Raw genomic sequence first — 56,770 nt, 5'->3', positions numbered from 1 at the left:
CGAGCGGGTCGGCGTCGATCGCCTCGCGGGCGGCGACCGTCACCGACGCCAGCCGATGCGCGACCGGCCGGCCGCTGCGCGGATCGATGTGATGCGAGTAGACCGTGCCGTGATCCTCGAAGGCGTGGCGATAGTCGCCGGAGGTCGCCAGCGCTCGGTCTTCGAGCGACAGCACGCGCTCGACCTCGTCCAGGCGCTGCACGGCACCGGGAGCCGCGCCGGGTCGCTCGATCGCGACCTGCCACGGCGCACCGTCCGGACGCCGGCCGCGGCCGCGCAACTCGCCGCCGACCTCGACCAGATAGCTCGACACCCCGGCCGCGTCGAGCCGGCGCGCGACCTGATCGACGCCGAAGCCCTTGGCGATCGACGACAGATCCAGCTGCACGCCGCCCGGCTGCCAGGCGCGTCGTCCGGCCGGATCGAGGCGGATGCGCTGCCAGCCGACCCGTGCGCGCGCCGCGGCGATCGCCGCGTCGGACGGCGGTTCGCGCTCGCGCCGCACCGGCCCGAAGCCCCACAGGTCGACCAGCGGTCCGACGGTCGGGTCATAGGCGCCGCCGGTCTCGCGGGCGAGCCGCAGTGCATGCTCGAGCACCGCGTAGAACCCGGCCGGCAGCGTCTGCCAGGTCTGGGCCGGCGCACGATTGAACCGGGTAAGGTCCGAGTCGACCTGCCAGGTGCTCATCTGCGCGACGACGGTGTCGAGCTCGCGCTGCAGATCCAGCGCGAGCCGATCGGCATCGACCGCGGGCGGCCGCCGGTACTTGACCGACCAGGTCGTACCCATGGTCTTGCCGTGCAGGGTCTCCAGGCGCGGCGCGTCGGCGCACCCGCCGAGCACGAGCGCGATCAGCAACAGGACGGTCTTCATCGAATCGGGCGGAAGGCGGCAGCGCACGGCGGACGCATCGCCGTGGCGACGCGTCCGCCGTGCATGCGGCGTGGAGGACGACGGCTTACTGCGGCAGCACTTCGAACGTGGCCACGTATGAGGCGCGGCGCTCGCTGGCCTGCGGCAGGCTGGCATGCGTGTCCGACAGCGAGGCTTCCAGCCAGTACATGCCGGCCTGCGGCCAGGTCACCGAGAAGCGGCCCTGCGCATCGGTCTTGACCTTGATCTCGTCCTGGCGATCGCGATAGCGGCTGCCGCCCGGCACGATCTCGACCTCCAGATCGGCGGCCGGCTTGCCGTCGATCTGCAGCGCGAACGTCGCCGCCTCGCCGGCGAACAGATCGTTCGGATGCGTCACCGGCACCAGCTCCAGGCCCTTGCCGGTGGGCTTGAGCGCCGTGTCGTTCGGCTTGCCGAGCGTGACGAAGGTTTCGATGCGGCCGGACGACTGCGTGACCTTGAGCTCCTTGGCGTTGGTCGGGACCTCCTTCGAGTAGGCCTCGGCCGAGCCGCGCCAGCGCTTGCGCTCGCCCTTGTCGTCGATCCAGTTCGCGAACAGGCCGCTGTTGACCGTGGCGATGCGATAGGTGCCGTCCTTGCTCAGATCGACGTCGAAGCTCGTGCGGTATTTGCCGGTGTGGCTGTTCTGCGCCTCGACCGCGGCGCCGTCCGGCCCGGTGATGACCAGGCCCTCGACGCGCAGCGGCACGTGGTTGAAATAGAACAGGTCGTTGGACACCGCGGCGTCGACGGTGATCCAGCCGGCCTTGGACAGCACCGTCTGCGACGGCAGGATCCAGGCCTTGTGGGCCTGCACCGACAACGGCAGGACGGCGGCAAGGCCGAGGGCGGCCCACTTCAGTGCGGATTTCATGATCATTCTCCGGTGAGGCGCAGGGCCGGCGCAGGCCGGACCGCTGGCGCGGTCGTTGAGGGCGTCAGGGGACCAGATCGAGCGCGAGAGCGCCCAGTTCGTGCTTGCCCTGGGCGGACAGATGCTGGCTCGACTGCGGCGGCCATTCGAACGGAATCGTCAGCAGTTCGCGGCCGCCGACTTCGCGCGCGGCCTCGACGACCAGGCGATACGAGCCGGCCGGCAGATCGCCGAGCGGCGCCTTGCCGCTGCTGAAGCTGATCTTGTGCTGGCCGACCGGCCGCGTCGCGCCGGTCACGCCGTCGATCGGGAAGCTCTGCTCGCGGCCGCTGCGGCGCCACCACTGGCGCAGGTCGGCCAGCCACTTGGTGCCGGCCCCCTCGTTGGTGTCCTTCTGCTGGTACCACGCTGCGAGATTGGCGGCGACGCTGTTGTCGGGCCGCTCGATCCAGATCGCCACGTACGGGCGGTGGTATTCGGAGACGTCCAGGCTCGGAATCTCCACGGTCAGATCGATCTGGGCGGCCGTGGCGGGCAGCGACAGCAGGCCGCACAGGCACAACGCAAGCAGGGCACGCATCGGGAACTCCCTCGTCAATGGATGAAAACGATCATGATCACCAGCATCGCCACCAGGCCGAAGCCGACGATCGGCCAGGTGCCGGGCCGCTGCCGCGCATGCAGCTGCAGCAGGAACAGGCCGGTCAGGCAGAAGATCACGCAGGCCACCGCGAACAGGTCGATGAACCAGCTCCAGGCCGGTCCGGTGTTGCGTCCCTTGTGCAGGTCGTTGAACCACGACACCCATCCGCGATCGGTCTTCTCGTACTCGACCGCACCCGCGGCGCGATCGATGCTGAGCCAGGCGTCGCCGCCGGGCCGCGGCAGCGACAGATAGATCTCGCCGTCGGACCACTCGGCCACGCGGTCGCCGACGCGCAGATCGAGCCGCTCGGCCAGCCAGTCCCGCACCGCGGCCGGCAGCGGCGCCTTGTCCTCGCCCGGCTGTCCGGCGAGCGCGGCGACCAGCGCATCCGGCAGCTGCTCGTGGCGCTGGGTCACCTCGGGCTTGGCCTCGATCTTCGCGGCATGGTTGAGCGTGATGCCGGTGACGCTGAACAGCAGCATCGCGAACAGGCACAAGGCCGAGCTGATCCAGTGCCACTGATGCAGATGCTTGAGCCAGAACGCTCGGCGCTTGGGATCGGGGCGCTTGTCCGCCCGCACATCAGTCATTGCCCCACCATCGACCGGAACCGGCGGCACCGACAATGGTCCGCAGCAGGCCGGCAATTCCACCATGAATGAGAATAAATCTCAATTCCAATCTGCGTAAAGACACGCAATCGGGCCGCGCCGCCGCACGGTGCGCTCAGGCGCGCAGGCGATGGGCGCGACCTTCGCCGGCCTGCGCGACGCGCTCGATCGGACCGGCCGCTTCCAGGCGGCCGAGCACGCGCTGGATCGTGACCGGACGGATCGCGTAGTCGAGCCGCCGATCGATGTCGCGCCTGCTGAGCGGTATGGGCCCGCGCGCGGCCAGCAGCGCGAGCACCTGCTGCCGCGGCGGCGTCACGGCCAGTCCCGCCGCCTGCAGCCGCGCACGCAGCGACACCGGCGTTGCCGGCAGCGGCCGCGGTGCGCGCGGGCGGCGGCGGATCGCGGTCACGCGCTGCGCATGGCGGCCGCTGCGCACGGCCGGCTCATCGCCGCCCTCCCCCGTGCCCGCGACCGCCGGTGCCGGCACCGGCAGCGCTGCGCCGGCGAGTGTCACGATCCGCATCAGCACGCGCGCGCGGCGCGCGAGCGCAGGTGCCGGCTCAAGCCGCGTCCTCGCGCTGGAGCGGCTTCTCGAGCACCTCGAAGCGCAGGTCGGGCCGGCGCGGAATGCCGAAACGCGCGTCGCCGTACGGGAACGGCTCGAACACGCCGCTGCGCCGGTAGCCGCGCCGCTCGTACCAGGCGATCAGTTCGGTTCGCAGATCGATGACCGTCATGCGCATGCGCTCGCAGCCCCAGTCCTCGCGCGCCAGGCGCTCCGCGTGCGCGATCACGCGCCGCCCGAGGCCGCCGCCCTGCGCGCTCGGGCGCACCGCGAACATGCCGAAGTAGCAGGACGTCGGCTCGGCATCGGCCGGCCCTGTCGCGCCGCCCCGTCCGCGGCGCGGATCGGGCGCCTGGGCGCGGCGCAGCTCGCAGCAGGCGACCAGTTCGCCGTCCGACTCGGCGAGCAGGACGCTCGCGTCGGCCGACTCGATCAGCGCGGTCACGCCCTGCGCGTCGATGCGCTGGCCGTCGAGCAGATCGGCCTCGGTGGTCCAGCCGGCGCGGCTGGCCTCGCCGCGATAGGCCGACTCGACCAGGGCGACAATCGCCGCCACGTCGCCGGCGCTGGCCCAGCGGAACGCGAGCGCGCGATCGGCCGCGCTCATCCGAGCAGTCTGCGCACGCGCGCGATCGCCTCGACGAAGCGGTCGATCTCCTCGTGCGTGTTGTAGAACGCCAGCGACGCGCGCAGCGTCGCCGGCACGCCGAAGAACTGCATCAGCGGATGCGCGCAATGATGGCCCGAGCGCACCGCGACGCCTTCGTGGTCGAGCAGGGTCGCCAGATCGTGCGCGTGCACGCCGTCGATCAGGAACGAGATCACCGCGGCCTTCTCCGGCGCGGTGCCGAAAATGCGCAGGCCCGGAATCGCCTGCAGCGCCTCGGTCGCATGGGCCAGCAGATCGCGCTCGATCGCGCCGATACGCGACAGACCCACGCGCTGCACGTAGCCGATCGCCGCAGCCAGGCCGACGAAGCCGGCGATGTTCGGCGTACCGGCCTCGAAGCGGTGCGGCGGATCGGCGAACGTGGTGCCCTCGAAGCGCACCTCGCGGATCATCTCGCCGCCGCCGAAGAACGGCGGCATCGCCTGCAGCAGCTCGCGGCGCGCCCACAGCGCGCCGGTGCCGGTCGGGCCGAACAGCTTGTGGCCGGTCCATGCGTAGAAGTCGCAGCCGAGCGCGCGCACGTCGATCGGCAGATGCGGCGCGGCCTGCGAGCCGTCGACCAGCAGCGCGATGCCGCGCCGGCGCGCCTCGCGCGCGATCTGCGCGATCGGGTTGATCGTGCCGAGCACGTTCGAGACGTGGGTGACCGCGGCGAGCTTCACCTCCGGCGTCAGCAGCGCGACGAAGGCATCGACGTCGAGCGTGCCGTCGGCATGGATCGGCGCGGCCTTGACGGTCGCGCCGGCGCGTGCGGCGACCAGCTGCCACGGCACGATGTTGGCATGGTGCTCCATGCGCGTGGTCAGAATCGCGTCGCCGGGCCCGAGCTGCGGCAGCAGGTGGCTGTAGGCGACCAGATTGATCGCCTGCGTCGTGCCGCTGGTCAGCACGATCTCCTCGCGCGAGCCGGCGTTGACGAAACCGGCCAGCGCATCGCGGGCGCCCTCGTACAGCGAGGTGGCCTCCTCGCCGAGCGTATGCACGGCGCGCGAGACGTTGGCGTTGCTGTGCCGGTAGAAGCGGTCGACCGCCTCGATCACGACGTGCGGCTTCTGCGCGGTATTGGCGTTGTCGAAGTAGACCAGCGGCTTGCCGTGCACCTCGCGCGCGAGCAGCGGGAAGTCCGCACGCAGATCGCGGCCGCTTTCCGGCCGGGTGATCGACGGTTCATTCACGCCAGTGCTCCATCCGGGCCGCCGAGCCGCGCGAGCAGACGCTCGCGCAGCGCTACGGGCTCCACGTCGGCGAACACGGCCGCGCAGAACGCCTGCGTCAGCAGCGTGCGCGCATCCTCGGCCGGGATGCCGCGCGAACGCAGATAGAACAACGCGCGCTCGTCGAGCTGGCCGACCGTCGCGCCGTGCGCGGCCTTGACCTCGTCGGCGTGGATCTCGAGTACCGGCTGGGTGTCGATCTCGGCGTTCGGCGACAGCAGCAGGTTCTTGTTGGACAGCTGCGCGTCACTGCCGTCGGCACCCGGCGCGATCGTGATCGCACCGTGGAAGACGCCGCGCGAGCGCTCGTCGGCGACGCCGCGCCAGACCAGATCGCAGGCGGTGTCGCGGGCCAGATGACGCACGTCCAGATGCGTATCGGCGTGCTGGCGGCCGCGCAGCGCGAACACGCCGCGCGAGACCAGACGCGCGCCATCGCCGGCGAGGTCGACCGCCAGATCGTGGCGCACGAACTGCGCGCCGGTCTCCAGCGTGTGCAGGCGCAGCTGCGCCGCCTCGGCCAGCGTGGCCTCGCTGCGGCGGATCAGACTCGAGCCCGGCGCCGCGTCCTGCAGCGTCGCCCAGGCCAGCGTCGCGCCGGCGCCGACGACGCAGCGCACCAGCAGATTGCCTAGGTGCGCATGCGCGGCGTCGGCGACATGGTGTTCGACCAGCGTCAGCGCAGCACCGGCTTCGAGCTCGATCAGCATGCGTGCATGCCAGGCCAGGTCGGCTTCGGCCGGAGCGCCGATCCAGACGATCTGCAGCGGTGCCGATACCTGCACGCCGGCCGCGACGTGCAGTACCGCGCCGTCGGCGGCGGCCGCAGTGTTGAGCCGCGCGAACGCCTCGGCGACGCCGCCGTCGCGCTGCGCGAATGCGGCACGCACCGCTTCCGGATCGTGCACCAGGGTGTCGGCCAGCGAGCGCAGCGTCAGGCCCGCGAGGTCCGGCAGACGCGACAGGTCGGCACGGAAGCGGCCATTGACGAAGACCATGCGCGGCGCCTGCGCGTCGATGCCGTCGAGCGCCTGCGCGCCGACCGGCCGCGTCGCGGCGCCGGCGTCGTCGCGCAGCAGCCGCCGCTGCGCGAGTGCGCGCAGGCTGGTGTATTTCCAGGCCTCCACGCGCGTGTCGGGCAGGCCGTCGCGACGCAGCGCGGCCAGGGCCGCCGCGCGCGCCTGGCCGAGCCACGGCACCGCCGCGGCCGGCGGATCGGCCGTCAGCGCATCGAGCAGCGGCGCTTCCATCAGCCGGCTCCCGCCAGCTTGCGCTCGGCGACCCAGGCGTAGCCGTGCTCCTCGAGCTTCAGCGCGAGCGACTTGTCGCCGCTCTCGACGATGCGCCCGTCGGCCAGCACGTGCACCACATCCGGCACGATGTAGTCCAGCAGGCGCTGATAGTGCGTGATCAGCAGGAACGCGCGGCCCGGATCGCGCATCGCGTTGACGCCGTGCGCGACCATCTTCAGCGCGTCGATGTCCAGGCCCGAGTCGGTCTCGTCGAGGATCGCCAGCTTGGGCTCGAGCAGGGCCATCTGGAAGATCTCGTTGCGCTTCTTCTCGCCGCCCGAGAAACCCTCGTTGACGGCGCGGTGCAGCAGCTCGTCCTTGAGGTGCAGCACGGCGAGCTTCTCGCGTACGCGCTTGAGGAACTGCATCGAGTCCAGCTCCGCCTCGCCGCGCTGCTTGCGCTGGGCATTGAGCGCCGCGCGCAGGAAATAGGTGTTGTTGACGCCGGGGATCTCGACCGGGTACTGGAACGCCAGGAACACGCCGGCCGCGGCCCGCGCCTCGGGCTCGAGCGCGAGCAGGTCGATGCCCTCGAACGTCACGCTGCCGCCGGTGACCTCATAGCCCTCGCGGCCGGCCAGCACGTGGCCGAGCGTGGACTTGCCAGCGCCGTTGGGCCCCATGATCGCGTGCACCTCGCCCGCGCGGATCTCCAGATCCAGTCCCTTGATGATGTCCTTGCCCGCGACGCGGACCTGCAGATTGTCGATCTTCAGCATGGTTTTCCGTCGGCCCGGTCGCGCCGGGCCTGCCTGTAATGGGAGCGGTCGCGCCGCGCGCAGCGCGCCGGACCGGGATCGCGGTCGGATCGGGGCCTCAGCCGACCGCGCCTTCCAGCGAGACTTCGAGCAGCTTCTTGGCCTCGACCGCGAATTCCATCGGCAGCTCCTTGAAGACCTGCTTGCAGAAGCCGTCGACGATCATCGAGACCGCGTCCTCCTCGCTGATGCCGCGGCTACGGCAGTAGAACATCTGGTCGTCGGATATCTTCGAGGTGGTCGCCTCGTGCTCGACGATCGCGCCCGGGTTCTTGACCTCGATGTACGGGAACGTGTGCGCGCCGCAGCGCTTGCCGATCAGCAGCGAGTCGCACTGGGTGTGGTTGCGCGCACCCTCTGCACCGCGCTCGACCTTGACCAGGCCGCGGTAGCTGTTCTGGCCGCGGCCGGCGCTGATGCCCTTGGACACGATCTTGGACTTGGTGTTGCGGCCGATGTGGATCATCTTGGTGCCGGTGTCGGCCTGCTGGCGATGATGCGTCAGCGCGACCGAGTGGAACTCGCCGACCGAGTCGTCGCCGCGCAGCACGCAGCTGGGATACTTCCAGGTGATCGCCGAGCCGGTCTCGACCTGGGTCCAGCTGATCTTGCTGCGCGCGCCGCGGCAGTCGCCGCGCTTGGTCACGAAATTGTAGATGCCGCCGACGCCGTTCTCGTCGCCCGGATACCAGTTCTGCACGGTCGAGTACTTGATGCTGGCGTCGTCGAGCGCGACCAGCTCGACCACGGCCGCATGCAGCTGGTTCTCGTCGCGCATCGGTGCCGTGCAGCCTTCCAGGTACGAGACCGAGGCGCCCTCCTCGGCGATCAGCAGCGTGCGCTCGAACTGGCCGGTATCGCGCGCATTGATGCGGAAGTACGTGCTGAGCTCCATCGGGCAGCGCACGCCCTTGGGCACGAACACGAAGCTGCCGTCGGAGAACACCGCCGAGTTGAGCGCCGCGAAGTAGTTGTCGCCGACCGGCACGACCGAACCGAGATAGCGCCGCACCAGGTCCGGGTACTCGCGGACCGCCTCGGACATCGAGCAGAAGATCACGCCGGCGGCGGCCAGCTCCTTGCGGAACGTCGTGCCGACCGAGACCGAATCGAACACGGCATCGACCGCGACGCCGGCCAGGCGCGCGCGCTCGTGCAGCGGCACGCCGAGCTTGTCGTAGGTCTCCAGCAGTTTCGGGTCGACCTCGTCGAGCGACTTGGGGCGGTTCTTCGGCGCGGCGAAGTAGCTGATCGCCTGGAAGTCGATCGGCTCGATCGCCAGCTTGGCCCAGCTCGGCGGCGTCATCGACAGCCAGTGCCGGTAGGCCTCCAGCCGCCACTCGGTCATCCAGGCCGGTTCGCCCTTCTTCGCCGAGATCAGGCGGACCACGTCCTCGGACAGGCCCGGCGGCAGGGTCTCGGTCTCGATGTCGGTAACGAAGCCGGCGCCGTAGCGGCGGCCCATCGCCTCGACGATCGCCTCGTTGGCGGCGGGCTCGCGGAGGCGGGATTCGATGTCGCTGCGTTCGGTGGCCATGACGGAGGGGCTGCCTTGCAGATTCAGGTGACGGACACGCGCACCGGGATCGGTGCGCGCAGCGTGGGCGGAACGGGCTTGACCATGTCGGCCAGGGTCACGCTGTCGAGCGCATGCTCGATCGCCTGGCTGATGCGCCGCCAGTTGACGCGGACGCCGCAGTGGGCCTCGTGTCCGCACTGACCGCTGTGCACGCTGCACTCGGTCATGCCGATCGGTCCCTCGATCGCAGTGACGATCTCGGCGACCGTGATCGCCTGCGGTGCACGGGCCAGCCGGTAGCCGCCGTTGACGCCGCGGAACGACTCGACCAGCCCGGCATGGCCGAGCTGCTTGAGCAGCTTGCTGACGGTCGGCGGCTCCAGATGCGCGCGTTCGGCCAGGCCCTGCGCGCTCAGAACGCCGCCATCGGCCGAAGCCAGGACGGTCATCACCACGGTGGCGTAGTCGGTGAGCTTGCTGACGCGCAGCATCGCGATCGAACGGATTGAAAACGGACCGAAATGGTACTGTTTTTGATCCGCCCGGTCAAACCGGCCCTCGGCTAGACTGCCCTGCCTTTCCGATCCGACCTCTTCTCGATGCTGTCTTCCCTCGACCGCCAGCAGGCGCTGCGCCGCTTCGCCGAACTCCACCTGCACGGCAGGGAGCTCACCATCGTCCCGGCCTCGTCCGACGCCGGCTTCCGCAGCTACTGGCGCGTGCGCGTGTCCGGCGAGCCTTCGCGCGTGCTGATGGACGCGCCGCCCGACAAGGTCGAGTGCGGCCCGTTCCTGCGCATCGGCGCCCTGCTCGCCGAGCACGGCCTGCCGGTGCCGGAGGTGCTCGCCAGCGATCTCGAACAGGGCTTCGTGCTGCTGTCGGACCTCGGCGAACGGACCTGCCTGGAGACGATCCAGGCCGGCGCCGCGCCGGGGCCGCACGTCGAGGCGGCGATCGCGCTGCTGGTGCGGCTGCAGCAGGTGCCGGCGCCGGACTGGCTGCCGCCGTACGACCGCGGCCCGCTCGAGGCCGAGCTCGACCTGTTCGTCGACTGGTACCTCGGCCGGCACCGCGGCATCGTCCTGTCCGACGCCGACCGCGCGACCTGGCTCGACGCGCGCGCGCGCCTGGTCGATGCCGCGCTGGCGCAGCCGCAGGTACTGGTCCACCGCGACTACATGCTGCGCAATCTGATGCCGCCGGTCGGCGCGTCGGCGCTGCCGGGCCTGCTCGACTTCCAGGACGCCGGCCGCGGCCCGATCGCCTACGACCCGATCTGTCTGGTCAAGGACGCGTTCGCGTCCTGGCAGGCGGACGACGTGGAGGCCTGGCTGCGCAGCTACCACGCGCAGGCCACCACCGCCGGCGTGCCGGTGCCGGCCTGGGCGCAGTTCCGCCGCGACGCCGACTGGATCGGCATGCAGCGCCACCTGAAGGTCATCGGCATCTTCGCGCGGATCGGCCATCGCGACGGCAAGCCGCGCTACCTGACCGACGTGCCGCGCTTCTTCGGCTATCTGTTCGAGGTGCTGCCGGCCTATCCGGAATTCGCCGCGCTGGCCGACCTGCTGAAGCGCGTCGCGCCGACGGACGCGGACTAGATGCCCGAGCGCGCGATGATCTTCGCGGCTGGACGCGGCGAGCGTCTGCGGCCGCTGACCGACCATACGCCCAAGCCGCTGCTGCCGGTGGCCGGCCGGCGCCTGGCCGAGCGGCACCTGGACGCGCTGGCCGCGGCCGGCGTGCGCGAGGTCGTCATCAACACCTCGCATCTGGCCGAGCAGTTCGCGCCTGCGCTCGGCGACGGCACGCGCTGGGGCCTGACGATCCGCTACCGCCACGAAGGCGCCGAACCGCTCGAGACCGGCGGCGGCATGCTCAATGCGCTGCCGTGGCTCGGCGACGAGCCGTTCATCCTGGTCAACGGCGACGTCTGGAGCGACGTCGATCTCGCCGCCCTGCCGCCGCTCGGCGAAGACCTCGCGCACCTCGTGCTGGTGCCGCCGCCGGCCGGCAGCGGCGGCGACTTCGCGTTGGACGGCGACCGCGTGCGCGAGACCGGCACCGCGAAGCTGACCTATGCCGGCATCGGCGTCTACCGCGCCGCGCTGTTCGCCGACTGGCGCGGCGCATTCGGCGCGGACGACGCCGGTGCGGACGCGCAGCCGCCGCGCTTCAAGCTGGCACCGCTGCTGATCCGCGCGATGCGCAGCGGACGCATCGGCGGGCAGCGCCATGCCGGACGCTGGTACGACATCGGCACGCCCGAGCGGCTGGCCGCGGCGCAGGCCGCGCTCGCCGGCGGTTGACGACCGGCGACCGGCGCGACGCGTCGAAACACGGCCGCCGGGGCCCGGTCATAACAGACGGCGCGTTCGGCGCGCTGATCCACATCGGAAACGCCACGCACGCCTGAGACATCCGCCCGATCGGCAGCGGACGCACACCGACCGGTGCGTGCATCGCCGATGCGCCACGCTCAGCGCGGCGCGGCCAGCAGCTGGCGCAGGAACGGAATCGTCACGCGCCGCTGCGCGGCCAGCGCGGCGCGGTCGATCCGTTCGAGCAGGCCGGTCAAGGTGCCGAGGTCGCGCGCCTGATGCGCGAACAACCAGTCCAGCACGGCCTCGTCGAGCTCGATGCCGCGCGCCGCGGCGCGTGCCTGCAGCAGCGCGCGACGCGCGCCTTCGTCGAGCGGCTTGAGCCGTCCCTGCACGCATGCGGCGAGCCGCGAGCGCAGATCGGGCAGTCCCAGCGGCAGCAGCGCGGGCGGCGCGGCGGCCGCGAACACCAGCACGCTGCCCTCGGCACGGCAGCGGTTGTAGAGATCGAACAGCGCATGCTCGTCGGCCGGCGTGCCGGCCAGCGCGTCGACGCCGTCGAGCGCCAGCAGGTCGCTGCCGCCGAGCGCACGCAGCCGCTCGGCGCGCGGCGCGGCGAGCTCGCCGATGTCGAGGTACTGCGCGCGGCGCCCGCACGTCTGCGCGGCATGGCAGGTGCCGACCAGCAGATGCGTCTTGCCGCTGCCGCCCGGCCCGGACACGAAGACCCACGGCGCCTGCGCGTCGCGTGCGGCCGCCTCCAGCGCGGCCGTGGTGCCCTGGCTCGCTCCGCTCGCGTCGAACTGCTCCAGGCGCAGCCAGGACGGCCAGCGCAGCGACAGCGGAATCTGCGCGCTCATGCGCCGGCCGGCGGCTCGCCGATGGACGGCGAGCCGCTCACGATCGGGGTCTGGACCGGTGCGGCCGGCGCCGCCGCATCGCCGACCACGACGATCTGCGGCCCCTCCGGCGCATCCCGGTACATCTCGCTCTGCGTGTAGCGCTCGTAGGCGTAGCGCAGCAGCACCATGACGATCGCCGCGATCGGCAGCGCCAGCAGCACGCCGACGAAGCCGAACAACTGGCCGCCGGCCAGGATCGCGAACATCACCGCGACCGGATGCATGCCGATGCGGTCGCCGACCAGCTTGGGCACCAGCACGTAGCCTTCCAGCGTCTGGCCGATCGCGAACACGATCAGCACCAGGACGACGTGGAACCAGTCCTGATACTGCACGAGCGCCGCGATGATGCCGATGCCGACGCCGACGATCGCACCCAGATACGGCACGAAGCTGATCAGGCCGGCGATCATGCCGATCAGCGGTCCGACGCTGATGCCGGCCATCCACAGGCCGAGGCCGTAGATCACGCCGAGCACGATCATCACGCTGAGCTGTCCGCGCAGGAAGCCGCCGAGCGTCTCGTCCGACTCGCGCGCGAGGCGCACCACGACCGGCTCGATCGAGCGCGGAATCAGCGCGTGCACGCGGTCGACGACGATGTTCCAGTCGCGCAGCAGATAGAACGCCGCGACCGGCACGATCACCAGGTTGAGAACCCAGCCGAGCACCGCGAAGCCGGACTTGGACACGCCGGCGACGACACCGGCGGCGAAGCCGCCCGCTTCGCGCCAGTGCGCCTGCAGCATGCCGACGATGCCCTGCGTATCGAAGCTGCCGAGGCTGATGCCGAAGCGCTCCTCGACCCACGGCGAGGCGACGTTCTGCGCCCAAGCGGTCCAGCGCGGCAGCTGCTCGAGGAAGTTGGCGATCTGGCGTTCGATGAACGGGATCAGCACCAGCACGATGCCGACCAGCGCCAGCGCCAGCACGATGAAGACGACGCTGACCCCGAGCGAACGGTTGACGCCGCGGCGCTCGAGCATCTCGACCACCGGATTGAACAGGTACGAGAACAGCGCCGCGGCGACGAACGGCGACAGCACCGGGCCGAGCAGGTACAGCAGATAGCCGATCGCCGCGACCAGGATCAGCCACTTCCAGCGCACGTCCAGCCGGTTGTCGGTCATCGCGTCGACATCCTTCGAAGAATCCCCACGGACGGCGTCACGGCCGGCGCCGCGCCTGCCAGGCGCGCCGCCCCCAGGTCAGCACGTAGTCCAGTCCGCTGGTCACCGTCAGCAGCACGACGATCCACAGCGCCGCCGCGCGCAGCGGTTCCGGAATCGCGGTCAGTCCGGCCAGGCCGATCAATTCGAGCACGAGGAACGCGATCTGCACCAGGGTCGTCAGCTTGGACAGGCGCGTCGGCGCGGCGTCGAAGCGGCCGATCAGCCGGTGATAGCCGAACGCGCCGAGCACGATGACCAGATCGCGCCCGATCACCAGCACCGGCAGCCACGACGGCACGCCGCCGGCGATGCCGAGCGCGACGAAGCTGGCCATCAGCATCAGCTTGTCGGCGATCGGATCGAGCATGCCGCCGATCCAGGTCTGCCAGCCGAAGCGCTTGGCCAGAAAGCCGTCGACCGCGTCGCTGAGCGCGGCGATCACCAGCACCACCAGCGCGACGCGGTAGTCCCGGTGCGCGATCAGCCATGCCAGCGGCGCCACCAGCGCGATGCGCGCGGCGGTGATCAGATTGGGCAGCTGGCGCAGCACAGCGGCCGATCAGCGGCCCAGGATCAGGGTCGCATCGACGCCGTCGACCGGCGGGCGTCCGTCGACGACGGTCAGCAGCGCACCGGTGTCGACCGTGGACAGGAAATACGGCAGGCCGACCGTCAGCGCGACGCGCATCAGCATGCCGTCGCCGCGCGCCTCGACCGCACCGGCCTGGCGCACCAGTTCGAGACTGCCCAGATAGCGCAGCACGCGCGCGTAGTCCTCGGCCGAGCGGATGCCGCCGATCCACAGCCGCACCTCGCTCGGCGCGCCGCGATCGGCCTGCGCGGTGTCGACGCCGAGCCGCTGCAATACGGCGCCGATCGCGGCCGGGTCGAACTCGGCGACCAGCATCAGCGTCGGCGTGCCGTCCGTAGCGGGTTCGCGCCGGTACTGGTACTGCAGTACGTAGGCCGAGGCCTGCGCGGCCTCGCGCGCGACGTCGCCGCGGTCGGCCAGCCGCTCGTCGCCACCGAGGCGGGTCAGTACCTGGATCATCGCCTGGGCCAATGCCGGCCCGCGGTCGGCATCGCCCTGCGAGCCGACCGGGGCCTGCCCGGTATAGCGGCCGGCGCCGTGCGCGGGCGCCGAGGCGACCACGCAGACCACGATCAACGCGAGGAATACAGTCAGCCGCAGCGGCATCGGCGAGGTCCGGCATCCTGAAGGGGCTGGCAGTCTGCCCAAAGCGCGCTGCCGCGTCCAATTGGCGCCGCCGCGCGCCCGCGCGCCGCCTTGGCACGCCGGGGCGCGACGCTGCTATCATGCGCGCCCCTCGCGCCGACCCAGCGAACATGGCCAACGCGACCGAAGCCCTCACCTACCGCGCCGCCGGCGTCGACATCGATGCCGGCAACGCCGTCGTCGAGCGCATCAAACCGCTGGTCAAGCGGACGTTCCGGCCCGAGGTCATGGCCGGCCTCGGCGGCTTCGGCGCGCTGTTCGAACTCGGCGCGCGCTACCGCGATCCTGTGCTGGTGTCCGGCACCGACGGCGTCGGCACCAAGCTCAAGCTGGCGCAGACGCTCGGCCGCCACGACACGATCGGCATCGACCTGGTCGGCATGTGCGTCAACGACGTGCTGGTCCAGGGCGCCGAACCGCTGTTCTTCCTCGACTACTTCGCGACCGGCAAGCTCGACGTCGACACCACGGTCAGCGTCGTCGGCGGCATCGCCCGGGGCTGCGAACTGGCCGGCTGCGCACTGGTCGGCGGCGAGACCGCCGAGATGCCGGACATGTATCCGCCCGGCGAGTACGACCTGGCCGGCTTCTGCGTCGGCGCCGTCGAGAAGCTCGCGCTGATCGACGGGCGCCGCATCCAGGCCGGTGACGCGATCGTCGGCATCCGTTCCAGCGGTCCGCATTCCAATGGCTATTCGCTGATCCGGCGCATCGTCGAGCGGGCCGGCGGGCCGTTCGATCTGGATCTGGACGGCACCTCGCTGGCCGATGCGCTGATGGCGCCGACGACGATCTACGTCAAGCCGGTGCTGAAGCTGATGCAGCAGCAGACCGTGCACGGCATGGCCCACATCACCGGCGGCGGCCTGCAGGAGAACATCATCCGGGTGGTGCCGGACGGCCTCGGCGTCGCGATCGAGAGCAGCGCCTGGAAGCTGCCGACGGTGTTCGAGTGGCTGCAGCGCGAGGGCAAGGTCGAGCGCACCGAGATGTGGCGCACGTTCAATTGCGGCATCGGCTACGTGTTGATCGTGCCGCGCTCGCAGGCCGGCGCGACGGTCGACGCACTCGAGACGCTGGGCCTCCCGGCCGTGACGATCGGCGAGATCGTCGCCGCCGGCGGCGACGAGCGTGTCCGCATCGCCTGAGCCGCCGCGCCTCGTCGTCTTCGCGTCCGGCCGCGGCAGCAACTTCCTCGCCCTGGTCGAAGCGGTCCGCGACGGCCGCTTGCCGGTCCGCATCGCAGCGCTGTTCTCGGACCGCCCCGGCTGCGCCGCGGTCGCCGCGGCTCGCGCGCTCGGCATCCCGACCGTGGCGCTGCGGCCGCGCGACTTCGCCGACCGGGCCGGCTTCGACCGCGCGCTGTTCGCCGAACTGGCCGCCTACCGGCCGGACCTGCTGGTGCTGGCCGGCTTTCTGCGGATCCTAGACCCGGCCGTGATCGCGCCCTGGACCGGACGGATCATCAACATCCATCCGTCGCTGCTGCCCAAGTATCCGGGCCTGGACACGCACCGCCGCGCCCTGACGTCCGGCGATGCGTTCCACGGCGCCAGCGTGCACTACGTCGGCGCCGAGCTCGACGCCGGGCCGGTGATCGCGCAGGCCACGCTCGCGGTCGCACCTGGCGACACGCCCGAAACGCTGGCCGCGCGCCTGCTGGTCGAGGAGCATCGCCTGCTGCCGGCCGTGATCGACCTGATCGCACGCGGGCGGATCGCGCTCGATGGCACCGGCGTGTGCCTGGACGGCCAGGCGCTGCCGCGGCCGTTGCAGCTGGAAGCCGGCGGACTCGCGCGCGGCTGACTGCCGTTTCCGAGATACGTCCAGGCAACGCCGGGCATCGGTACGCGGCATCCGGCGCTCCGCGCCCGACGCCAGATTTCTACCGCCCTCGTGACGCAAGCAGCGGCACCGTCCGCCCGACACCCGGGCGGACGGTGCACGCGTTCCTACTTCGTGCGCAGGATCGACGTCACGACGTTCTCGTTGGGCGTGGCGCCGCCTTCCGTCAACGTCAGCGAGGCCGACTCGCCGGCCGCAACGCCGAAGCGTGCGTAGCGCGTGCCGCCGCCCGGCCGCAGCGTGAACGTCAGCGGCGTGTCATCGGTCAGCTGATTGGTGACCAGCGGATAGCCGCTCAGGCCGGTATAGACCGACCGGTAGTTCCAGGTCGGCAAGCTGTACTCGGGCTGCACGCCTGCGACGGCGTCGTCGGCGTACACGGCGACGAGGAAATCGCGCGCCCAGTCGCGCGGCGACGCGCCGAACACGGCCTGCAGGTTGGCCAGGCCGGTCGCGTTGCTGTTGACCAGTGCGTTGAGCAGGGCCGCGTCGCCGGTGTTCCTGCGGTCGAGCATGTAGCGCAGGAACGTATAGGTCGGCGAGAAGTTCTGCGCGGCGTTCTCGTGCACGGTCGGCGACGTGCCGGTCGAGGCCGGATGACGCAGCAGCGGGCCGACGCGGCGGTTGCCGTTCGTGCCGTTGAGCTGATAGAACCAGGTGCGGTCGTGGCCGTACATCGCGTTCTGGTAGGTGTTGAAGGCCGCCACGCGCCGCGAGGCGTTGGGCCCGGTGGTCAGGTTCGCCAATGCCACGTTCGTACGCGGTGCCAGGCCCACCGAGATGTTGAAGAACAGCAGCTCCTGCATCTGCCAGGCGATCGCCTCGTCCAGCCACATCTCCTCGAGCGGCGCCCCGCCGTTGAGGTAGATGCGGCGCCAGCCGCTGCTCAGATGCGTGAAGTGATGCACCAGGGTCGGCACTGCGTTGCCGAACGTGGAGCTGAGCGTACGCACGTTGCTGTTCACGCTGCCGGTCGGGTCCGGCACCATCAGATAGAGGATCTCGCTCTCGTTGCTGCTCGGGCAGCTGGCCGTCGAGAACATGTCGCGCGGCTGGAACATGCCCTGCACCACGCTCGAGCTCGCCGGGGGGCTCAGCTCGTTCATCTTGGGCGTGTAGAACAGGATCACGCCGCCGTTGGCGTCGATATCGGTCACCAGACCGAGATTGTCGCGCGCCAGGCCCATCGCGCCGGTTCGCGGCAGCGCACCCAGCGTACCGCTGGCGGCCGACGTGTCGCCGGGCGGCTCCATCACGAACGCATCGATGATCGCGCGGAAATCGGCCAGCGCGTAGCCACCGATGACCGGCGGATGCCAGTCGCCCGCGCCCGGCGTGGTCTCGACGACTTCCTGCACCGCATACAGCAGCGGCTGGCCGGGCCATTGTTGCGTGGTGACCGCCTCGACGCGCCCCTTGCGCATGTCCGGCGCGGCCGTGCAGCCGCCGACGGCGGCGTTGATGTCGACCAGTTGCCCCGGCACCAGCGGCGTGACGCTGCCGCGCAGCGGCTCGATGAGATCCGACGGCTGTGGCGGCCGGCCAAGCGGAAGCGCCATGGGCGGTACGTCCCCATGCGCATCGCTCACATCGGCGGCGTGCAGCGGCGCGAGCTTCAGGCCCTCGTTGGCCGGGCGCGGTGTCGGCGGGCCGGTCACGGGATCGACGCCGCTGCCGGTCAGGCTCAGCGTCACCTCGCCGGTATCGCCGAAGTTGATCGGCAGGAACGTGTACTCGGCATCGGTGCCGCTTGCATTGAACACGCACGGCACGGCGCCGGCGGCCAGATGCCGCACCTCGCCGACGTCGAGCGCGATGCAGGCCAGTACGCCGAAGCTCTGCTGCACCTGCGGCGCCGGGCTCCAGTTCGCGTCGCCGGCCTGGTTGGCGTTGACGACGCAGGTACCGGCACCGATGAACGACACGGCAGCGCCGCTGATCGTGCAGACCGCGGCCGCGCTCGCGTCGATCGAGAATGCGACCGGCAGGCCCGAGCTTGCCGTCGCCGTGACCGTATAGGTGGCGGCGCCGACGAAGGCGCCGGACGGCGGCGTCGAGGTGAAGCTGATCGTCTGCGCGCCCTGCCCGACCGCGAAACTCTGCTGGACCTGCGGCGCCGGATTCCAGTCCGGGCTGCCGGCCTGGTCGGCGTTGACGATGCAGGTGCCGGCACCCTGGAAGCTGACCGTCGTGCCGCTGATCGAACAGACTGCGGCTGCGGCGGCGTCGATCGCGAACGTCACCGGCAGGCCCGACGTCGCGCTCGCGGCAACCGCGTAGGTCGCGCCGGCGACCACGGCGGCGGTCGGCGCCGCCGATGTGAAGACGATGGTCTGGCTACCGCGAGCGACCGCGAAACTCTGCTGAGCCCGCGGCGCCGGATTCCAGTCCGGACTGCCGGCCTGGTCGGCGTTGACGATGCAGGTGCCGGCACCCTGGAAACTGACCGTCGTGCCGCTGATCGAGCAGACCGCGGCCGCGGCGGCGTCGATCGACAGCGTCACCGGCAGGCCCGAGGTCGCACTGGCGGCGACCGCATAGGGGGCGCCGGCGACGGCGGCGGCGGTCGGTGCCGGCGTCGTGAACGTGATCGTCTGAGCGCCGGGTCCGACCGCAAAGCCCTGCTGCACCTGCGGGGCCGGCAGGTAGTGGGCGTTGCCGGGCTGGTTCGCGTTGATCAGGCAGGTACCGGCGCCCTGGAACGAGACCACCGAGCCGGCGATCGAGCAGACCGCGCCCGCCGCCGGATCGATCGACAGCGCCACCGGCAGGCCCGAGGACGCGCTCGCCGATACCGTGTAGGACGGACCGCCGACGGCGGCGCCCGGCGGCGCGGCGGACGTGAAGACGATCGTCTGCGCACCCGGCCCGACCGCGAACGACTGCTGCACCTGCGGTGCCGGCGCGTAGGTCGCATCGCCGGGCTGGTTCGCATTGATCACGCAGGTACCCGCGCCGTGGAACGACACGACCGAACCGGCGATCGCGCAGACCGCGCCGGCTGCCGGATCGATCGACAACGCCACCGGCAGGCCCGAGGACGCGCTCGCCGACACCGTATAGGACGGACCGCCGACGGCGGCGCCCGCCGGGACGGTGGAGGTGAACGTGATCGTCTGGCTGGTCAGGCCGACCGCGAAGGACTGCTGCACCTGCGGGGCCGGCGCGTAGTCCGCATCGCCGGGCTGGTCCGCATTGATCACGCAGGTGCCGCTGCCATGGAACGACACGACCGAGCCGGCGATCGTGCAAACGGTACCGGCCGACGGGTCGATCGACAGCGTCACCGGCAGGCCGGAGGACGCGCTCGCCGATGCGGCATAGGCCGGGCCGCCGACGACGGCGTCGGCCGGAGCGGTCGACGTGAAGACGATCGTCTGGGCGCCCTGCGCGACCGCGAACGACTGCTGCGCCTGCGGTGCCGGCGCGTGGGTCGCATCGCCGGGCTGGTCGGCATTGATCACGCAGGTGCCCGCGCCGTGGAACGACACGACCGAACCGGCGACCGCGCAGACCGTATCGGCCGACGGATCGATCGACAGCGCCACCGGCAGGCCCGAGGACGCGCTCGCCGATACCGTGTAGGACGGACCGCCGACGGCGGCATCGTCCGGCGCGGTCGAGGTGAACGTGATCGTCTGGCTGGCCAGGCCGACCGCGAAGGACTGCTGCACCTGCGGCGCCGGCGCGTAGTTCGCATCGCCGGGCTGGTCCGCATTGATCACGCAGGTGCCGGCGCCCTGAAACGTGACGCCGGACCCCGTGAGCGTACACACGGCGCTGGCCGCCGGATCGATCGACAGCGCCACCGGCAGACCCGAGGTGGCGCTGGCCGACGCCAGGTACGGCGCGCCGCCGATCGTCGCATCGACCGGTGCGGTGGACGTGAAGGCGATCGTCTGCGTGCCCTGCACGACGTCGAGCGCATAGGTACGCCCGCCGCTGCAGCCGGACGCATCGGTCGCCGTCACGGTCAGCACATACTGGCCGACCTGGCTCGGCGTGCCGGCCAGCTCCGCCGAGGCGGTGCCGGTCGCGGTCAGGCCAAGACCGCTGCCGGGGGGCAGTCCGCTGGTGATCGAGAACGCGAACGGCAGCCCGGTATCGCTCTGCGCGGTGAACGGCTGCGCGTAGTTCGCGCCGACGGTCGCATCGGGCAGCGCCTCGGCAGGCGCGATCGTGGTGATCGGACAGGGCGCGGCGGAAGCGCCGAACGCGGCCGTGGCGAGCAGCGCAAGCATCGCGCTGCGCAGGATCGAATGATTCACGGCGCCTCTCCTCAGTCGACCTGGAAGCGGATCAGCTCGACCGGCGTCGTGCTGTTCAGCACGAGCACGAAGTGGTCGAGATGGATCGCGTAATCGGTTTGCGCAGGCTGCGTGCCGGTCTGGCGCAGGTAGCCGCGAACCTGGGCGCTGGCCGCCATCACCGGCGCATCGTTCGGTACGAAGCCGTTGTCGGCGATGCGGTACCAGGTTTCGGCCGGCGGCGAGCCGGCGACCAGGGCCTGGCCCTGCGTGCCGCCGCTGAGGAAGCCGGTGCATCCCGGATCGGCGTACAGGCGAACCTCGACGACCGCGCTCATGCTGCCATCGAGCGTGGCGGCGGTCGGTGCCCGGAACGCCATGCCGTAGTTGAGAAACGACACGCTGGTCGGTACCGCGAAGTCGACGCACTGGGCGATGCCCGAGGCCGCGTCCTGCACGGACGGCGCCAGATGGATGCGCACCGATCCGGAGGCCGGGTTGCCGTCGACATCGGGCGGGGACTGCCAGACCGGTGCCTCTCCGCTACCGACCGGATCGGGCGCAGCCGACTGAAACGCCGCCCACGGCGGAAGTTCGGTATGCAGATAGGCATTGGGCACGATCGTCTGCGCGTGGAGCGCAGATACCGCAGCGATCGCGACGATCGCTGCGATCAGGCGCGCGCGATCGCGCACCCGTACGGACGCTGCGCGGCGCACCGGCGCACGAGTAAGACGAAACATGGCAATCCCCCTCAAAGGCCGCTGTTCGAGTCGGCAGCGGGCGGCCTGCCCCTCCATGCGCCGACGCGCGCAGTCTAATCGAGCGAGTGCGTGCCGGCGCGTAGCAATTTCGCGCTTTTGCAAAAAGAGCCGATGGATACGCAGCGGCCGGCCGCGGATCGGACGCGCGCTGCCCGGCGTGTCCGACCGATCGCCGGTCGCGGCTGTCGCGCGGCGCCGCCGCCTGCCCGCGTCGCGCGCTGCCGCCAGGTGGTCGGCGCGCAGCCCTCGGTCCGGCGGCCCGGGCATCGGTTCAGCCGCGGTCGCGCAGACTGCCGCGCGTCGTATCGGAGCCCTCCGTGAACCCGTACTTTCTGATTGCGTGCCTGGCCGCCGGATCGGCGCTGGCCGCGCCGCCGGCACCGCCGTTGCAGCCTTTCCATGCCGAGTACAGCGTCTCGCGCAACGGCAGCGAGCTGGGCAGCGCGACTCTCGAGCTCGACGCCGAGGGCGATGGCGTCTGGGCGTTCCGCTCGCGTACGCAAGGCACCCAGGGCCTGGCCAAGGTGGCCGGACTGGACGTGACCGAGCAGTCACGGCTGCGCTGGCGCAACGAACGCCTGGAGAGCACGGCCTACGAGTATCGGCAGGACGCGCTGCTGAAGAAGCGCACGCGCCGCGGCGCATTCGACTGGGATCGCGGCGAGGTCCAGATGAGCGACCAGGACCACACCAGACGCTATCGGCTGCCGGCCGGAACGCTCGACCGTCATGCCGTCACGCTGGCGATCGCGGCCGACCTGGCGCGCGGCGCATCGGCGTTGGACTATCCGGTCGCCGGCATGGACGGGATCGAAACCCTGCACTACGCGCGGCAGGGCGAGGAAGCGGTGCACGTCCCGGCCGGCGAATTCCGCGCGGTGCGCGTGTCGCGCGAACACGGACCGCGGGTATCGACCAGCTGGTTCGCCGCGTCGATCGGCTGGCTGCCGGTGCAGATCGAGCAGGTCGACGGCAAGAAGAACGAGACCATCACGCTGCGGCTGAAGTCGCTCGACCGGCACTGAGCGCCGGCGCGGCGGCGCCGCGCTACCAGTGCGGGCGGATCTGGTTGCGTTCCTGCTCGCGGTCCCAGGCGCGCAGTTCGTCGCGCAGATGGGCCACGCGCTGACGGCCGAGCGCATTGCGCTGCTCGTCGAGCACGACGCCGTCGAGCAGCTCGGCGAGCCGTTGCGCGGCCGGCAGCATCGCCTCCCAGGCATCGAGGGCCGGCACCGGCCCAGGCAGCGTCATGAACAACGTCACGCCGGGCGTGGTGAGCTGGTCGATCCGTGCCATGTCGAAGCTGCCCGGCCGCGTTATCTGCGCCATGCTGAATACCGGCCCCTGCTCGGCCTTGCCGGGCGCGAGGCGATGGAAGATGCCCATGTCGCCGAACTGCAGCCCGGCCTTCTCGGCCGCGACGACCAGATCGGTGCCGGCCATCGTCTGACCGGCGCGCGCCGAGACGTAGAGCGTCACGATGCGCTCGATCTGGCCTTGCGGCCGCGCGCCGAGCGTCGAGCGGCGCGGCGCGGCCGGCGACGGCGCTTCGTCGGCATCCAGCGACACCGGCAGCTCGCCCTGGCTCGGCTCGCCCGCTTCGGCTTCGCTGCCGTCGCCGCCGACCTCGCCGAACACCGGCTCGACGCGCGCGCCCTCGGCCGGACGCGCCGGCGTGCGCTTGCCCTGCCCGGGCCTGCGCGGCCGGCCGAACAGGTAGATCAGTGCGAATGCGATCACGCCGATCACGGCGATGATCACGCGCAGCTCGGTGGGACTGAGCGCCTGCTGCTCCATCACGTGCTCCTCGTATAGCGCCGTTGCGGCGGACGGGCCGGGACGCCGGCGGTCGCCGCGACCCCGATCGTATCGCGGTCCGCCCGACGGACTTCGGTCACCGCGCGGGCAGCGCCTGCGCCTCGGCTGCGCGCAGCGCCCGCCGGAACGATCGGCATTCGGTCGATCGATGTCCGGATCGGCACGGCCGCGCGTCCCATCGCGGTCATGCCGCGCCGGCGAGCTTGGCGGCCTCGGCCAGGTCGACCTGGACCAGCCGCGACACGCCCGGCTCGCGCATCGTCACGCCGCACAGCTGGCGCGCCGCTTCCATCGTGCTCTTGTTGTGCGTGACGAAGATGAACTGCACGCGCTCGCTCATCTCGCCGACCATGTTCGAGAAGCGGCCGACGTTGGCCTCGTCGAGCGGCGCGTCGACCTCGTCGAGCAGACAGAACGGCGCCGGATTGAGCCGGAAGATCGAGAACACCAGCGATACCGCGGTCAGGGCCTTCTCGCCGCCGGACAGCAGCGAGATCGAGGTCACGCGCTTGCCGGGCGGCCGCGCCATGATCGACACGCCGGTCGACAGCAGATCGTCGCCGGTCAGCTCCAGATAGGCATGGCCGCCGCCGAACAGGCGCGGGAACAGCTCCTGGACGCCGGCATTGACGCGCTCGAAGGTCTCGCGGAAGCGCTGGCGCGTTTCCTTGTCGATCTTCTGGATCGCGCCCTCGAGCGTCTCCAGCGCGGCGGTGAGATCGGTCAGCTGCGTGTCGAGGTAGTCCTTGCGCTGCGACTGCTCCTCGTATTCCTGGATCGCGGCCAGGTTGACCGGTTCGAGCCGGGCGATCTTCTGGCCCAGATCGGCCAGATCGGCCTGCCATTGCGCCAGGTCGGCGTGCTCGGGCAGCGTCTGCACGATCTCCTCGATCGCGAAGCCGGCCTCGCTGATCGCCGCGATCAGCGCCTGCGCGCGCAGCTTGTTCTCCTGCTCGTTGAGGCGCAGATCGGCGAGCCGCTCGCGCTGCTCGTTGAGCGTGCGTTCGAGCGTGTGGCGCTCCTGCTCGAGACGGCGCAGCTCGACGTCGCAATCTTCCAGCGCCTTGCGCGCCTCGACCAGTTGCCGGTCGACCAGCAGGCGCTGGTCCAGATAGGTCTGGCGCTCGGCGTCCAGATCGGCCATCGGGTCGTGGCTCGACGCCAGCTGGGCGGCGATCTCGGCCTGGCGTGCCTCGAGCTGCGCGAACTGGCCGTGCAGGCGCTGCAGGGCCTGTTCCAGCGAGCTCAGCGACGAGCGCTTGGCTTCGATCGACAGTGCCAGCTGATGCGCCTGCTCGCGCGCCTCGCGCGCATTCATGCGCGCTTCCTCGCGCGCTTCGAGCAGGCGCCGCCGCTCACCCTCGAGCGTCTGACGCTGCTGTTCGAGGTCGCCCATCTTCGACAGCGCGACTTCGAGCCGGCCGCGCGCCTCGCGCGCACGGGCGCGATCCTCGTCGAGCTTGCCGACCAGTTCGCCGAGCTCGGCGTCGATGCGCTCGATGCGCTCCTGCGCGGTGCCGAGGCGGCCGCGCTGGCTCTGCAGCTGACCGGCCAGTTCGGCCAGGCGCCGATGCGCGGTGTAGAGCTCGCGCTGCGCGTCGTCGCGCAGACGCTCGGCCTCGATCCGCGCCAGCTTGCCGTCGTCGACGCGGCCGGTGGTCTCTTCGATCTCGTGCTCGAGTTCCTCCAGGCGCTGCTGCAGCGCCTGGATCTCGCGTTCGCGCGCCAGCACGCCGACCTGGGCGCCGCCGCCGCGCGCGATCCGCGCGAAGCCCGGCCCCAGCCATTCGCCGGCCGGCGTCACGACCGATTCGTCGGGCGCCAGAGCGCTCACCAGCGCACGCGCCGCCGCCAGGTTGTCGGTCGTGCGCACGCGGGCCAGGCGCCGCCGCGCCGCGGCCGGACCGCGCACGTGCGCGGCCAGGCTGCCGGCGGCGTCGAGCGCGTGCGCATCGGCGTCCGCGTCGGCGATCAGGGTCAGATCGGCCTCGGCCAGATCGGCGACCGCGTCGGCGTAATCGCTCGGCGCATCGACCAGGACCGCCTCGAGCCAGCCGTCGAGCACGGTCTCGACCGCACGCTCCCAGCCACCGTCGACGTCGAGCGACGCGCCGAGCCGGCGCGCCTGTCCCAGTCCCATCCGGTCCAGCCAGGTCTTCAGCGCGACGTCGTGCTCGGCCAGGGCCGCCTGCTGCAGCGCCTCGAGCGAGGCCAGCCGGCCGCGCGTCTTCTCGAGCTCGCCGCGGCGGCCGCTCAGCAGGGCCTGCACGCCGCGTTCGTGTTCGAGCGCCTGCTCGAGCACCAGCCGGCGCTCGTCGAGCGCCGCGGTATGGGTCTCGACCTGTTCGCGCAGTCCGTCGTGGTCGGCCTGCAGCGCCTCGAGCACGCGGCCGAGCTCGCCGAGGTCGGCCGCGGCTCGCTCGGCCTGCAGCGCCTCGCGCCGCCTGTCGGCCTCCACGCACTGGCGGTCGATGTAGTCCAGGCGCGTCCGCTCGACCTCGGCCGCCTGCGCGGCCTCGGAGCTGGCGGTGGCGTGGGCGTCCCAGAGGGACTGCCATTCGGCGAGCCGGGTCTCGGCCGCACGCATCGCCTCGGCGGTCGATTCGTCGCTGTCGCGCAGCTCGGCCAGGCGCGGCTCGTGATCGGCCAGCGCGCCGCGCAGTTCCTCGATGCGCTCGACGTCGGTCGCGATGTGCTCGGCGATCTGCGCATGCGCGCGGTCGGTCTCCTCGCGCGCCCGGACCAGCTGATCGGCCATCTCGCGATTGTGGCGGATCTGCTGCTCGACGCGCGCGATGTCGGCGCCGACGCGGTAGACCTCGCCCTGGACGCCGTTCAGATGCTCGCTGGCGGCGACGTGGCGCTCGCGGCAGGCCTCGATCTTCGCCTCGCGGTCGCGCTGGTCGGCCAGATGCTTCTCGATCTCCAGCTCCACCGCGCGCAGCGCGCCGGAACGGCCTTCGAGTTCCGCCTGCGCCTCGCGCAGCGTCAACGCCTTGAGCTCGGCTTCCTTCTTCTTCTGCTCGGCCTTGTATTCCTGCCAGCGCTCGGCGGCACGCGCCTGGCGCTTGAGATGCTCGAGCTGCTTGTCGACCTCGTCGCGCACGTCGCGCACGCGGTCGAGGTTCTCGCGCGTGGCCTTGATGCGGCTCTCGGTCTCCTTGCGGCGCTCCTTGTACTTGGAGATGCCGGCCGCTTCCTCCAGATGGCTGCGCAACTGCTCGGGATCGGCCTCGATGATCTGGCTGATCATGCCCTGCTCGATGATCGAGTAGCTGCGCGGCCCCAGTCCGGTGCCGAGGAAGACGTCGGTGATGTCGCGGCGGCGGCAGCGCCCGCCGTTGAGGAAATACTGCGACTGCCCGTCGCGCGAGACGCTGCGCTTGATCGAGATCTCGTTGTAGCCGGCGTACTCGCCGAGCAGGGTGCCGTCGCTGTTGTCGAAGATCAGCTCGACCGTCGCGCTGCCGACCGGCTTGCGTCCGGACGAGCCCGAGAAGATCACGTCGGTCAGCGCGTCGCCGCGCAGACGGCTGGCCGCGCTCTCGCCGAGCACCCATCGGATCGCGTCGATGATGTTGGACTTGCCGCAGCCGTTCGGACCGACGATCGCGGTCATGTTGGTCGGCAGGTGCAGCGTGGTCGGATCGACGAACGACTTGAACCCCGACAGCTTGATCGCGCTCAATCGCATCGGTGCGGATCAGTCCTTCTTGTCGCCCGCGGCGGCGGGTTCGGCGGCAGCCGGCTCGGCCGGCTTGGGCGCCTGACCGATCAGCTCGATGTCCGCTTCCTCGCGCAGCTTGGCCACGCGCTCGTCGACCAGCTGGGCGGCCATGCGGTCGCGGATCGCGTCGCGGACGCGCTCGAACGGCGGCGCCACGAACGGCTCGATCTTGTCGACGTGTATCAGATGCCAGCCGGCCTGGGTCTGCACCGGCACCTTCATCGTCTCGCCGGCCTTGAGCGTCTGCAACGCGGCGGCGATGTCGGCCGGCAGCTGCGGCAGGCGCATCTGCGCGAACGAGCGCGCCTGGCGGGCCGACCCGTTGTATTCGTTGAAGACGGTGCCGAACGGCTTTCCGGCGACGACTTCGCCGGCCGCCTTGAGCGCCTCTTCCTCGGTCGCGAACACCAGCTGGGTCAGGTCGTAGCTGAACTTGCCGACCTTGGCCAGCTGATCCTCGTAGTCGGCCATCAGGATGCTGGGATCGATCTGCGCCTTGGCGCGCAGCGCGAGCACCGAGGCGTTGGCGACCGCCTGCAGGCGGCCGACCTCGACGCTGGCCGCGTAGGCGGGATCGTCGGCGAGCTTCTCGCGCTTGGCCTCCTGCGCCAGCAGGACGTACTCGGTCAGCTCCTTGAAGGCCTTCTCGTAATCCTCGGGCTTGGACAGGTCGAGCTGGCGCAGCTTGGCGAGCGCCTCGAGCAGCGACTGCGGCACCTGTTGCCCGTTGATGACGGCGACCGCGGGCTCGGCCCGGAGCTGGATCACCGCGGCGGAGTCCGATGAGCCTCCCCCGCCGCAACCGGCGAGGGCGAGCGCGAGAACCAGCGACGAAACAGCGAAACGGCGGTGTGGAGCAGCGAGCATCAGGCCTCCTCGGGGGTGCGGGCGTCGATCGCCAGCGCGTGGATGTCGGTCTGCATCAGCGCGCCGAGCGCGGCATATATTGCCCGATGGCGCGCGATCGCACCCTGCCCGGCAAACGCGCCGCTGACGATGCGGACATGGAAATGGCCGCGCCCGTCGCGCGCACCGGCGTGACCGACGTGACGGTGGCTGTCGTCGCGGACCTCGAGCTCGGCCGGCGCCAGCGCGGCCGTCAGCGCGACGCGGATCCGCTCGACGCGGCCGGCAGCGGCCTCGCTCACGGCAGCACCGGCCGGAACGGCCGCACGCTGACCTCGCGGTAGACGCCGGCGGCCAGGTACGGATCGGCATCGGCCCAGGCGCGCGCGGCGTCCAGGTCCGCAAACTCCGCGACGATCAGACTGCCGGTGAAGCCGGCCGGTCCCGGATCGGGCGAATCGATCGCCGGGAACGGGCCGGCCAGCAGCAGGCGGCCGGCTTCGTGCAACGCGGTCAGACGCGCCAGATGGGCCGGACGCGCCTGCTGCCGGCGCGAGAGGGAATCGGCGACGTCGGTTCCGACGATGGCGTACCACATGCTGAGCGGTTTCCTGATGAGCTTGAGCTGCCGCACCGGCAGCCGCGGCCGCACATGGTAGCCGATCGGCAGCGCCGCCCAGCATGCCCTCGTCGCCGCGACCGCTGCGCCGGCGACGGACGCGACGAGGGCGCGCGCCGCAGCGATCGCGCAGCGGCGGGATCGTCCCGCGCGGACCTTGCACGAAAGCTGGACTTGCCTGCAGCAAAAGCGTAACCTCGCGACAACCTTCGGGATCGGATGCCGTCTCAAGCATCCACACAGCGCCGGACAAGGCGCCGCTACTCCCGCCGGCCCATTGAGTTCCAGAACGTTGGCCGCCGACCGGACGAGGGGTTCGGATCGCGGCTGTTGACGGCTTCGCGCGGAGCGCCGCCTTCCAGGCGATCGCAGCCGTACGCCGCAACGCGATCGAAACACGGGATCTGTGCACCGTCCGCGCCGTGAGGCGACGAGGACGCGGCGGATCGGGCATGAACATCCAGACGACCGAATCTTCCAGTCAGAGCGAGCGCGAGAACGCGTTCTCACCGGTTCCCCAGCAGCAGGAAATGCCGCTGGCGATCGTGCGCGGCCAGCCGGTGCTGGAGATGCCGCAGGATCTGTACATCCCGCCCGACGCGCTCGAGGTGATCCTCGACGCGTTCGAAGGACCGCTCGACCTGCTGCTGTACCTGATCCGCCGCCAGAACCTTGACATCCTCGACATCCCGATCGCCGACATCACGCGGCAGTACGTGGACTACATCGAGATGATGACCGAGCTCAAGCTCGAGCTCGCCGCCGAGTACCTGGTCATGGCCGCGATCCTGGCCGAGATCAAGTCGCGCCTGCTGCTGCCGCGCCCGCCCGCCGAGGACGGCGTGGAAGTGGATCCGCGCGCCGAACTGGTGCGCCGCCTGCAGGAGTACGAGCGCTTCAAGAAGGCCGCCGAGGACATCGACCAGCTGCCGCGCCTGGAACGCGACACCGCCGTGGCTGCGGCCCATGTGCCGGACCGCAATATCATCAAGCTGCCGCCGCCGGTCGAGCTGCGCGAACTGCTGCTGGCGCTCAAGGACGTGCTCAAGCGCGCCGAGCTGTTCGGCCATCACGCGATCCAGCGCGAGGCGCTGTCGGTGCGCAACCGCATGAGCGACGTGCTCGGCAGCCTCGGCGACGGCGCGTTCCACGCGTTCGAGAGCCTGTTCACGCCCGAGGAAGGCCGCCAGGGCGTGGTCGTCACGTTTCTGGCGGTGCTCGAGCTGGCCAAGGAGCGCCTGGTCGAGATCGTCCAGGACGAGCCGCTCGCACCGATCTACATCAAGTCGCTGGCGACCGCCGAGTGAGCGCATCGCACGGCCCGCCTTCGTCGACCCAGCCTGCCGCCGCGCCGAGCCCGCCCATCGAACCTATCGCATGAACGAACCGGACACCTTGAAACGCATCGTCGAAGCCGCTCTGCTGGCCGCGTCCAATCCGCTGTCGCTGGTGCAGCTGGCGGCGCTGTTCCCCGAAGGCGAGGCGCCGGGCCACGACGCGCTGGCGCGCACGATCGAGGCGCTGCAGGCCGACTGCGCCGAGCGCGGCGTCGAGCTGATCGAGGTCAGCTCGGGCTTCCGCTATCAGGTGCGCCAGGACGTCCATCCGTGGATTTCGCGGCTGTGGACCGAACGGCCGGCGCGCTACACGCGCGCCCTGCTCGAGACGCTGGCGCTGATCGCGTACCGGCAGCCGATCACGCGCGCCGAGATCGAGCAGATCCGCGGCGTGGCGGTCTCGAGCAACATCGTGCGCACGCTCGAGGAGCGCGAGTGGATCCGCGTCGTCGGCCACCGCGACGTGCCGGGGCGACCGGCGCTGTTCGGCACCACGCGCGGATTCCTCGACTACTTCAACCTCAAGTCCCTGGACGAGCTGCCGCCGCTGAGCGATCTGCACGACATCGACGAGCTCGATCCGCAGCTGGCCCTGGCGCCGATCGGCGAGGACGGCGCGCCGCCGGCCGAGGCCGAGGCGCTCGCCGAGGCAGCCGGAGCCGCGCTGGCGGCCGCGCCGGCGGCCGACGGCGATGACGGCGCGGCCGCAGCGTCCGACCTCGCGGCCCCGGCCGGCGACGCCGGCGCGTCCGATGACGACGTGCCTTCGCAGGCCGTCGAGTCCGGCGCCGAGGCCGAGTCCGATCACGATTCCGAACCCGAGAGCGAGGCCGAAGCGCCCGCCGACGCAGCGCCGTCAGACGCCGCTGCCCTCTCCGACCCCGAAGCCGCAATCGACGGCCCTACCTCCGCGGACGCGTCCCGTCGTCCCGACCCCACCGAGCCCACTGCATGACCACGTCCCGTTCCGTTCTGTCGCTCAAGCGCAGCGACTCCACCGCCCCGACGCTCGAGGAACGCCTGCACAAGGTGCTGGCGACCGCCGGGCTCGGCTCGCGCCGCCTGCTCGAGCAGCGCATCGAGTCGGGCGAGATCCAGGTCAATGCGACCGTCGCGACCCTGGGCTCCAGCGTGCGCGTCGGCGATCGCGTCGAAATCGACGGCAAGCGCTTCGTCGTCGTCACCGACAGCGCCGAGCAGGCCCAGGTGCTGGTCTACAACAAGCCCGAAGGCGTCGTCATCACGCGCGAGGATCCGGAAGGCCGGCCCACCGTGTTCGAGCAGCTGCCGCGCATCAAGGGCGCGCGCTGGATCGCGGTCGGCCGCCTCGACATCAACACCACCGGCCTGCTGCTGCTGACGACCGACGGCGATCTGGCCAATGCGCTGATGCATCCGCGCTCGGAGCTCGAGCGCGAGTACATCTGCCGCGTCCACGGCGAGGTGCCCGACGAGGTCGTCGAGCGCCTGCGCAGCGGCGTCGAGCTCGAGGACGGACCCGCGCATTTCGACGAAGTCGGCGTGATCAGCCGCAGCGGCAGCCATTCCTGGTTCCGCATCGTGATCCGCGAAGGCCGCAACCGCGAGGTGCGCCGCATGTGGGAATCGCAGGGCCTGATGGTCAGCCGCCTCAAGCGCGTACGCTACGCCAACGTCGAGCTGCCGCGCCTGCTCAAGCGCGGCCAGTCCGAGCCGCTCGGCGCCGATGCGGTGCGCAAGCTGCGCGAGGCGGCCGGCGCGCCCGAGGCGGCACCGCGTCTGACCCTGGCGCCGGTCATCGGCCAGCGCCGCGCCGGCCCGACCGAGTTCCGGCCCGATCCGCGCGCCCAGCAGGCCTGGACCGCGGCACGCAACGACGAGGCGCGCGAGTTCGCGGCGTTCGACCGCATCCGCGACGACGGCTGGCGCGCGCCCTCGGGCAAGCCCGGCAAGAAGCGCCGTGCCCAGGCCGGACCCGGCCGCGGTCCCGGCGGCAATCCGAATGCGCGCGGCCCCGGCAAGCGCCCGGGCGGTCCGGGCGGTCCGGGCGGTCCGCGCGGCGGCAAGCCGGCCGGCGGTGCCGGCCGGCCGCAACGCCAGGCGCCGCATGCCAATGCACAGCCGGCGTTCGCCGATCCGGGCATCAATCCGGCCGTGCTGCGCAGCTGGTTCCCCGAGTCGGGCAACGCTCCGGCGCGCAAGCCGCGCCGCGGTCCCGGTCCGGGCCAGGCGCTGCCGCAGGGCAGCTTCGGCTCGTCCGACTCGCCGCACGGCGGCGGCGGCGGCCGCGACGGCAATCGCGCCGTGCCGACCCGCCAGGTCGACGGCAACAGCACGGCCTACCCGCCGTCCAACAGCCCCTACGGGCGCGGCGCGCCGCGCAGCCGCGACGCGGAAGGCGGCCGTGGCGCGCGGCCCGGCAATGGGCCGCGTCCGGGCGGCAACAGCGGACCGCGGCCAGGCGGCGGCGGGCCGCGTCCCGGTGGCAACGGACCGCGGCCGGGCGGCAATGGCCCACGCCCGAGCGGCAACGCACCGCGTCCGGGCGGCAACCGGCCGCGCCCGGCCGGTGGCGGCAATGCCTCGCGCGGACGCGGCGGCGGCAATCGCGGGCCGCGCTGAGACCGGCGGCAGGTTTGCCGCGCCTGGCTCGTCTCGCTTCCGGCGCACCAACAGCCAACGGCAACAGCGGCGGGGACAGCATCGACCATCGATCGGTTCTGCGACCGGACGAAACCAAAGAAAAAGGCGGGAGTGCGAACGCCCGCCTTTTTCTTTGCCGATCGAAGCCCGGGCGCCTGCGCCCGGGCCCTGCGGCGCGTCAGTCGAGCTTGAGCGCCTTCTTGTTGCTGTCGCGGCGCTTGCGCTCCTTGGCGCCGAACTCCGCCTCGCAGCCGTCGCGCTGGACCATCACGCAGTCCAGGTAGTCGGTGATCTCGACCAGGGCGGCGCGGATCGCCTTGCCGGCCGGGGTCTTGGACTCGTTCGCGAGCGCACCGCCGAAGCCGCCGCGGAACACGCCGACGCTGACGCCGCCGCCGGAGCTGCGGCCCTCGATCGTGCGCGAGTAGTCGACCTCGCCGGTCGTCGTATTGACGACGCGGACGTCGACCGCCAGATACGCATCGCTCTTCTTGCCGCCGAGCGAGATGCCCTTGAAGCTGAGGCCGCCGCCGGTGCTGGCGGTGTTCTCCTCGTAGGCGGTGACCGTACCCATGACCAGGTACTGGGCGCCGGTCAGCTTGCCGATCTTGGCGCCGGTGCCGGCGCTGACGCGGCCGGACGCGGCGAGGTTCTGTTCTTCGAGCACCGACTCGAGCTTGTTGCGCTCGACCACGCGGAACGAGCCCAGCGAGGCCAGCTCGTTGCTGAGCATGCCCGACAGCTCCCAGCCCACGCCGCCGCGCCACCAGCCGGCGCCCGATTCGTTCTTGAATTCCGCGACGCCGATCGACGGCTTGCCACCCTGCGCCAGCGCGCCCCCGGCCAGTCCGATGCCGCCCAAGGCCAGCGCGACACCAAAAATCACTTTCTTCATGACGCCCACTCCCGACGATGAGATTTGAGATCGTGGCTCCCCACGTGGACCCGTCCCCGCGGTCCGCCCGCGCCGTGCCACGGCGTGATCGGCGCGCATTGTAGCAGCGCGCCCGCGGCGGACCATGCGCCATTGCGTGCTCGCCACCGGCACCGGTCGACAGCGCCTGTGCCAACCCGGTCACACTCGCGACATGGCCGGCCGCGCTTGCCTCGGCTGCCGCCGCCCCGCTAAGTTCGACTCTCCTGAACCGCCACCGCCGCGATGACGTCTCCCACGCTGTTCCACAACCCGCGCTGCAGCAAGTCGCGGCAGGCCCTGGCGCTGCTGCGCGAACGCGGCGTCGAGCCGGCTCTGGTGCTCTACCTCGACACGCCGCCGACCGCGGCCGAACTCGACCGCCTGCTGAGGCGGCTGAATCTGGCGCCGCGCGAGCTGATGCGGCGCGACGAGCCCGAATACCGCACGCTCGGCCTCGACGATCCGGCGCTGGACCGCGCCGCGCTGATCGACGCGCTGGCCGCGCACCCGCGTCTGATCCAGCGGCCGATCCTCGTCAACGGCGAACGCGCCGCGATCGGGCGTCCGCCCGAAGCGATCCTGGAGATCCTCTGATGGACAAGTTGCAGGCCATGCAGCTGTTCGTGCGCGTGGTCGACAGCGGCAGCTTCACCGCCGCGGCCGACCAGATGGACATCTCGCGCGCGCTGGCCAGCAAGCTGGTGCAGACGCTGGAGGAATCGCTCGGCGTGCGGCTGCTCAACCGCACCACGCGCCGGCTCAGCCTGACCGACCCGGGCCGCAACTACTACCAGCGCGTCGGCGAGGTGCTGACCCAGCTCGCCGAGGCCGAGGCCGAGGCGGCCGAGCTGCAGGTCGAGCCGCGCGGCAAGCTGCGCGTGACCGCGCCGATGTCGTTCGCGGTCCGCCACCTGGCCGCTGCGGTCGCGCAGTTCCAGAAGCGCTACCCGTTCATCGAGCTCGACCTGAATCTCAACGACCGCCAGGTCGATCTCGTCGACGAAGGCTACGACCTGGCGATCCGCATCGCCCAGCTGGCCGACTCGCGCCTGGTCGCGCGGCGCATCGCGCCATGCCATTTCGTCGCCGCCGCCTCGCCGGGCTATCTGGCCGCGCACGGCGAACCGGCGCATCCGTCCGAGCTGGCCGATCACGAGTGCCTGATCTACACGCTGCTGCCGCGCAACAGCGAGTGGTGCTTCGCGCGCGACGGCGAGGAAGCCAGCGTGCGCGTCAAGGGCCGGCTCGGCGTCAACAACGGCGACTTCCTGCTCAATGCCGCCGCCGAGGATCTCGGCATCGTGATCTCGCCGACCTTCATCGCGGCCGAGGAGATCCGCAGCGGCCGCCTGCGCTGCCTGCTGCCGGACTGGAAGATCGCGCCGTCGGCGATCCACGCGGTCTATCCGCAGGTGCGCAGCCTGCCGCGCAAGACGCGCCTGCTGATCGATTTCCTGGTCGAGCGCTTCGCGCCCGAACCGTACTGGGACCGCGACCTGCGCTGAGCGGGCCGCGTGTCGGGACGATCGGCGCGCTCAGCCGATCCGCGCCAGACCGCCCATGTACGGGCGCAGCGCCTCGGGCACGTCGATCGAGCCGTCGGCGTTCTGGTAGTTCTCGACGACCGCGATCAGCGCCCGGCCGACCGCGACGCCCGATCCGTTGAGCGTGTGCACCAGCTCGGTCTTGCCGCCGTCGGGATTGCGCCAGCGCGCGAGCATGCGGCGCGCCTGGAAGTCGCCGCAGTTGGAGCACGAGGAGATCTCGCGGTAGGTGTTCTGGCTCGGCAGCCAGACCTCCAGATCGCAGGTGCGCGCGGCCGCGAAGCCCATGTCGCCGGTGCACAGCAGCATGCGCCGGTACGGCAGGCCGAGCTTCTCGAGCACCACCTCGGCGCAGCGCGTCATGCGCTCGTGCTCGGCCGCGCTCTCGGCCGGCTTGGCGATGCTGACCAGCTCGACCTTCTCGAACTGGTGCTGGCGGATCATGCCGCGCACGTCGCGGCCGCCGGAGCCGGCCTCGGCGCGGAAGCACATCGAATGCGCGGTCATCCGCAGCGGCAGCTCGGCCGCATCGAGGATGCGCTCGCGCACGATGTTGGTCAGCGGCACTTCGGCGGTCGGGATCAGATAGCGGCGGCTGTCGCCGACCAGGGTCGCGAACAGGTCGTCCTCGAACTTCGGCAGCTGGCCGGTGCCCTGCATCGCGTCGGCGTTGACCAGGAGCGGTACATTGGTCTCGCGGTAGCCGTGCTCGCCGGCGTGCAGGTCGAGCATGAACTGCGCCAGCGCGCGGTGCAGCCGCGCCCACTCGCCGCTCAGCACCGTGAAGCGCGCGCCGGACAGCTTGGCCGCGGTCTCGGCGTCGAGCCAGCCGTGGCGCGCACCGAGCTCGACGTGATCCTTGACCGGAAAGTCGAACGCGCGCGGCTCGCCCCAGCGGTGCTGCTCGACGTTGTCGTTCTCGTCGGCGCCGTGCGGCACGCCCGGGTCGGGCAGGTTCGGCAGCTGCAGCGCGATCGCGGCCAGCCGCTGCTGGATCTCGGCCAAACGCGTCTCGTTTTCGGCGAGCTTGTCGGCGATCGCCGCAACCTCGCCCATCAGGCCGGCGACGTCCTCGCCCTTGCCCTTGGCGATGCCGATCGCCTTGGAGCGCGTATTGCGCAGGTTCTGCAGCTCCTGCGTCGCCGACTGCACGGTCTTGCGCTCGCTCTCGAGCGTCTCGATGGCGGTGACGTCGAGCGTGTAGCCGCGCGTCGCCAGGCGCTCGGCGACGGTGGCGAGCTGGCCGCGCAGCAGGGCGGGATCGAGCATGTTCGAGGTCCGGACGGGAGGATGACGGCCGGCGATTATCGGCCGGCGCCATGCTGCGGCGCAAACCGCGACACGCCGCCGGCATCGACGCTCGCCCCGGTCCGGGCGCCGATGGTATGGTCGGCTGCCGGTGCCGCAGGGAGAGGCGGGCGCCGGCGACATCATCGTTGAACGACTGGGGATCACACGACATGCAGACGATACGTGCGACGCGGCTCGCCGCCGCGCTGGCATTGACCTTGAGCACCGCACCGGGCGCGCATCCGCTGCCGGCCGGCGCGATCGGCGGCCTCGCCGCCACCGGCCTGGCGGCCGGCGCGACGCACGGCAGCGGCCTGATCAGCTTCGGCGATCTGCGCTTCGATCCGCAGCGCGGCGTGCCGGGCGACGCGACCGCCTACCGCACCGAGAGCGGCGGCCACGGTCTGCGCTTCGTGCAGTTCACGCAGGCGATCCAGGGCGCCTGGCTCGAGGATCTCGCAGCGGCCGGCATCCGGCCGCTGCAGTACTACCCGGACGATACCTACCTGGTCTGGGCGCAGGACAGCGCGCTGGCGCGCACGGCCGCGCATCCGCAGGTGCGCTGGCAGGGCGACTACCTGCCCTCGTGGAAGATCGCGCCGGATCTCGGCAAGCGCAGCGGACTGATCCGCAACGTCGGCGTGTTCTTCTACAACGACGGCGACGTCGAGGCGGTGCTCGCCGCGCTCGGCCGCAGCGGCGCGCGCGTGCTCAATCACGGCCCGGCGCAGACCGACGGCGTGTTCCACAACGCCTGGATCGAGGCCGACGCCGCGCTGCTGCCGGCGCTGGCCGCGCTGCCGCAGGTGGTCTGGCTCGAGCACGCCAGTCCGGCGCCGATCCTCGACGACGAGATGTCCGACCAGATCGGCGCGCGCAACTACACCGGCGCCAACGTTCCGGTCACCGGCTACTCGCCGTGGCTGGACCTGATCGGCTATCGCGGCAACGGCGTGACCTGGGCGGTCATCGACTCGGGTGTGGACCTGACCCATCCGGACCTGGCCGGCCGCATCGCCGGCGGCGTGAACTATCCGGGCTGCCCGGCCGGCAACGGTCCCGGCGACGACAATGCCAGCGGCGGCCACGGCACCCATGTCGCCGGCATCATCGCCGGCAGCGCGGCGACCGGCCTGGCCGACGCACAAGGCTTCCTGTACGGCCTCGGCATGGCGCCGGCGGTGCGCATCTTCGCGCAGAACCCGATCTGCACCGGCTCGGTGCCGTGGCCGCCGACCGGCGGCTGGCAGGTGCTGTCCAGGGACGCCCTGCTCGGCGGCGCGGTCGGCGGCAACGGCAGCTGGACCTCCGGCGAGAGCGGCGGCACCAGCTATACCGCGGCCGCGCGCACCTGGGACCAGATCATCCGCGACGGCAACTTCGACACGCCGGCGGCCGAGCCCTTCGTCATGGTGTTCTCGGCCGGCAACAGCGGCCCGAATCCGGGCACGCTGACCGCGCCGAAGGCCGCCAAGAATCCGATCATCACGGCCAGCTCGCGCAACTACCGCGTCGGCGACATCGACGCGATCTCGAGCTTCTCGAGCCGCGGCCCGACCAACGACGGCCGCTTCGGACCGACGATCGCCACGCCCGGCGAGCAGATCGCCTCGGCACGGCGCGTCGCCGGCGCCTCGCAATGCAATACCGCGATCGCCGGCACCAGCAACCAGTACGCGTTCTGTTCGGGCACCTCGATGGCCTCCCCGCACGCCGCGGGCGCGGCCGCGCTGCTGACCGAATGGTGGCGCGACGAAAACGCCGGCGCGAACCCGAGCCCGGCGATGATCAAGGCGCTGCTGATCAACGGCGCCAAGCCGGTCGGCACCGCGACGATCCCGAACTCGACGTTCGGCTGGGGCCGCGTCGACGTGCCCGCCAGCATGGGTCTGGACTACACCTCGTCGGTCTACGTCGACCAGGGCCAGACGCTGACGGCGGCCGGTGCGCAGTGGCAGGCCACCTACGGCGTGCCCGATCCGGGCCAGCCGCTGCGGATCTCGCTGGCCTGGACCGACGCGGCGGCCGCGACCGGCGCCAATCCGGCCCTGGTCAACAATCTCGACCTCGAGGTCGAGACCAACGGCCAGCTCTATCGCGGCAACGTTTTCGCGAACCATGTCTCGACGACCGGCGGCAGCGCCGACGCGCGCAACAATACCGAGGGCGTGATCATCGCCAATCCGGGCGGCTCGGTGACGGTCCGCGTGATCGCGGCCAACCTGCCCGGCGACGGCGTGCCGGGCGGTTCGGCGACCGACCAGGACTTCGCGCTGGTCTGCCGCAACTGTGCGCTCGAGGCCGCTTTCACGCTGAGCGCCTCGCCGGCCGCGCAGGCAATCTGCGCGCCGGCCAGCGCGACCTACAGCGTCGACGTCGGCTCGATCCTCGGCTACGCGACGCCGGTCGCGCTCTCGGTCAGCGGCCAGCCGGCCGGCACCACCGCGACGTTCGGGCAGACCAGCCTGACGCCGCCGTCGAGTACGACGCTGACGATCGGCAACACCGCGGCGGCCCCGGCCGGCGACGCGACGCTGACGATCACCGCGACCAATGCCGACCGCACCGCGACGATCGACCGCGCGCTGACGATCGCCACCACGGTACCGGCCGCGCCGCTGCCGCTCACGCCGGCGCATCAGGCGATCGGCCTGCCGACGACGCCGACCCTGACCTGGCAGGCCAGCGCGCAGGCCAGCGGCTACCGGCTGCAGGTCGCGACCGACGCCGCATTCACGAGTCTGGTCATCGACGAGACCGTCGAGGGCACCAGCTATACGCCGATCGCGCCGCTGGCATCGGGCACGACGTACTTCTGGCGCGTCAGCGCCGACAACGTCTGCGGCTCGGGCGCTGTCTCGCCGGTGTTCCGCTTCCGCACCGCGCTGGCGCCCGGCCAGTGCGACGTCGACCAGACCACCAAGACGGTGTTCAGCGAGACCTTCAGCGGCGGCGCCGGCGGCTTCGTCACGACCGGCGGCAGCGGCGCGTCGAACTGGGCGCTGTCGACCGAGCGGCCGAGTCCGCTGTCGGGCGGCAATGCGTTCAAGGCCACCGACGTGGCCTCGGTCACCGACCAGCGCCTGACCTCGCCGGTGGTCTCGCTGCCGACCGGTCAGACGCCGGTCACGCTGCGCTACCAGAACTGGCGCGCGCTCGAGCCGGTGTCCTCGCCGACCACCTGCTACGACGCGGGCATACTCGAGATCGCGGTCGACGGCGGCGCGTTCACGCAGATCACCGGCAGCCGCCTGATCAACGATCCGTACACCGCGGCGATCAGCACGTCCTGGGGCAACCCGATCGGCGGCCTCGACGGCTGGTGCGGCAGCCGTGCCTACGCCGACAGCATCGTCGACCTCAGCGAATGGGCCGGCCGCGACGTGCAGCTGCGCTGGCGCCTGGCGACCGACCAGTCGGTCTCGGCCGATGCCTGGTACGTCGACGACGTCCGCGTCGAGGCCTGCAGCGGCGGCGGCAGCGGCGGCGACGCGATCTTCGCCGACGGGTTCGAAGCGGCGCCGTGAGCACGACGGCGGCGGCGATCCGATCGCCGCCGCCGTTCTTCAGATCGGGCTCATCGCGCCGGCGGCCGCGCTTCGTGCGCGGCGGCCGGCGCACTGCGCTCGTCGAGCGCGGTCAGCGCGAGCACGACGCGGTCGAGCTCGCCGCTGGGCCGGCCGGCGCCGCCGTCCTCGGGCGGCCGATACTGGTTCAGCAGCAGCGTGAACGCGAGCCGCTCGCCGGCCGCGCTGGTCAGATAGCCGGCCAGTGCGTACACGCCGCTCATCGCGCCGGTCTTGGCATGGACGCGTCCCTGCGCCGGCGTGTCGCGCAGACGGCCGGCCAGCGAGCCGTCGATGCCGGCCTGCGGCAGCGCCAGGCGGAACGGCGCGCCGCTCTCGCCGTCGCCCCAGTGCACGAGCAGGGCCGTCAGCGCCGAGGCGGTCGTCAGATTGCGCCGCGACAGACCGGCGCCGTCCTCGACCAACGCCTGCTGCGGCGCGATGCCGATACCGCTCAGATAGCGCCGCATCGCGGTCGCGGCGCGCTGCTCGGTGCCGGTGTGGTCGGCCACATCGGGATTCGCCGCGCGCGCCGCATCGGCCTCGGCGGCGCCGACCAGCAGGAACAGGTTCTGCATGTAGAGATTCTGCGAGACCTTGAGGCCGCGCCGGACCAGATCGCCGAGCGGCGGCGACCGCAGCTGCGCGATCGTGCGCAGGCGGCCGGCATCGTCCGCGCCGTGCTCGGCGCGGACCTCGGGCCAGTAAACGCTGCGCACGCGGCCGTCGACGCTCACGCCCTGGCGCGTCAGCGCCGCGCGGAGCTGCGCAGCGGCGACGGCGGCCGGATCGGCCAGCGCCAGCCGGTAGGACCGCTCGGCGCTGCCGGCTGCGATCGTGCCGAACGCATGCAGCGTGCGCTCGCCCGGCGCGCGGAACAGGCCGACGTCGCTGCCGTCGCCGCGCGCGACCGTGACCAGCCGGTTGACCAGCTCCGGCGCCGAGCCGGGCGGCTCGAAGCGTAGCAGCGCGCGGTCGCCGACGCCGGCACCGGGCCGCACCTGCACCGTCACCAGGTTCTCGTCGACGCTGAGCGCGCTGGCCGGCGCGCCGAACCAGCTCTGCAAGTCGCCGGCTTCCCAGCCGCTGCCGTAGCGCGGCGCGGCGAACCGCGTCGCATCGGCGATCAGATCACCGTGCACGCGCGTGACGCCCGCCTTGCGCAGCGCGATCGCCAGGGTGTCGGCCCAGCTCGCCGCGGCGTCGGCACCGAGCGCGGGATCGCCATAGCCGACCAGCACCAGATCGCCGTGCAGCTCGCCGTCGCGCGCCGGCGGCGCGGTCGCGAACAGCACGGTCGGAATCCGGTAGTCGGCACCGAACGTCGCCAGCGCCAGCGCGGCGGTGTAGAGCTTGGCCGTGGAGGCCGGCACCAGCAGACGGTCGGGCTGGTGCTCATAGACGGTCCGTCCGCTGTCGAGCGAGCGCACCTCGATGCCCCAGCCGGCCGCGGCGAAGCGCGGCTCGGCGAGGATCGCGTCGATGCGCGCACGCGTCGCGGCGAGATCGGCAGCGGCCGCGGCCGGGGCGAGCGCGAGCAGCAGCACGGCGAGCGGACCGCGCAACCGCACCGCCGCCCGATCCCCCGCCCGGCCGCGCCGGCTCACTCCGCCGCTCCGCCGCCTTCCGCTTCGCCGCGTGCGATCCGGCGCGCCTCGCGCAAGGCGCGCAGCTTCTCGGCGATCTTCAACTCCATGCCGCGGTCGACCGGCTCGTAGAAGACGCGGCCGGCCAGCGCATCGGGCAGGCATTGCTGGTCGAGCGCGACGCCGCCCTCGGCGTCGTGGTCGTACTGGTAGCCCTTGCCGTAGCCGAGTCCCTTCATCAGCCGCGTCGGCGCGTTGCGCAGATGCATCGGCACTTCGAGCGTGCCGTGGGCGGCGATCTCGGCCTTGGCCGCGTTGAAGCCGGCATAGGCCGCATTGCTCTTGGCCGCGATCGCCAGGTACAGCGCGGCCTCGGCGAGCGCGAGATCGCCCTCGGGCGAACCGAGCCGGTCGTAGGTATCCCAGGCCGCCAGCGCCAGCGTCCACGCGCGCGGATCGGCCAGGCCGACGTCCTCGATCGCCATGCGCGCGAGCCGCCGCGCCAGATACGCCGGGTCGACGCCGCCGTCGAGCATCCGCGTGCACCAGTACAGCGCCGCGTCCGGGTCGGACGAGCGCACCGACTTGTGCAGCGCCGAGATCTGGTCGTAGAACTGCTCGCCGCCCTTGTCGAAGCGGCGCGTGCGGTCGGCCAGCACCTGGGTCAGCGTGCTCTCGTCGACACGGCCGCCCTCGGCGATCTCGGCGGCGATCTCGAGCAGGGTCAGGGCGCGCCGCACGTCGCCGTCGGCGGCCTGCGCGATCAGCCGCAGCGCGTCCTCGCCGATGCTCAGTCCGAGCGCGCCGAGGCCGCGTTCGGCGTCGGCCAGCGCGCGCGCCAGTGCGCGCTCGATGTCGGCCGCCGAGACCGCCTCGAGCACGTGCACGCGGCAGCGCGACAGCAGCGCGGAATTGAGCTCGAACGAGGGGTTCTCGGTGGTCGCGCCGACGAACACGATCACGCCGCGCTCGATGTGCGGCAGGAACGCGTCCTGCTGCGCCTTGTTGAAGCGGTGCACCTCGTCGACGAACAGCACCGTGCGCCGGCCCTGAAGGTAGCGCGTCTCGGCCTCGGCCAGCGCCGCGCGCACGTCCGGGAGGCCCGACAGCACGGCCGAGATCGCGCGGAAATCGGCGTCGGCGTAGCGTGCCAGCAGCAGCGCCAGCGTGGTCTTGCCGCAGCCCGGCGGTCCCCACAGGATCATCGAATGAACCTTGCCGGCCTCGATCGCGCGGCGCAGCGGCTTGCCTTCGGCGAGCAGCCGGGTCTGGCCGACGATGTCGTCGAGGCTGCGCGGGCGCATGCGCTCGGCGAGCGGCTTGAGTTCGTCCGATTCGGGCAGCAGGGACGGCGGTGTGGAAGAAGGACGGCGCGGCATGGTCCGATGATACCCGCCGCCTGCGGACGCCGGTCCGATCGGGCGCCGCCGGCATGATAGGAACCAACGCGCCGGTGCGTCGTGATCGGCATGGACCATCCGCTCCCGCCGCCCTCTGCGCACCCGATCGCCCTGCCGGCCGCGCGCCGCCGGACCCGGCGCGGCCTGCTCGCCGCGCTGCTGATCGCCGCCGCGACGGCAGCAGGTGCCGCGACGGCGAAGCCGGTGCTCGGCGTCGTCAAGCTGCAGGACGAGACCGGTGCGCTGCCGTTCCAGGGCGGCATCGGCCGCGTGCTGACCCACATTCTCACCAACGAGCTGGCGGCGCGGCCGGTGTTCACGGTCGTCGAGCGGCGTCGCCTGGCCGCGATCCTCGAGGAACAGGATCTCGGCAGCAGTGGCCGGCTGCGCCCCGGCGACGGGCCGCGCATCGGCCAGCTGACCGGCGCGGACTATCTGGTCATGGGCACGGTCACCGCATTCCAGCCCGGCGTCGAGACGCGCGCGCTGCGCGGCGGCTTCGCCGGCATCGACGGCTCGCGACGCTCGGAGACCGCGTACCTGGCGATCGACCTGCGCGTGGTCGACACCGGGAGCGGCGAAATCGCCTATGCGCGCACGATCGAAGGCCGCACGACCAAGACCGCATCGTCGGTCCAGATCGCGCTCGGCGGCGCCGGCTTCGGCTACGAGGCGTTCAAGAGCGAGGCCGATGCGCGCGTGGCGCGCGCCGCGGTGATCGAGATCATCGACTACCTCGAATGCGCGATGGTCCGCCGCGACGCCTGCCTGACCGAGTACGCCGACAAGGACCGCCGCCGCGTCGAGGCGACACGGCGCGCGATCGAACTGGACGACGACCGGAAGAGGAAAGCCCGATGAGCTCTGCCCGCCGTCTCCTGATCGCGGCGCTTGCGGCCTGCACGGCCGCGCAGGCCGGCACCGTCGTCGAGTATCGCCGCGACGGCGACTGCGCGACCGATTTCGACCGCATGGCGATCGACGGCCTGCGCGCGCGCATCGACCTGACGATCGACGGTTCGGCGCTGTCGACGATCGCCGACGACGGCGAGCAGCTGACGACGCAGCTGTTGCACGAGCTGCGCCGCTACATGACGATGGAGTCCGACGACGACGCGATCGACTTCCAGAGCGACGTGATGCGCGCCGGCCATATCCACGCCGGCCGCCAGGCCGAGGCGCTGACCGGCCTGGACGCCGAGGCCGCGACCGCCGCGTTCCGCGCGCAGCAGATCGCCGCCTGTCCGGAGATGGCCGAGCTCGGCTTCGCCGATCCCGATTACGCCGAGGCGGCCGCGCGCTGCGCCGAGTCGATGGCGGCGGCCGCGAATGCCCCGCGCGGCGAAGGCGACCGGCATCGCGCCATCGACGCGGCGATCGGATCCGGCCAGGCACGGGCGGCGCCGGCACAGCCGGCGGCACCGGCCGCGGCGGCGCCGTGGCGCACGACGACGGTCGAGCGCGGTGACGAGATCGAGATCGACGGGCGGCGCTGCCGCATCGAACGGCTCGTGCGCGGCGAGCGCGTGCTGCGCGAGGACTGCACCAGCGCGATCGCCGATCTCGGCCTGGAGCCCGCGGCGCTGCGCCGCCTGAACCGCATCGCCGCGGTCGGCGCGACGGTCGGCCGCGGCGTCGCCGAACTGCATCCGGAAGCCGCCGGCGAGGACGGCCCGCCGCGCATCGCGCTGAGCCGGCGCTGCTTCCGCGACGACCGCCACACCGGCACGGCGACGCTGACGATCCGCAGCGGCGTCGCGGTGCCAGCCGACCGCTTCGAGATTCCCGGCGACTACCGGCCGATGACGCTGGGCGCGCAGGACAGCGAAGACGCGCCGTTCGCGGACGAGCCGGACTGAAGCGCCGGCCCGCGCCGCCACGGACCGGCATGGCGGGCGGGCGGGCGCCGGAGCGTCCGCCCGCCGCTGCACTCAGCGCGTCGGCTGCAGCTCGAGCAGCCTGCGCTCGTACTCGTCGATGCCGTAGCGCTTGCGCAGGTCGTCCAGGCGCTGCTGGAACTCGCGCACCGGCCGCACGTCGCCGTCCTCGACTTCGATGCCGAACAGGTCGCGCACGCCGCACCACGGCAGCGCGGTGCCGCTGCCGCGCAGCGCGCAGGTGTTGACCGACGTGACCGTTTCGCCGAACGGCGGATCGGCGATCGCGTTGTTCAGCCGCACGGTGCAGCCGTTGATGCTCTGGTAGTCGATGATCGTGCGGCCGCTGCCGTCGGAATAGCAGACCTGACCGACCCACCCGCTCAGCGGGGTGTCGTTGGTCGCCTGCGCCAGCGGCGCCGCACAGAAGCCGAGCGTCAGCAGCAAGGGGGTGAGCTTCATCGTTCGCGTTCTCCGTCGTTGACGCGCCGGGACGGTCCCGGCGCCGAACGGGACGCTAGCGGCCGCGCTGAGGACCGGCGAGGACGAAACCGGGAACGAATCGCGCAAGCGCGTTCGCCAGCACCGATATTGTCCCGGTTTCGTCCCGCGTCCGGCCTCGACAGCACGGCCATGCACTGTCCAGACTCGGCCCGCCGCCCTGCCCCGGAGCCTGTGCATGAAATCGATCGTCCGTCTGCTCGCCTTGACGCTGGCCGCCGCCGGCCCGGCCGCCGCCCATCAGGATCCGTTCTCGGATGGCTGGTGCCGCGGCGGCGAGGTCGTGGAGGTCGAGACGTTCGATATCCCCGGCCCGGTCCTGGACGCGTTCCGGCAAAGTCCGGTCTGTGCCTTCGAGACCGTCGACCGGGATTGCGGCGTATTCGACGACGACTATTACGCAGCCCGCAGCTATTCGGCCGCTTATTGCGTGAGCGCGGCGGCGGACCTGATCCAGGCCGGCAACGCCGTCTCGGTCATCCCGGTCGTGACCGGACCGGACAGCTTCCTGGGCTCCAATCACCACGGCGCCTATCGGGCGACCAGCGGGCTCAGAGGGCTGTGCCTGGCATGCCGCACGCGCTCGCATCTGCCGACGCTCCCCGGCATACCGAGCGATCCGACGCGCTGAGCGCCCCGCTCACGGCGCCAGCGCCTTGACCGCGTCGATCAGGCCGCGCAGCCGCTCGCGCTGCGCGGCGTCGAGCGGACATTCGGCGACGACGAAATAGGCCGTCCGCAGCACCTCGCGCCAGCGCGGACGATCCGGCACGCGCTCCATCGTCAGATAGCGCTCCATCGTGCGCACGCGCAGACGGCCGTCGTCGATCGTGATCCGCCATACGCCGCTGGCCTCGGCCAGCTCCACGCGCGTCTTGCGCGTGCTCGATTCCCACAGGTCCACCGCCTCGCGCATCAGCGCGACCAGGGTGGCGCGGAACGGCTCGGGCACCGGACCGGCCGGTGGCCGCGCCGGCTCGGTCGGCGTCGTCGCGGGCGGCGCCTCGTCGCGGACGTGCGCCTCGACCAGATCGTCGAGCAGGTCGCGCGTGTCCGGACGCGGACCGGGCGAGGTCGACAGACCGAGCACGATCAGTTCTTCCTCGAGCGCCAGCGGCAGCAGCCAGACGCCCGCGGCGGCGCCGGCCGCCGGCGCGGCGAGCGCCTCGTCGACACCGGCCGACCACTGCGCGACCTGCGCGGCCTGGGCCGGGCCGATCCAGTCGGCCAGCGCGCTCGATTCGCCGGCGGCGGCCTCGGGCGGCCGGCCGAGCAGCGCGCGCGCGGCGCGATTGGCGAGATAGACCTGGCCGGCGGTGTCGACCAGCAGCATCGGCTCGCCGGTGCGCTCCAGCGCGAGGCGCAGGCGGCGCCGGTCGGCGCGCAGCCGGTCGGCCGCAGCGCGGAACTGGGCCAGTTCGCGCTCCAGCGCCGTGCGCCGCCGCTCGGCGTCCACGCGCAGCCGCCAGACGCGGCGCCGGTGCAGCGCCCACAGCGCCAGCACGACCAGACCGGCGCCGGCGAGCAGCAGATGGCGCGCACGCCGCGCCTGCTCCAGCGCGACCTGCTGGCGCGCACCGTCCAGCGCCAGCACGGCGATCTCGCGCTCGCGCTCGGCCACGCCGTGGCGGATGCGCAGACGGTCCAGCGTCTCGCTGCGCTGGCGCTCGTCGAGCGCATGACGCAGCTCAAAGGCCTGCCGCTGCGCGGCATAGGCGCGCGCCCAGTCGCCGAGCGATTCGTACCAGGCGGCCAGCCGCACCAGCGCCTGCTGGCGCTCGTCCGTGATCGCCTCGCCCTGCGCCGCGAGCGCCGTGGCGAGACGATCGGCGCCGGCGCGGACGCGGCCGGTCAACACGTCGGCCTCGGCCGACAATCGCACGTAGCCGAGCGGCGTCTCGCCGCCGAGGCGCGCGATCAGGGCGCCGGCCGCGGCCAGTCGCCGCGTCAGGGCCTCGCCTGCACCGGCCGCGGCGTCGAGTTCGCCCTGGCGCAGCAGTACGCGCAGCTGGTCCGGCGCGGCCTGCGCCTCGGCGAAGATCGCCTGCGCCTCGGCAAATGCGCGGCCGGCCGCCGCGGCGTCGCCGCGCGCCAGCGCGACCAGGCCCAGCGACTCGTGCGCATGCGCCTCCTTGAGGCGCGCGCCGGCCTGTGCGTGCAGCGCGATCGCGCGCTGCAGATAGGTGTCGGCCTGATCGAGGTCGCCGGCCTCGCGGTAGACGTCGGCGATGTTCTGCAGCGCCGGCGCGAGCTGTGCCGGATCGCCCAGACGCTCCTTGATCGCCAGGCTGTCGATCAGGCTGCTCAGCGCGGACGGATAGTCGCCGAGCTTGCGCTGCACGATGCCGAGGTCGTTCAGCGCGGTCGCGCGGTCGGCCGGGTCCAGCCGTTCGGCCAGCCGTCCGGCGCGGTCGAACGCGGCGAGCGCCGCGGCATACTCGCCGCGGCGGAACGCGAGCATGCCGACGCGCCGCTCGAGCCGGAACCGATCGCGCTCCGCCCCGCCGGCCGGCAGCGTCGCGGCGATCCGCGCCAGCCAGGCCTCGACCTCGTCGAAACGCCCGAGCGTCTGCGCGGCCTCGCTGGCGTGGAACATCGCCTCGCGCGCGGCCGCACCGTCGGTCGCGGCGGCGGCGGCGGTGCAGGCCGCCAGTGCGTCGGCCGGCGCGGCCTGGCGCAGGTCGCGGCAGCGTTCGAGCGCGGCACCGGCCGCTGCCGGCGCAGTCGCGAACGCGAACAGAACCGCGAGTCCGATGCGGCCGCTCATGCGACGGCCGCCGTAGCGATGTGCATGGCGGCGCCCTCCCCGGCGTGCCCGATGCCTCGTCGTCGGCGCCGGTCCCGTGCCGGCGCGCCCTTCGTTGTTACGGCCGGACCGGAAACACCTCCGGACCGTCGGCATCGCCGATCACGTCGACGCCCTTGGGCGGCGTGAAGCGGAACGTATCGGCCGGCAGCGACGGATTGCGTTTCCAGTCGGTGAAGTGCATCTCGGTGACGTTGCCGAGCTGGTCCTTGAAGATCATGCGCGAAAGCCCGCTGCCATCGAAGCCGAGCTCGGCGTACTCGAACTCCGGCTCCTCGGCGCGCGCGCTCAGGCGCAGCCAGGCCAGGCCGTCGCGCTCGCCGGCCTCGCTGGCGACGAAGTCGCGGTCGATCAGCGACAGGTCGGTCAGCACGGTCAGCGGGCTCTGCGCCTCCTCGCTGCTCTGGCTGCGCACGCTGACCTGTTCGAGATCCGGGTCGTAGATCCACACGCGCGTGCCGTCGGCGACGATCAGCTGCTCGAACGGTTCGGTCGTCTGCCAGCGGAACTGGCGCGGCGCCGCCAGCGCCAGCGTGCCGCGCGAGGTGTCGCCGACCGCGGCCTGCGCGGTGCGCACGGTCTGGCTGAACCCGGCACTGACCGATTTCAGATCCTTGGAGAACGCCTCCATGCGCGCACGCGCCGAGTCGGCGGCGGATGCCGCTGATGCTGCGGCGGCCAGCAGGACGGTCAGGCAGAACACGATCGGTCGCACGGCGGAACTCTCTTCGGGTGGCTCGAAGGCGCCGATTGGACGGCGCCGTGGATGAAGCGCGGGCGAATCGCCCAGGTTCAGTCCTTCGGCGGCGGCGGCGCCAGCACGGTGCGGTTGCCGTTGTGCTCGGGCGTGCTGACCACGCCGTCGCGTTCCATCTGCTCGATCAGGCGCGCGGCGCGGTTGTAGCCGATGCGCAGGTGACGCTGCACGCCCGAGATCGACGCGCGGCGCGTCTCGGTGACGATGCGCACCGCGCGGTCGTAGAGCTGCGCCTCCTCGCCGCCCTCGGTCTCCTCGGCGTCGAGCGGCAGGCCGATCTCGCTGATGACCTTGCCGTCGCCGAGCGTCTGCACTTCCTCGAGCACGCCGTCGATGTAGTCCGGCTCGCCCTGCTGGCGCAGCCAATCGACGACGCGGTGCACCTCGTGGTCGTCGACGAAGGCGCCGTGCACGCGCTCGGGCGTCGCGGTGCCGGGCGGCAGGAACAGCATGTCGCCGTGACCGAGCAGGGTTTCGGCGCCGCTCTGGTCGAGGATCGTGCGCGAGTCGATCTTGGAGGAGACCTGGAACGCGATGCGGGTCGGGATGTTGGCCTTGATCAGGCCGGTGATGACGTCGACCGACGGGCGCTGCGTGGCCAGGATCAGATGCACGCCGGCCGCGCGCGCCTTCTGCGCGAGACGCGCGATCAGCTCCTCGACCTTCTTGCCGACGATCATCATCATGTCGGCGAACTCGTCGATGATGACGACGATGTACGGCAGCGGCTTGAGCGGCTCGGCGACGCGCTGCGGCTGCGAGGCATCGGGGCGGAACAGCGGATCGAGCAGAGGCTGGCCCTTGGCCTCCTCGTCCTTGACCTTCTTGTTGAAGCCGGCCAGGTTGCGCACGCCGACCGCGGCCATCAGCTTGTAGCGCCGCTCCATCTCGGCCACGCACCAGCGCAGCGCGTTGGCGGCCTCCTTCATGTCGGTGACGACCGGCGCCAGCAGATGCGGGATGCGCTCGTAGACCGAGAGCTCGAGCATCTTCGGATCGATCATGATCATCCTGACGTCGGCCGCGGTGGCCTTGTACAGCAGGCTCAACACCATCGCGTTGAGCGCGACCGACTTGCCCGACCCGGTCGTGCCGGCGACCAGCAGATGCGGCATCTTGGCGATGTCGGCCACGTGCGGGCGGCCGGCGATGTCCTTGCCGAGCGCCAGCGCCAGCGGCGACTTCATCGCGTCGTAGCGGTCCGAGCGCAGGATCTCCGACAGATACACGATCTCGCGGTTGACGTTCGGGATCTCCAGACCGATCACCGACTTGCCGGGGATCACGTCGACCACGCGCACGCTGACCACCGACAGGCCGCGCGCGATGTCCTTGTCGAGGCTCGAGATCTGGCTGCCCTTGATGCCGGGCGCCGGCTGCAGCTCGAAGCGCGTGACGACCGGCCCCGGGAACACGCCGACCACCTGCACCTCGATGCGGAAGTCGCGCAGTTTGAGCTCGACCTGGCGCGACAGCGCCTCGAGCGTCTCGGGCGAATAGCCCTTGACCTGCTGCTTGGGTTCGTCGAGCAGCGACAGCGGCGGCAGCTCGCCCTCGGCGGCCGCTCCGGAGAACAGCGGGATCTGGTTCTCGCGCTGGGCGCGCTCGCTCTTCTCGATCGGCGCCAGCACCGGCTCGATCTTGATCGGCTCGCGCTTGGCCTGGCGCACGGTCTCGACCTTGCGCGTCTCGGCGCGCTCCACGCGCGCCTCGCGCGCGGCGCTCCAGTCGTCGGCCTTGCGCAGCGTGCCGCCGAGCCAGGCGAAGCCGTCGACGAGGCTGCGGCCGATCGTGTCCATCAGCGCGAACCACGACAGCCCGGTCGCCAGCGTGACCGCGATCAGGAACAGCGCGAGCAGGAACAGGTCCGAACCGAGCACGCCGAACGCGTGCAGCAGGCCGGCGCCGACGATCTGGCCGAGGATGCCGCCATGCCCGGCCGGCAGCACGGTCGGTCCGCCGACGTTCAGATGGGTCAGCCCGGAACCGGCGACCAGCACCGCGACGCAGCCGACCAGGCGCAGCATCGGCCCGAACGCGTTGCGCTCGCTGGCCGCGCCGCCGCGCAGCACCGCCGCGCCGATCGCCAGCAGCAGCAGCGGGAACGCATAGGCCAGACGGCCGCAGAAGTAGAACAGCAGATCGGCGAACCAGGCGCCGACCGCACCGCCGAAGTTGGCGATGCGATCGGGCTGCCCGACGTGCGACCAGCCCGGATCCTGCGGGCTGTAGGTCAGCAGACAGGCGAACAGGTAGATCGCCAGCGGCAGGAGCAGCAGGAAACCGGCCTCGCGCACCAGGCGTTGCAGCCAGGCATTGGAGACGGGTCGGGATTGTCTGCTCGATTCGCGCGCCACCGAAACAATTTACCTGAGATTCTCTGGACAATCCATTGTTTTGTCAGGACTTCAATGCCGGGTGCACGATCGCGCCGGCATCGACGTTGATGCCGGAGGCGAGCGCCGGCGACTCGCGCCAGGCCGGCCCCTTGGCGAGCCGCTGCACGTACGGCAGGATCGCCGCCGAGATCGCCTGCGAGGAGGTCTGCGGCACCGCGCCGGGCATGTTGGTCACGGCGAAGTGGGTCACGCCGTCGACGAGGTAGGTCGGCTCGGCCCAGGTGGTCGGCCGCGAGGTCTCGAAACAGCCGCCCTGGTCGATCGAGATGTCGGCCAGCACGCTGCCCGGCTGCATCGACCTGACCATCTCGGCAGTGACCACGCGCGGCGCCTTCGCGCTCGGGATCAGCACCGCGCCGATCACCAGATCCGCATCGCGCACTTCGCGCGCGACGTATTCCTCGTACGGATACAGCGCGGTCACGTTGCTGCCGAGCGCCATCATCTGCGCGAGGCGGTCGGGCTTCATGTCGAACACGACGACGTTGGCGCCGCCGGCGGCCGCCAGCGCGGCCGAGTTGCTGCCGGCCGCGCCGGCACCGAGCACGACGACCTTGCCGCGCTCGGTCGACGGCAGGCCGCCGAGCAGCTTGCCCTTGCCGCCGGCCGGCTGGTGCAGCAGATGCGTGCCGATCTGCACGGCGATGCGGCCGGCGATCACCGACATCGGCGCCAGCAGCGGCAGCGAGCCGTCGGCTTCCTGCACCGACTCGAACGCGACGCCGGTCAGGCCGATCTCGAGCAGGCGCGCGGTCAGCGCCGGCTCGGCGGCCAGGTGCAGATAGCAGAACAGCAGATGATCCTTGCGCAGGCGCGACAGGTCGCCGGCGATCGGCTCCTTGACCTTGACGATCAGCTCGCCGGCCGCGTACAGCGCATCGGCATCGGCGGCGACGGTGACGCCCACGCGCGCGAAGTCATCGTCGGAGAAACCGCTCTTGCGGCCGGCGCCGGACTCGATGAACACCTCGTGGCCACGCTTGACCAGGTCGGCGCAGGCTGCCGGCACCAGGGCGACACGCCCTTCGAGGGTCTTGGTTTCGGCAGGAATACCGATGCGCATCGTGAATCTCCGCAGATAGGATGGAATGACGGGCTCGCATTCTGAGCGGTGCGTCCTGGCGACGCATCCCGCAGTGCAACCTTGATTCGCCGCCGCCTTCGCCCCATCCTCCCGGCTCCCGCGATCGTCCGCGCGGCCGTCCGACGAGGGACACCGCGAGACCGATTCGAGGGAGCATCCGGAGCCGGTCGGCGAGGGTCGAACCCCGCGCCCGGCATGAGCACACAAGAACGCGAACGAGGCCGGAAAAATCGGCCGGGATTATACATGACGACTCCGAAGCACACCCGCCTGCTGATCCTCGGTTCGGGTCCCGCCGGCTACACCGCGGCGATCTACGCGGCGCGCGCCAACCTCAAGCCGACCCTGGTCACCGGCATCGCGCAGGGCGGCCAGCTGATGACGACCACCGACGTGGACAACTGGCCCGGCGACGTGGAAGGCCTGCAGGGGCCGGCGCTGATGAAGCGCATGGCCGAGCACGCCGAACGCTTCGAGACGCAGATGGTGTTCGACCACATCCACAGCGTCGACCTCAAGCAGCGCCCGTTCCGCCTCAAGGGCGATGCCGGCGAGTACACCTGCGACGCGCTGATCGTCGCGACCGGCGCGACCGCGATGTACCTGGGCCTTTCGTCCGAGGAGAAGTACAAGGGCCAGGGCGTGTCGGCCTGCGCGACCTGCGACGGCTTCTTCTTCCGCGATCAGGAGGTCGCGGTGATCGGCGGCGGCAATACCGCGGTCGAGGAAGCGCTGTACCTGGCCAACATCGCGCGCAAGGTCACCCTGGTCCATCGCCGCGACAAGCTGCGCGCCGAGAAGATCATGCAGGACAAGCTGTTCGAGAAGGAGCGCGCCGGCAAGATCGAGATCGTCTGGAACCACACCGTCGCCGAGGTGCTCGGCGACGCCACCGGCGTGACCGGCGTGAAGCTCAAGAGCACGCAGGACGGCACGACCCGCGACATCGCCGTGACCGGCATGTTCGTCGCGATCGGCCACACGCCGAACACCGGCATCTTCGAAGGCCAGCTCGAGATGCGCAACGGCTACATCACGATCCGCACCGGCCTGGACGGCGGCGCGACCGCGACCAGCGTGCCGGGCGTGTTCGCCGCCGGCGACGTCGCCGACCAGGTCTATCGGCAGGCGGTCACCTCGGCCGGCTTCGGCTGCATGGCCGCACTCGACGCCGAGCGCTATCTCGACTCGATCGGCCTGGCCGGCTGAGGCCGCCGCGCGAGGCGCCACCGGCGACGATGCTGCACGCGCGCGTCCATCCGCGCCTCGACGCGATCGAGGCGGCCGCCTGGGACGCGCTGGTGGCCGACGACAATCCATTCGTCAGCCACGCCTTCCTGGCCGGGCTCGAACGCCACGGCTGCCTGTCGCCCGAGTACGGCTGGCAGCCGCATCATCTGGGCCTCTACGCCGCAGAGCGCCTGGTCGCGGCCGCGCCGCTGTACCTGAAAGGCAACTCGCACGGCGAGTTCGTGTTCGACTGGAGCTGGGCCGCCGCCTACGAGCGTCACGGCCTGGACTACTACCCCAAGCTGCTGGCCGGCGTGCCGTACTCGCCGGTGACCGGACCGCGCCTGCTCGCCGGCCGCGGCGAGGACGCGGCCGCCCTGCGCCGCGCACTGGCCGGCTCGATCGAGCGCGAGACCGACCGCCTCGGCCTGTCCTCGGCCCATGCCAATTTCGTCGACGACGAGGACGCGGCCGCGCTCGCCGATGCCGGCTGGCTCGCGCGCGGCGACTGGCAGTTCCACTGGCACAACCGCGGCTGGCGCGATTTCGAGGATTTCCTCGCCGCGCTCGCCTCGAAGAAGCGCAAGAACATCCGCCACGAGCGCGCCCAGGTCGCACGCGCCGGCATCCGCTGCACGCCGATGCACGGCGGCGAGCTCGACGAGGCGACCTGGGACGCCGTGCACCGGCTGTATCGGCGGACCTTCGATGCGCACGGCAACTACGCGGCGTTGACGCCGGCGTTCTTCCGCCACCTCGGCCGCGCCTTGCCGACCCGCAGCATCGTCGTGCTGTGCCGGCACGGCGCCGAACTGATCGCGATGGCGCTGTTCTTGCGCTCGGCCGACACGCTGTACGGGCGCTACTGGGGCGCCGATGCCGAGGTGCCGGGCCTGCATTTCGAGGCCTGCTACTACCAGGGCATCGACTACTGCCTGCGCGAGGGGCTGAGCCGCTTCGAACCCGGCGCGCAGGGTGAGCACAAGGTCGCGCGCGGCTTTCTTCCGGTCGCGACGCGCTCGTACCATCACCTCGTCGACGGCCGCTTCCGGGCCGCGGTCGCCGATGCGCTGCAGCGCGAGCGCGACCTGCTCGACCGCTATCGCGACGATGTACTCGTGCACTCGCCGTATACGGCGCCGCCATGATCCGCATCCCGATGCTGTCGCCGTCCCGGCTCGACCCGTTTCCGCCCGTGGCGACGGCTCTGCGCGAGCCCGACGGCCTGCTCGCGGCCGGCGGCGATCTGTCGGTCGAGCGCCTGCTCGCGGCCTATGCCGGCGGCATCTTCCCGTGGTTCTCGGCCGGCGAGCCGATCCTGTGGTGGTCGCCCGATCCGCGCATGGTCTTCGACACCGGCGCGATGCACGTGCCGCGCCGGCTGCGCCGCTGGCTGCGCGGCTGCGACTGGACGATCGGCGCCGATAGCGCGTTCGCCGAGGTCATGCACGCCTGCGCGGCGCCGCGCAGCGGCCAGGACGGCACCTGGATCGGGCCGGAGATGCACGCGGCCTATGCGCGGCTGCATGCGCACGGCCATGCGCACTCGATCGAGGTCCGCGACGGCGGCGTGCTGGTCGGCGGCCTCTACGGCGTCGCGGTCGGCCGCATGTTCTTCGGCGAATCGATGTTCAGCCGCGCCAGCGGCGGCTCCAAGGTCGCCCTGCTGGCGCTGGCCCAGGTGCTGAACGGCTGGGGCTGGCCCCTGCTCGACGCCCAGGTCCGCTCGCCGCATCTGGCCACGCTCGGCGCACGGACGATGCCGCGCCAGCGCTTCGTCGCCACGGTGCGCGAGCTGGCCGGGCTGCCGGGCCGGAGCGGCTCCTGGACGGCGCTGTTTCCCGCGCTGACCGGCGCCGCCCTGGCCGCCGGCTGAGCGCCGCCGGCGGCACGATCCGCGCGGCGCCGGACCGTCCGCGGCGGGCGCCGGCACGGCCCGGCGTTTCGCTCAGGGCCCGTTCGTGGCAGAATCCCGCGCCTTTCCGCCTGCACAATCCAAGGCTGCCTGCCCCCGAATGTCCAAAGACGACGTCATCGAAATGGAGGGTACGGTCCTCGAGACCCTGCCCAATACCATGTTCCGCGTGAAGCTCGAGAACGGCCACGTGGTCACCGCCCATATCTCAGGGCGCATGCGCAAGAACTACATCCGCATCCTGACCGGCGACAAGGTCAAGTGCGAGATGACGCCCTACGACCTGACCAAGGGTCGCATCACCTACCGCATGAAGTAAGCGGCACGGCCCGGCGCCGCGCGCCGTCCGGCCTGTGCCCGCACCGGTTCGCCGGTGCCCGTGCCGGATCGGTCCGGCATCCGCTCCACCGCCGTCTCCACGCCGCGCCCCGGGCGCCGGACGCGGCTGCGCGCCGCTCAGACCGACGCGAGAAAGCGGCTCGGCGCCGCGCCGAGCGTGCGCCGGAACATCGTCGCGAACGCCGATGCACTGTCGTAGCCGAGGTCGAACGCGATCGTCGTGATCGGCACGCCGGCGGCCAGCCGCGGCAGCGCCGCCAGCAGGCAGGCCTGCCGGCACCAGGCCGCGAAACCGAATCCGGTCTCGGCGCGGAAGCGCCGCGTGAACGAGCGGCGGCTCATCGCCAGCTCCTCGCACCAGTCGTCGATCGTCTGGTGCGGCGAGGGCTGTTCCAGATAGCGCCGGCAGCGCGCGGCCAGGCGCGGATCGCCCGGAAACGGCACGTTCAACGGCAGCTCCGGCGCACGCCCGATCTCGAGCAGCAGCAGCGAATAGATCAGATGTTCGCGCGTGCCCGGGTCCGGCGACGGGGCCAGCTCGGCCGCCTCGCGCAGCAGGCTGGCGGTCAGCGCCGAGACGCCGACCACGCGACAGGCCTGCGGCAGGGCGGCGGCAGCCGACGGCGCCACGTACAGGCTCAGCAGATCGACCGGCGCCAGCATCGTCACCTCGTGGGCGACCTCGGCCGGGATCCAGACTGCCCGCTCCGGCGGCACAACCCAGTTGCCGAGGTCGGTGTCGACCAGGGCGACGCCTTCGGCCGCATACAGGAACTGGGCGCGCCAGTGGCGATGGCGGGCGACGTGATGGCCGCCGCCGTAGCGGGCGCCGACCGCGACGAACGGGCCCGGCGTGGTTTCGACCTCGTGCGGCTGAACGTCTCTCACGGATGGCCCGATCGGAAGGGTGATTGGCCTGGACAATGATGCGTTGGCCGCGCCCCGGGCGTCTACTGCCGCCTGGCCCTCGTCAGGCCCGCGCACTCCGCCGGCACCTCCCTCCCTACCGGCGGATGCGGGCAGGACGGCTCCGCCGATCCGTCGGCCGGAGCCGTC

General features: G+C 71.6%; 50 protein-coding genes (1 of these 50 running past the window's edge). 18 read left to right on the top strand and 32 right to left on the bottom strand.

Going from position 1 to position 56,770, the window contains the following annotated elements; all coding sequences use genetic code 11:
* From VMR06_RS00510 to VMR06_RS00460, 11 genes are all read right to left on the bottom strand, one after another.
* A protein-coding gene (locus VMR06_RS00510) for an FAD:protein FMN transferase (protein ID WP_325371875.1) crosses the window boundary here: on the bottom strand, positions 1-874 show its 5' portion. Its footprint begins 167 nt before the window's first position; the window shows 874 of its 1,041 coding nt (coding positions 1-874); the start codon lies at positions 872-874; its stop codon lies off the left edge, out of view.
* A gap of 85 nt (positions 875-959) precedes the next feature.
* Complete coding sequence (locus VMR06_RS00505) at positions 960-1,769, bottom strand: DUF4198 domain-containing protein (protein WP_325371873.1); 810 nt, start codon at positions 1,767-1,769, stop codon at positions 960-962.
* 64 nt (positions 1,770-1,833) lie between these two features.
* Positions 1,834-2,349 carry a DUF2271 domain-containing protein gene (locus VMR06_RS00500; RefSeq protein ID WP_325371871.1) on the bottom strand — a complete coding sequence of 172 codons (516 nt, stop codon included), beginning with the start codon at positions 2,347-2,349 and terminating at the stop codon, positions 1,834-1,836.
* A gap of 14 nt (positions 2,350-2,363) precedes the next feature.
* Positions 2,364-3,005 carry a PepSY-associated TM helix domain-containing protein gene (locus VMR06_RS00495; RefSeq protein ID WP_325371869.1) on the bottom strand — a complete coding sequence of 214 codons (642 nt, stop codon included), beginning with the start codon at positions 3,003-3,005 and terminating at the stop codon, positions 2,364-2,366.
* Positions 3,006-3,141: 136 nt separating this feature from the next.
* Positions 3,142-3,543, bottom strand: a complete 402-nt coding sequence (locus VMR06_RS00490) for a hypothetical protein (protein ID WP_325371867.1) — start codon at positions 3,541-3,543, stop codon at positions 3,142-3,144.
* A gap of 46 nt (positions 3,544-3,589) precedes the next feature.
* Positions 3,590-4,201, bottom strand: a complete 612-nt coding sequence (locus tag VMR06_RS00485; protein ID WP_325371865.1) for a GNAT family N-acetyltransferase — start codon at positions 4,199-4,201, stop codon at positions 3,590-3,592.
* The gene (locus VMR06_RS00480; protein WP_325371863.1) at positions 4,198-5,439 is read right to left on the bottom strand and encodes a cysteine desulfurase; all 1,242 of its coding nucleotides are present in this window, start codon (positions 5,437-5,439) and stop codon (positions 4,198-4,200) included. The genes VMR06_RS00485 and VMR06_RS00480 overlap by 4 nt, the downstream gene beginning before the upstream one ends.
* Positions 5,436-6,728, bottom strand: coding sequence for a Fe-S cluster assembly protein SufD (sufD, locus tag VMR06_RS00475; protein WP_325371861.1), 1,293 nt, complete (start codon positions 6,726-6,728; stop codon positions 5,436-5,438). The genes VMR06_RS00480 and sufD overlap by 4 nt, the downstream gene beginning before the upstream one ends.
* The gene (gene sufC, locus VMR06_RS00470; protein ID WP_325371859.1) at positions 6,728-7,489 is read right to left on the bottom strand and encodes a Fe-S cluster assembly ATPase SufC; all 762 of its coding nucleotides are present in this window, start codon (positions 7,487-7,489) and stop codon (positions 6,728-6,730) included. The genes sufD and sufC overlap by 1 nt, the downstream gene beginning before the upstream one ends.
* Before the next feature lie 97 nt (positions 7,490-7,586).
* Complete coding sequence (gene sufB, locus VMR06_RS00465) at positions 7,587-9,065, bottom strand: Fe-S cluster assembly protein SufB (protein ID WP_325371857.1); 1,479 nt, start codon at positions 9,063-9,065, stop codon at positions 7,587-7,589.
* A gap of 23 nt (positions 9,066-9,088) precedes the next feature.
* Entirely contained in the window at positions 9,089-9,538 is a 450-nt protein-coding gene (locus VMR06_RS00460; protein WP_325371856.1) for an SUF system Fe-S cluster assembly regulator, read from the bottom strand.
* Between the two features lie 108 nt (positions 9,539-9,646).
* On the opposite strand from VMR06_RS00460, the gene VMR06_RS00455 reads away from it, so the two are divergent.
* Both VMR06_RS00455 and VMR06_RS00450 read left to right on the top strand, forming a co-directional pair.
* On the top strand, positions 9,647-10,648 hold the full coding sequence (locus tag VMR06_RS00455; RefSeq protein ID WP_325371854.1) for an aminoglycoside phosphotransferase family protein: 1,002 nt from the start codon (positions 9,647-9,649) through the stop codon (positions 10,646-10,648).
* A 15-nt stretch (positions 10,649-10,663) separates the two neighbouring features.
* Positions 10,664-11,356, top strand: coding sequence for a nucleotidyltransferase family protein (locus VMR06_RS00450; RefSeq protein WP_325371852.1), 693 nt, complete (start codon positions 10,664-10,666; stop codon positions 11,354-11,356).
* Positions 11,357-11,526: 170 nt separating this feature from the next.
* On the opposite strand, the gene hda is transcribed toward VMR06_RS00450, so the two are convergent.
* Genes hda through VMR06_RS00430 form a run of 4 tightly spaced genes read right to left on the bottom strand, consistent with a single transcriptional unit; the run spans position 11,527 to position 14,640 of the window.
* Complete coding sequence (gene hda, locus VMR06_RS00445; RefSeq protein WP_325371850.1) at positions 11,527-12,228, bottom strand: DnaA regulatory inactivator Hda; 702 nt, start codon at positions 12,226-12,228, stop codon at positions 11,527-11,529.
* Positions 12,225-13,400, bottom strand: a complete 1,176-nt coding sequence (locus VMR06_RS00440; protein WP_325371848.1) for an AI-2E family transporter — start codon at positions 13,398-13,400, stop codon at positions 12,225-12,227. Before VMR06_RS00440 ends, hda begins: the two co-directional genes overlap by 4 nt.
* Positions 13,401-13,437: 37 nt before the next feature.
* Positions 13,438-13,992 carry a CDP-alcohol phosphatidyltransferase family protein gene (locus VMR06_RS00435; RefSeq protein ID WP_325371846.1) on the bottom strand — a complete coding sequence of 185 codons (555 nt, stop codon included), beginning with the start codon at positions 13,990-13,992 and terminating at the stop codon, positions 13,438-13,440.
* Positions 13,993-14,001: 9 nt separating this feature from the next.
* Positions 14,002-14,640 carry a DUF2066 domain-containing protein gene (locus VMR06_RS00430; protein WP_325371843.1) on the bottom strand — a complete coding sequence of 213 codons (639 nt, stop codon included), beginning with the start codon at positions 14,638-14,640 and terminating at the stop codon, positions 14,002-14,004.
* A gap of 149 nt (positions 14,641-14,789) precedes the next feature.
* Between VMR06_RS00430 and purM the strand changes: the two genes are divergently transcribed.
* Together purM and purN are read left to right on the top strand one after the other, a co-directional pair.
* A complete protein-coding gene (purM, locus tag VMR06_RS00425; protein ID WP_325371841.1) occupies positions 14,790-15,827 on the top strand; it encodes a phosphoribosylformylglycinamidine cyclo-ligase in 1,038 nt (345 codons plus the stop codon).
* On the top strand, positions 15,811-16,485 hold the full coding sequence (gene purN, locus VMR06_RS00420; protein ID WP_325371839.1) for a phosphoribosylglycinamide formyltransferase: 675 nt from the start codon (positions 15,811-15,813) through the stop codon (positions 16,483-16,485). The genes purM and purN overlap by 17 nt, the downstream gene beginning before the upstream one ends.
* Positions 16,486-16,631: 146 nt before the next feature.
* Here the strand turns inward: purN and VMR06_RS00415 are convergent, their stop codons facing one another.
* Complete coding sequence (locus VMR06_RS00415; RefSeq protein ID WP_325371837.1) at positions 16,632-20,792, bottom strand: putative Ig domain-containing protein; 4,161 nt, start codon at positions 20,790-20,792, stop codon at positions 16,632-16,634.
* An 11-nt stretch (positions 20,793-20,803) separates the two neighbouring features.
* Positions 20,804-21,514, bottom strand: a complete 711-nt coding sequence (locus VMR06_RS00410; RefSeq protein ID WP_325371835.1) for a hypothetical protein — start codon at positions 21,512-21,514, stop codon at positions 20,804-20,806.
* Between the two features lie 338 nt (positions 21,515-21,852).
* On the opposite strand from VMR06_RS00410, the gene VMR06_RS00405 reads away from it, so the two are divergent.
* Positions 21,853-22,560 (top strand): DUF3108 domain-containing protein, encoded by a 708-nt coding sequence (locus VMR06_RS00405; protein WP_325371833.1) that lies wholly within the window; start codon positions 21,853-21,855, stop codon positions 22,558-22,560.
* Between the two features lie 22 nt (positions 22,561-22,582).
* Here VMR06_RS00405 and zipA read toward each other — a convergent pair whose 3' ends face one another.
* From zipA to VMR06_RS00380, 5 genes are all read right to left on the bottom strand, one after another.
* Positions 22,583-23,332, bottom strand: a complete 750-nt coding sequence (zipA, locus tag VMR06_RS00400; protein ID WP_325371831.1) for a cell division protein ZipA — start codon at positions 23,330-23,332, stop codon at positions 22,583-22,585.
* Between the two features lie 205 nt (positions 23,333-23,537).
* Complete coding sequence (smc, locus tag VMR06_RS00395) at positions 23,538-27,047, bottom strand: chromosome segregation protein SMC (protein WP_325371829.1); 3,510 nt, start codon at positions 27,045-27,047, stop codon at positions 23,538-23,540.
* A 9-nt stretch (positions 27,048-27,056) separates the two neighbouring features.
* Complete coding sequence (locus VMR06_RS00390; RefSeq protein ID WP_325371827.1) at positions 27,057-27,848, bottom strand: peptidylprolyl isomerase; 792 nt, start codon at positions 27,846-27,848, stop codon at positions 27,057-27,059.
* Between the two features lie 98 nt (positions 27,849-27,946).
* Positions 27,947-28,228, bottom strand: a complete 282-nt coding sequence (locus VMR06_RS00385) for a BolA family protein (RefSeq protein WP_325371825.1) — start codon at positions 28,226-28,228, stop codon at positions 27,947-27,949.
* Positions 28,225-28,524, bottom strand: a complete 300-nt coding sequence (locus VMR06_RS00380; RefSeq protein ID WP_325371823.1) for a YciI family protein — start codon at positions 28,522-28,524, stop codon at positions 28,225-28,227. Before VMR06_RS00380 ends, VMR06_RS00385 begins: the two co-directional genes overlap by 4 nt.
* 473 nt (positions 28,525-28,997) lie before the next feature.
* Here VMR06_RS00380 and VMR06_RS00375 point away from each other — a divergent pair, with 473 nt between their 5' ends.
* The 3 genes from VMR06_RS00375 to VMR06_RS00365 all read left to right on the top strand — a co-directional run bounded on the left by VMR06_RS00375 (position 28,998) and on the right by VMR06_RS00365 (position 32,483).
* Positions 28,998-29,852, top strand: a complete 855-nt coding sequence (locus VMR06_RS00375) for a ScpA family protein (RefSeq protein ID WP_325371821.1) — start codon at positions 28,998-29,000, stop codon at positions 29,850-29,852.
* 70 nt (positions 29,853-29,922) lie between these two features.
* Positions 29,923-30,837, top strand: a complete 915-nt coding sequence (gene scpB, locus VMR06_RS00370) for an SMC-Scp complex subunit ScpB (protein ID WP_325371820.1) — start codon at positions 29,923-29,925, stop codon at positions 30,835-30,837.
* Positions 30,834-32,483: a pseudouridine synthase gene (locus tag VMR06_RS00365; protein WP_325371818.1), complete on the top strand. Its 1,650-nt coding sequence runs from the start codon at positions 30,834-30,836 to the stop codon at positions 32,481-32,483. The genes scpB and VMR06_RS00365 overlap by 4 nt, the downstream gene beginning before the upstream one ends.
* Positions 32,484-32,682: 199 nt before the next feature.
* On the opposite strand, the gene VMR06_RS00360 is transcribed toward VMR06_RS00365, so the two are convergent.
* Complete coding sequence (locus tag VMR06_RS00360) at positions 32,683-33,399, bottom strand: CsgG/HfaB family protein (RefSeq protein WP_325371816.1); 717 nt, start codon at positions 33,397-33,399, stop codon at positions 32,683-32,685.
* 264 nt (positions 33,400-33,663) lie between these two features.
* On the opposite strand from VMR06_RS00360, the gene arsC reads away from it, so the two are divergent.
* Complete coding sequence (gene arsC / locus VMR06_RS00355) at positions 33,664-34,014, top strand: arsenate reductase (glutaredoxin) (RefSeq protein ID WP_325371814.1); 351 nt, start codon at positions 33,664-33,666, stop codon at positions 34,012-34,014.
* On the top strand, positions 34,014-34,925 hold the full coding sequence (locus VMR06_RS00350) for a LysR family transcriptional regulator (RefSeq protein WP_325371812.1): 912 nt from the start codon (positions 34,014-34,016) through the stop codon (positions 34,923-34,925). Before arsC ends, VMR06_RS00350 begins: the two co-directional genes overlap by 1 nt.
* A gap of 30 nt (positions 34,926-34,955) precedes the next feature.
* Here VMR06_RS00350 and serS read toward each other — a convergent pair whose 3' ends face one another.
* A complete protein-coding gene (serS, locus tag VMR06_RS00345) occupies positions 34,956-36,233 on the bottom strand; it encodes a serine--tRNA ligase (RefSeq protein WP_325371810.1) in 1,278 nt (425 codons plus the stop codon).
* A gap of 191 nt (positions 36,234-36,424) precedes the next feature.
* Here serS and VMR06_RS00340 point away from each other — a divergent pair, with 191 nt between their 5' ends.
* On the top strand, positions 36,425-39,781 hold the full coding sequence (locus VMR06_RS00340; protein WP_325371808.1) for a S8 family serine peptidase: 3,357 nt from the start codon (positions 36,425-36,427) through the stop codon (positions 39,779-39,781).
* Between the two features lie 50 nt (positions 39,782-39,831).
* On the opposite strand, the gene dacB is transcribed toward VMR06_RS00340, so the two are convergent.
* Positions 39,832-41,391: a D-alanyl-D-alanine carboxypeptidase/D-alanyl-D-alanine endopeptidase gene (gene dacB / locus VMR06_RS00335; protein ID WP_325371806.1), complete on the bottom strand. Its 1,560-nt coding sequence runs from the start codon at positions 41,389-41,391 to the stop codon at positions 39,832-39,834.
* Between the two features lie 32 nt (positions 41,392-41,423).
* Positions 41,424-42,785, bottom strand: a complete 1,362-nt coding sequence (locus tag VMR06_RS00330) for a replication-associated recombination protein A (protein ID WP_325371804.1) — start codon at positions 42,783-42,785, stop codon at positions 41,424-41,426.
* A gap of 90 nt (positions 42,786-42,875) precedes the next feature.
* Here VMR06_RS00330 and VMR06_RS00325 point away from each other — a divergent pair, with 90 nt between their 5' ends.
* Together VMR06_RS00325 and VMR06_RS00320 are read left to right on the top strand one after the other, a co-directional pair.
* Positions 42,876-43,667, top strand: coding sequence for a CsgG/HfaB family protein (locus tag VMR06_RS00325; protein WP_325371802.1), 792 nt, complete (start codon positions 42,876-42,878; stop codon positions 43,665-43,667).
* On the top strand, positions 43,664-44,665 hold the full coding sequence (locus VMR06_RS00320) for a hypothetical protein (protein WP_325371800.1): 1,002 nt from the start codon (positions 43,664-43,666) through the stop codon (positions 44,663-44,665). Before VMR06_RS00325 ends, VMR06_RS00320 begins: the two co-directional genes overlap by 4 nt.
* A gap of 72 nt (positions 44,666-44,737) precedes the next feature.
* Here the strand turns inward: VMR06_RS00320 and VMR06_RS00315 are convergent, their stop codons facing one another.
* Entirely contained in the window at positions 44,738-45,145 is a 408-nt protein-coding gene (locus tag VMR06_RS00315) for a hypothetical protein (RefSeq protein WP_325371798.1), read from the bottom strand.
* A 217-nt stretch (positions 45,146-45,362) separates the two neighbouring features.
* Between VMR06_RS00315 and VMR06_RS00310 the strand changes: the two genes are divergently transcribed.
* A complete protein-coding gene (locus VMR06_RS00310; RefSeq protein ID WP_325371796.1) occupies positions 45,363-45,815 on the top strand; it encodes a hypothetical protein in 453 nt (150 codons plus the stop codon).
* Positions 45,816-45,824: 9 nt separating this feature from the next.
* On the opposite strand, the gene VMR06_RS00305 is transcribed toward VMR06_RS00310, so the two are convergent.
* The 4 genes from VMR06_RS00305 to ald all read right to left on the bottom strand — a co-directional run bounded on the left by VMR06_RS00305 (position 45,825) and on the right by ald (position 52,209).
* Positions 45,825-47,951, bottom strand: a complete 2,127-nt coding sequence (locus VMR06_RS00305; protein WP_325371793.1) for a tetratricopeptide repeat protein — start codon at positions 47,949-47,951, stop codon at positions 45,825-45,827.
* A 97-nt stretch (positions 47,952-48,048) separates the two neighbouring features.
* Complete coding sequence (gene lolA, locus VMR06_RS00300; protein ID WP_325371791.1) at positions 48,049-48,705, bottom strand: outer membrane lipoprotein chaperone LolA; 657 nt, start codon at positions 48,703-48,705, stop codon at positions 48,049-48,051.
* Between the two features lie 77 nt (positions 48,706-48,782).
* Positions 48,783-51,104: a DNA translocase FtsK gene (locus VMR06_RS00295; RefSeq protein ID WP_325371789.1), complete on the bottom strand. Its 2,322-nt coding sequence runs from the start codon at positions 51,102-51,104 to the stop codon at positions 48,783-48,785.
* 43 nt (positions 51,105-51,147) lie between these two features.
* On the bottom strand, positions 51,148-52,209 hold the full coding sequence (gene ald / locus VMR06_RS00290; RefSeq protein WP_325371787.1) for an alanine dehydrogenase: 1,062 nt from the start codon (positions 52,207-52,209) through the stop codon (positions 51,148-51,150).
* A gap of 267 nt (positions 52,210-52,476) precedes the next feature.
* Between ald and trxB the strand changes: the two genes are divergently transcribed.
* The 4 genes from trxB (at position 52,477) to infA (ending at position 55,694) form a co-directional block, all read left to right on the top strand.
* The gene (gene trxB, locus VMR06_RS00285) at positions 52,477-53,439 is read left to right on the top strand and encodes a thioredoxin-disulfide reductase (protein ID WP_325371785.1); all 963 of its coding nucleotides are present in this window, start codon (positions 52,477-52,479) and stop codon (positions 53,437-53,439) included.
* Positions 53,440-53,468: 29 nt separating this feature from the next.
* Positions 53,469-54,608 (top strand): GNAT family N-acetyltransferase, encoded by a 1,140-nt coding sequence (locus VMR06_RS00280; protein ID WP_325371783.1) that lies wholly within the window; start codon positions 53,469-53,471, stop codon positions 54,606-54,608.
* On the top strand, positions 54,605-55,336 hold the full coding sequence (aat, locus tag VMR06_RS00275; RefSeq protein WP_325371781.1) for a leucyl/phenylalanyl-tRNA--protein transferase: 732 nt from the start codon (positions 54,605-54,607) through the stop codon (positions 55,334-55,336). The genes VMR06_RS00280 and aat overlap by 4 nt, the downstream gene beginning before the upstream one ends.
* Before the next feature lie 139 nt (positions 55,337-55,475).
* Entirely contained in the window at positions 55,476-55,694 is a 219-nt protein-coding gene (gene infA, locus VMR06_RS00270; protein ID WP_133820089.1) for a translation initiation factor IF-1, read from the top strand.
* A gap of 137 nt (positions 55,695-55,831) precedes the next feature.
* Here infA and VMR06_RS00265 read toward each other — a convergent pair whose 3' ends face one another.
* Positions 55,832-56,602 carry a helix-turn-helix transcriptional regulator gene (locus tag VMR06_RS00265; RefSeq protein ID WP_325371778.1) on the bottom strand — a complete coding sequence of 257 codons (771 nt, stop codon included), beginning with the start codon at positions 56,600-56,602 and terminating at the stop codon, positions 55,832-55,834.
* Positions 56,603-56,770 lie beyond the last annotated feature (168 nt).

Origin of the sequence: Dokdonella sp. (assembly GCF_035511235.1) — a bacterium.
GTDB lineage: Bacteria > Pseudomonadota > Gammaproteobacteria > Xanthomonadales > Rhodanobacteraceae > Dokdonella.
Note: the sequence above shows the minus strand (reverse complement) of the source record. Positions and strands in the feature narration are given on the sequence as shown.

What these genes read in the sequence shown, in the direction of transcription:
- VMR06_RS00410 (WP_325371835.1), bottom strand. Translation starts at nt 21,514, where the DNA reads ATGTTTCGTCTTACTCGTGCGCCGGTGCGCCGCGCAGCGTCCGTACGG.
- VMR06_RS00500 (WP_325371871.1), bottom strand. Translation starts at nt 2,349, where the DNA reads ATGCGTGCCCTGCTTGCGTTGTGCCTGTGCGGCCTGCTGTCGCTGCCC.
- smc (WP_325371829.1), bottom strand. Translation starts at nt 27,047, where the DNA reads ATGCGATTGAGCGCGATCAAGCTGTCGGGGTTCAAGTCGTTCGTCGAT.
- VMR06_RS00280 (WP_325371783.1), top strand. Translation starts at nt 53,469, where the DNA reads ATGCTGCACGCGCGCGTCCATCCGCGCCTCGACGCGATCGAGGCGGCC.
- zipA (WP_325371831.1), bottom strand. Translation starts at nt 23,332, where the DNA reads ATGGAGCAGCAGGCGCTCAGTCCCACCGAGCTGCGCGTGATCATCGCC.
- VMR06_RS00310 (WP_325371796.1), top strand. Translation starts at nt 45,363, where the DNA reads ATGAAATCGATCGTCCGTCTGCTCGCCTTGACGCTGGCCGCCGCCGGC.
- VMR06_RS00505 (WP_325371873.1), bottom strand. Translation starts at nt 1,769, where the DNA reads ATGAAATCCGCACTGAAGTGGGCCGCCCTCGGCCTTGCCGCCGTCCTG.
- VMR06_RS00485 (WP_325371865.1), bottom strand. Translation starts at nt 4,201, where the DNA reads ATGAGCGCGGCCGATCGCGCGCTCGCGTTCCGCTGGGCCAGCGCCGGC.
- VMR06_RS00440 (WP_325371848.1), bottom strand. Translation starts at nt 13,400, where the DNA reads ATGACCGACAACCGGCTGGACGTGCGCTGGAAGTGGCTGATCCTGGTC.
- VMR06_RS00450 (WP_325371852.1), top strand. Translation starts at nt 10,664, where the DNA reads ATGATCTTCGCGGCTGGACGCGGCGAGCGTCTGCGGCCGCTGACCGAC.
- sufC (WP_325371859.1), bottom strand. Translation starts at nt 7,489, where the DNA reads ATGCTGAAGATCGACAATCTGCAGGTCCGCGTCGCGGGCAAGGACATC.
- VMR06_RS00365 (WP_325371818.1), top strand. Translation starts at nt 30,834, where the DNA reads ATGACCACGTCCCGTTCCGTTCTGTCGCTCAAGCGCAGCGACTCCACC.
- VMR06_RS00320 (WP_325371800.1), top strand. Translation starts at nt 43,664, where the DNA reads ATGAGCTCTGCCCGCCGTCTCCTGATCGCGGCGCTTGCGGCCTGCACG.
- sufB (WP_325371857.1), bottom strand. Translation starts at nt 9,065, where the DNA reads ATGGCCACCGAACGCAGCGACATCGAATCCCGCCTCCGCGAGCCCGCC.
- VMR06_RS00350 (WP_325371812.1), top strand. Translation starts at nt 34,014, where the DNA reads ATGGACAAGTTGCAGGCCATGCAGCTGTTCGTGCGCGTGGTCGACAGC.
- VMR06_RS00375 (WP_325371821.1), top strand. Translation starts at nt 28,998, where the DNA reads ATGAACATCCAGACGACCGAATCTTCCAGTCAGAGCGAGCGCGAGAAC.
- VMR06_RS00305 (WP_325371793.1), bottom strand. Translation starts at nt 47,951, where the DNA reads ATGAGCGGCCGCATCGGACTCGCGGTTCTGTTCGCGTTCGCGACTGCG.
- VMR06_RS00315 (WP_325371798.1), bottom strand. Translation starts at nt 45,145, where the DNA reads ATGAAGCTCACCCCCTTGCTGCTGACGCTCGGCTTCTGTGCGGCGCCG.
- VMR06_RS00455 (WP_325371854.1), top strand. Translation starts at nt 9,647, where the DNA reads ATGCTGTCTTCCCTCGACCGCCAGCAGGCGCTGCGCCGCTTCGCCGAA.
- trxB (WP_325371785.1), top strand. Translation starts at nt 52,477, where the DNA reads ATGACGACTCCGAAGCACACCCGCCTGCTGATCCTCGGTTCGGGTCCC.
- scpB (WP_325371820.1), top strand. Translation starts at nt 29,923, where the DNA reads ATGAACGAACCGGACACCTTGAAACGCATCGTCGAAGCCGCTCTGCTG.
- VMR06_RS00340 (WP_325371808.1), top strand. Translation starts at nt 36,425, where the DNA reads ATGCAGACGATACGTGCGACGCGGCTCGCCGCCGCGCTGGCATTGACC.
- VMR06_RS00325 (WP_325371802.1), top strand. Translation starts at nt 42,876, where the DNA reads ATGGACCATCCGCTCCCGCCGCCCTCTGCGCACCCGATCGCCCTGCCG.
- VMR06_RS00360 (WP_325371816.1), bottom strand. Translation starts at nt 33,399, where the DNA reads ATGAAGAAAGTGATTTTTGGTGTCGCGCTGGCCTTGGGCGGCATCGGA.
- ald (WP_325371787.1), bottom strand. Translation starts at nt 52,209, where the DNA reads ATGCGCATCGGTATTCCTGCCGAAACCAAGACCCTCGAAGGGCGTGTC.
- sufD (WP_325371861.1), bottom strand. Translation starts at nt 6,728, where the DNA reads ATGGAAGCGCCGCTGCTCGATGCGCTGACGGCCGATCCGCCGGCCGCG.
- serS (WP_325371810.1), bottom strand. Translation starts at nt 36,233, where the DNA reads ATGCTCGATCCCGCCCTGCTGCGCGGCCAGCTCGCCACCGTCGCCGAG.
- aat (WP_325371781.1), top strand. Translation starts at nt 54,605, where the DNA reads ATGATCCGCATCCCGATGCTGTCGCCGTCCCGGCTCGACCCGTTTCCG.
- arsC (WP_325371814.1), top strand. Translation starts at nt 33,664, where the DNA reads ATGACGTCTCCCACGCTGTTCCACAACCCGCGCTGCAGCAAGTCGCGG.
- hda (WP_325371850.1), bottom strand. Translation starts at nt 12,228, where the DNA reads ATGAGCGCGCAGATTCCGCTGTCGCTGCGCTGGCCGTCCTGGCTGCGC.
- VMR06_RS00495 (WP_325371869.1), bottom strand. Translation starts at nt 3,005, where the DNA reads ATGACTGATGTGCGGGCGGACAAGCGCCCCGATCCCAAGCGCCGAGCG.
- VMR06_RS00430 (WP_325371843.1), bottom strand. Translation starts at nt 14,640, where the DNA reads ATGCCGCTGCGGCTGACTGTATTCCTCGCGTTGATCGTGGTCTGCGTG.
- VMR06_RS00460 (WP_325371856.1), bottom strand. Translation starts at nt 9,538, where the DNA reads ATGCTGCGCGTCAGCAAGCTCACCGACTACGCCACCGTGGTGATGACC.
- VMR06_RS00380 (WP_325371823.1), bottom strand. Translation starts at nt 28,524, where the DNA reads ATGTGGTACGCCATCGTCGGAACCGACGTCGCCGATTCCCTCTCGCGC.
- VMR06_RS00330 (WP_325371804.1), bottom strand. Translation starts at nt 42,785, where the DNA reads ATGCCGCGCCGTCCTTCTTCCACACCGCCGTCCCTGCTGCCCGAATCG.
- purM (WP_325371841.1), top strand. Translation starts at nt 14,790, where the DNA reads ATGGCCAACGCGACCGAAGCCCTCACCTACCGCGCCGCCGGCGTCGAC.
- infA (WP_133820089.1), top strand. Translation starts at nt 55,476, where the DNA reads ATGTCCAAAGACGACGTCATCGAAATGGAGGGTACGGTCCTCGAGACC.